Origin of the sequence: Massilia sp. 2TAF26 (assembly GCF_052115005.1) — a bacterium.
Classification (GTDB): Bacteria; Pseudomonadota; Gammaproteobacteria; order Burkholderiales; family Burkholderiaceae_D; genus Telluria.
In genome coordinates, this window is sequence record NZ_JBFRFV010000001.1 from 1 (window position 1) to 56,360 (window position 56,360).

Annotated in this window: 51 protein-coding genes, 1 tRNA gene and 1 pseudogene (1 of these 53 running past the window's edge); 18 read left to right on the top strand and 35 right to left on the bottom strand. The window is 66.4% G+C overall.

Features of this window, described 5'->3' with window-relative positions:
* Positions 1–146 (top strand): annotated as a pseudogene (locus AB4Z32_RS00005) (electron transfer flavoprotein subunit alpha/FixB family protein); the annotation flags it as partial.
* Positions 147–187: 41 nt separating this feature from the next.
* Here the strand turns inward: AB4Z32_RS00005 and AB4Z32_RS00010 are convergent.
* The 4 genes from AB4Z32_RS00010 to phaC all read right to left on the bottom strand — a co-directional run bounded on the left by AB4Z32_RS00010 (position 188) and on the right by phaC (position 5,653).
* Positions 188–1,351, bottom strand: coding sequence for a cystathionine beta-lyase (locus AB4Z32_RS00010; RefSeq protein WP_441933158.1), 1,164 nt, complete (start codon positions 1,349–1,351; stop codon positions 188–190).
* 165 nt (positions 1,352–1,516) lie between these two features.
* Positions 1,517–2,974, bottom strand: coding sequence for a 30S ribosomal protein S12 methylthiotransferase RimO (gene rimO, locus AB4Z32_RS00015; RefSeq protein WP_441933160.1), 1,458 nt, complete (start codon positions 2,972–2,974; stop codon positions 1,517–1,519).
* A gap of 179 nt (positions 2,975–3,153) precedes the next feature.
* The gene (gene phaR / locus AB4Z32_RS00020; protein ID WP_441933161.1) at positions 3,154–3,711 is read right to left on the bottom strand and encodes a polyhydroxyalkanoate synthesis repressor PhaR; all 558 of its coding nucleotides are present in this window, start codon (positions 3,709–3,711) and stop codon (positions 3,154–3,156) included.
* A gap of 184 nt (positions 3,712–3,895) precedes the next feature.
* Entirely contained in the window at positions 3,896–5,653 is a 1,758-nt protein-coding gene (gene phaC / locus AB4Z32_RS00025) for a class I poly(R)-hydroxyalkanoic acid synthase (RefSeq protein WP_441933162.1), read from the bottom strand.
* 55 nt (positions 5,654–5,708) lie between these two features.
* On the opposite strand from phaC, the gene AB4Z32_RS00030 reads away from it, so the two are divergent.
* On the top strand, positions 5,709–5,915 hold the full coding sequence (locus tag AB4Z32_RS00030) for a hypothetical protein (protein WP_441933163.1): 207 nt from the start codon (positions 5,709–5,711) through the stop codon (positions 5,913–5,915).
* On the opposite strand, the gene pgeF is transcribed toward AB4Z32_RS00030, so the two are convergent.
* Both pgeF and AB4Z32_RS00040 read right to left on the bottom strand, forming a co-directional pair.
* Positions 5,908–6,696, bottom strand: coding sequence for a peptidoglycan editing factor PgeF (pgeF, locus tag AB4Z32_RS00035; protein ID WP_441933165.1), 789 nt, complete (start codon positions 6,694–6,696; stop codon positions 5,908–5,910). The two genes, AB4Z32_RS00030 and pgeF, sit on opposite strands and share 8 nt — an antisense overlap.
* A complete protein-coding gene (locus AB4Z32_RS00040; RefSeq protein WP_441933166.1) occupies positions 6,696–7,712 on the bottom strand; it encodes an RluA family pseudouridine synthase in 1,017 nt (338 codons plus the stop codon). Before AB4Z32_RS00040 ends, pgeF begins: the two co-directional genes overlap by 1 nt.
* A gap of 98 nt (positions 7,713–7,810) precedes the next feature.
* On the opposite strand from AB4Z32_RS00040, the gene AB4Z32_RS00045 reads away from it, so the two are divergent.
* Entirely contained in the window at positions 7,811–8,650 is an 840-nt protein-coding gene (locus AB4Z32_RS00045; RefSeq protein WP_441933168.1) for an outer membrane protein assembly factor BamD, read from the top strand.
* Positions 8,651–8,831: 181 nt separating this feature from the next.
* Here the strand turns inward: AB4Z32_RS00045 and yaaA are convergent, their stop codons facing one another.
* Positions 8,832–9,599 (bottom strand): peroxide stress protein YaaA, encoded by a 768-nt coding sequence (gene yaaA / locus AB4Z32_RS00050; RefSeq protein ID WP_441933169.1) that lies wholly within the window; start codon positions 9,597–9,599, stop codon positions 8,832–8,834.
* A 36-nt stretch (positions 9,600–9,635) separates the two neighbouring features.
* On the opposite strand from yaaA, the gene AB4Z32_RS00055 reads away from it, so the two are divergent.
* Both AB4Z32_RS00055 and AB4Z32_RS00060 read left to right on the top strand, forming a co-directional pair.
* Positions 9,636–10,082 carry a putative toxin-antitoxin system toxin component, PIN family gene (locus AB4Z32_RS00055; protein ID WP_441933171.1) on the top strand — a complete coding sequence of 149 codons (447 nt, stop codon included), beginning with the start codon at positions 9,636–9,638 and terminating at the stop codon, positions 10,080–10,082.
* A gap of 8 nt (positions 10,083–10,090) precedes the next feature.
* On the top strand, positions 10,091–11,248 hold the full coding sequence (locus AB4Z32_RS00060) for a pyridoxal phosphate-dependent aminotransferase (RefSeq protein ID WP_441933173.1): 1,158 nt from the start codon (positions 10,091–10,093) through the stop codon (positions 11,246–11,248).
* 163 nt (positions 11,249–11,411) lie between these two features.
* Here the strand turns inward: AB4Z32_RS00060 and AB4Z32_RS00065 are convergent, their stop codons facing one another.
* The 7 genes from AB4Z32_RS00065 to pilM are packed head-to-tail and all read right to left on the bottom strand — an operon-like array spanning position 11,412 to position 18,037.
* Positions 11,412–12,650 carry a tetratricopeptide repeat protein gene (locus tag AB4Z32_RS00065; protein WP_441933175.1) on the bottom strand — a complete coding sequence of 413 codons (1,239 nt, stop codon included), beginning with the start codon at positions 12,648–12,650 and terminating at the stop codon, positions 11,412–11,414.
* 10 nt (positions 12,651–12,660) lie between these two features.
* On the bottom strand, positions 12,661–13,569 hold the full coding sequence (locus AB4Z32_RS00070; protein WP_441933177.1) for an ExeA family protein: 909 nt from the start codon (positions 13,567–13,569) through the stop codon (positions 12,661–12,663).
* Positions 13,569–15,356 carry a pilus (MSHA type) biogenesis protein MshL gene (gene mshL, locus AB4Z32_RS00075; RefSeq protein ID WP_441933179.1) on the bottom strand — a complete coding sequence of 596 codons (1,788 nt, stop codon included), beginning with the start codon at positions 15,354–15,356 and terminating at the stop codon, positions 13,569–13,571. The genes AB4Z32_RS00070 and mshL overlap by 1 nt, the downstream gene beginning before the upstream one ends.
* On the bottom strand, positions 15,353–15,796 hold the full coding sequence (locus AB4Z32_RS00080; RefSeq protein ID WP_441933180.1) for a hypothetical protein: 444 nt from the start codon (positions 15,794–15,796) through the stop codon (positions 15,353–15,355). The genes mshL and AB4Z32_RS00080 overlap by 4 nt, the downstream gene beginning before the upstream one ends.
* Before the next feature lie 8 nt (positions 15,797–15,804).
* Positions 15,805–16,494: a hypothetical protein gene (locus tag AB4Z32_RS00085; protein ID WP_441933182.1), complete on the bottom strand. Its 690-nt coding sequence runs from the start codon at positions 16,492–16,494 to the stop codon at positions 15,805–15,807.
* Positions 16,491–17,147, bottom strand: a complete 657-nt coding sequence (locus AB4Z32_RS00090; RefSeq protein WP_441933184.1) for a PilN domain-containing protein — start codon at positions 17,145–17,147, stop codon at positions 16,491–16,493. The genes AB4Z32_RS00085 and AB4Z32_RS00090 overlap by 4 nt, the downstream gene beginning before the upstream one ends.
* Positions 17,144–18,037 (bottom strand): type IV pilus biogenesis protein PilM, encoded by an 894-nt coding sequence (gene pilM / locus AB4Z32_RS00095; RefSeq protein ID WP_441933186.1) that lies wholly within the window; start codon positions 18,035–18,037, stop codon positions 17,144–17,146. Before pilM ends, AB4Z32_RS00090 begins: the two co-directional genes overlap by 4 nt.
* A 307-nt stretch (positions 18,038–18,344) precedes the next feature.
* Between pilM and AB4Z32_RS00100 the strand changes: the two genes are divergently transcribed.
* From AB4Z32_RS00100 to AB4Z32_RS00120, 5 genes are read left to right on the top strand one after another with little or no spacing between them, the layout of a single operon-like run.
* Positions 18,345–21,407 (top strand): DUF6701 domain-containing protein, encoded by a 3,063-nt coding sequence (locus AB4Z32_RS00100; protein ID WP_441933187.1) that lies wholly within the window; start codon positions 18,345–18,347, stop codon positions 21,405–21,407.
* A complete protein-coding gene (locus tag AB4Z32_RS00105) occupies positions 21,404–21,886 on the top strand; it encodes a pilus assembly FimT family protein (protein ID WP_441933189.1) in 483 nt (160 codons plus the stop codon). Before AB4Z32_RS00100 ends, AB4Z32_RS00105 begins: the two co-directional genes overlap by 4 nt.
* Positions 21,876–22,376, top strand: a complete 501-nt coding sequence (locus AB4Z32_RS00110; RefSeq protein ID WP_441933190.1) for a prepilin-type N-terminal cleavage/methylation domain-containing protein — start codon at positions 21,876–21,878, stop codon at positions 22,374–22,376. The genes AB4Z32_RS00105 and AB4Z32_RS00110 overlap by 11 nt, the downstream gene beginning before the upstream one ends.
* The gene (locus AB4Z32_RS00115; RefSeq protein WP_441933192.1) at positions 22,373–23,263 is read left to right on the top strand and encodes a type II secretion system protein; all 891 of its coding nucleotides are present in this window, start codon (positions 22,373–22,375) and stop codon (positions 23,261–23,263) included. Before AB4Z32_RS00110 ends, AB4Z32_RS00115 begins: the two co-directional genes overlap by 4 nt.
* Complete coding sequence (locus AB4Z32_RS00120; protein ID WP_441933194.1) at positions 23,260–23,748, top strand: MSHA biogenesis protein MshP; 489 nt, start codon at positions 23,260–23,262, stop codon at positions 23,746–23,748. The genes AB4Z32_RS00115 and AB4Z32_RS00120 overlap by 4 nt, the downstream gene beginning before the upstream one ends.
* A 51-nt stretch (positions 23,749–23,799) precedes the next feature.
* Here the strand turns inward: AB4Z32_RS00120 and AB4Z32_RS00125 are convergent, their stop codons facing one another.
* From AB4Z32_RS00125 to AB4Z32_RS00140, 4 genes are all read right to left on the bottom strand, one after another.
* A complete protein-coding gene (locus tag AB4Z32_RS00125) occupies positions 23,800–24,339 on the bottom strand; it encodes a type II secretion system protein (RefSeq protein WP_441933196.1) in 540 nt (179 codons plus the stop codon).
* Positions 24,340–24,402: 63 nt separating this feature from the next.
* Positions 24,403–24,876, bottom strand: coding sequence for a type II secretion system protein (locus tag AB4Z32_RS00130; protein ID WP_441933198.1), 474 nt, complete (start codon positions 24,874–24,876; stop codon positions 24,403–24,405).
* Positions 24,877–24,878: 2 nt separating this feature from the next.
* Positions 24,879–26,123 carry a type II secretion system F family protein gene (locus AB4Z32_RS00135; RefSeq protein WP_441933200.1) on the bottom strand — a complete coding sequence of 415 codons (1,245 nt, stop codon included), beginning with the start codon at positions 26,121–26,123 and terminating at the stop codon, positions 24,879–24,881.
* Between the two features lie 3 nt (positions 26,124–26,126).
* Entirely contained in the window at positions 26,127–27,833 is a 1,707-nt protein-coding gene (locus AB4Z32_RS00140; RefSeq protein ID WP_441933202.1) for a GspE/PulE family protein, read from the bottom strand.
* Positions 27,834–28,191: 358 nt separating this feature from the next.
* On the opposite strand from AB4Z32_RS00140, the gene AB4Z32_RS00145 reads away from it, so the two are divergent.
* The 5 genes from AB4Z32_RS00145 (at position 28,192) to AB4Z32_RS00165 (ending at position 36,812) form a co-directional block, all read left to right on the top strand.
* Complete coding sequence (locus tag AB4Z32_RS00145) at positions 28,192–28,890, top strand: histidine phosphatase family protein (protein ID WP_441933204.1); 699 nt, start codon at positions 28,192–28,194, stop codon at positions 28,888–28,890.
* Between the two features lie 92 nt (positions 28,891–28,982).
* Positions 28,983–30,047: a phosphotransferase gene (locus tag AB4Z32_RS00150; RefSeq protein ID WP_441933205.1), complete on the top strand. Its 1,065-nt coding sequence runs from the start codon at positions 28,983–28,985 to the stop codon at positions 30,045–30,047.
* Positions 30,048–30,125: 78 nt separating this feature from the next.
* Positions 30,126–31,346, top strand: coding sequence for an acyl-CoA dehydrogenase family protein (locus tag AB4Z32_RS00155; protein WP_441933207.1), 1,221 nt, complete (start codon positions 30,126–30,128; stop codon positions 31,344–31,346).
* Between the two features lie 52 nt (positions 31,347–31,398).
* On the top strand, positions 31,399–35,895 hold the full coding sequence (locus AB4Z32_RS00160; protein WP_441933209.1) for a PAS domain-containing protein: 4,497 nt from the start codon (positions 31,399–31,401) through the stop codon (positions 35,893–35,895).
* On the top strand, positions 35,892–36,812 hold the full coding sequence (locus AB4Z32_RS00165; protein ID WP_441933211.1) for a diguanylate cyclase: 921 nt from the start codon (positions 35,892–35,894) through the stop codon (positions 36,810–36,812). Before AB4Z32_RS00160 ends, AB4Z32_RS00165 begins: the two co-directional genes overlap by 4 nt.
* 7 nt (positions 36,813–36,819) lie before the next feature.
* Here AB4Z32_RS00165 and AB4Z32_RS00170 read toward each other — a convergent pair whose 3' ends face one another.
* The 10 genes from AB4Z32_RS00170 to AB4Z32_RS00215 form a co-directional block, all read right to left on the bottom strand.
* Complete coding sequence (locus AB4Z32_RS00170; protein WP_441933213.1) at positions 36,820–37,287, bottom strand: MaoC family dehydratase; 468 nt, start codon at positions 37,285–37,287, stop codon at positions 36,820–36,822.
* Positions 37,284–38,441, bottom strand: coding sequence for an acyl-CoA dehydrogenase family protein (locus AB4Z32_RS00175; protein WP_441933215.1), 1,158 nt, complete (start codon positions 38,439–38,441; stop codon positions 37,284–37,286). Before AB4Z32_RS00175 ends, AB4Z32_RS00170 begins: the two co-directional genes overlap by 4 nt.
* A gap of 24 nt (positions 38,442–38,465) precedes the next feature.
* On the bottom strand, positions 38,466–39,656 hold the full coding sequence (locus AB4Z32_RS00180) for an acyl-CoA dehydrogenase family protein (RefSeq protein ID WP_441933217.1): 1,191 nt from the start codon (positions 39,654–39,656) through the stop codon (positions 38,466–38,468).
* Between the two features lie 137 nt (positions 39,657–39,793).
* Positions 39,794–40,513 (bottom strand): PEP-CTERM sorting domain-containing protein, encoded by a 720-nt coding sequence (locus AB4Z32_RS00185; protein WP_441933219.1) that lies wholly within the window; start codon positions 40,511–40,513, stop codon positions 39,794–39,796.
* Positions 40,514–40,702: 189 nt separating this feature from the next.
* Positions 40,703–42,991: a carboxy terminal-processing peptidase gene (locus AB4Z32_RS00190; RefSeq protein ID WP_441933221.1), complete on the bottom strand. Its 2,289-nt coding sequence runs from the start codon at positions 42,989–42,991 to the stop codon at positions 40,703–40,705.
* A gap of 117 nt (positions 42,992–43,108) precedes the next feature.
* On the bottom strand, positions 43,109–43,618 hold the full coding sequence (locus AB4Z32_RS00195; RefSeq protein ID WP_441933223.1) for a hypothetical protein: 510 nt from the start codon (positions 43,616–43,618) through the stop codon (positions 43,109–43,111).
* A gap of 13 nt (positions 43,619–43,631) precedes the next feature.
* Entirely contained in the window at positions 43,632–44,183 is a 552-nt protein-coding gene (locus tag AB4Z32_RS00200; RefSeq protein WP_441933225.1) for a thymidine kinase, read from the bottom strand.
* 120 nt (positions 44,184–44,303) lie between these two features.
* Complete coding sequence (locus AB4Z32_RS00205) at positions 44,304–44,927, bottom strand: PEP-CTERM sorting domain-containing protein (RefSeq protein ID WP_441933227.1); 624 nt, start codon at positions 44,925–44,927, stop codon at positions 44,304–44,306.
* 154 nt (positions 44,928–45,081) lie between these two features.
* A complete protein-coding gene (locus tag AB4Z32_RS00210; protein ID WP_441933229.1) occupies positions 45,082–47,358 on the bottom strand; it encodes a penicillin acylase family protein in 2,277 nt (758 codons plus the stop codon).
* 53 nt (positions 47,359–47,411) lie between these two features.
* Positions 47,412–48,197, bottom strand: a complete 786-nt coding sequence (locus AB4Z32_RS00215; protein WP_441933231.1) for a hypothetical protein — start codon at positions 48,195–48,197, stop codon at positions 47,412–47,414.
* A 124-nt stretch (positions 48,198–48,321) separates the two neighbouring features.
* Between AB4Z32_RS00215 and AB4Z32_RS00220 the strand changes: the two genes are divergently transcribed.
* Together AB4Z32_RS00220 and AB4Z32_RS00225 are read left to right on the top strand one after the other, a co-directional pair.
* Positions 48,322–49,125, top strand: coding sequence for a CPBP family intramembrane glutamic endopeptidase (locus AB4Z32_RS00220; RefSeq protein WP_441933233.1), 804 nt, complete (start codon positions 48,322–48,324; stop codon positions 49,123–49,125).
* 73 nt (positions 49,126–49,198) lie between these two features.
* Positions 49,199–49,283, top strand: a tRNA-Leu gene (locus AB4Z32_RS00225).
* A 7-nt stretch (positions 49,284–49,290) separates the two neighbouring features.
* On the opposite strand, the gene AB4Z32_RS00230 is transcribed toward AB4Z32_RS00225, so the two are convergent.
* The 6 genes from AB4Z32_RS00230 to AB4Z32_RS00255 all read right to left on the bottom strand — a co-directional run bounded on the left by AB4Z32_RS00230 (position 49,291) and on the right by AB4Z32_RS00255 (position 55,300).
* Positions 49,291–49,977 carry an alpha/beta hydrolase gene (locus tag AB4Z32_RS00230; RefSeq protein ID WP_441933235.1) on the bottom strand — a complete coding sequence of 229 codons (687 nt, stop codon included), beginning with the start codon at positions 49,975–49,977 and terminating at the stop codon, positions 49,291–49,293.
* Positions 49,978–49,997: 20 nt separating this feature from the next.
* The gene (locus tag AB4Z32_RS00235) at positions 49,998–50,783 is read right to left on the bottom strand and encodes a dioxygenase family protein (RefSeq protein ID WP_441933237.1); all 786 of its coding nucleotides are present in this window, start codon (positions 50,781–50,783) and stop codon (positions 49,998–50,000) included.
* 105 nt (positions 50,784–50,888) lie between these two features.
* Positions 50,889–51,788 (bottom strand): LysR family transcriptional regulator, encoded by a 900-nt coding sequence (locus AB4Z32_RS00240; RefSeq protein ID WP_441933883.1) that lies wholly within the window; start codon positions 51,786–51,788, stop codon positions 50,889–50,891.
* 55 nt (positions 51,789–51,843) lie between these two features.
* Positions 51,844–52,824, bottom strand: a complete 981-nt coding sequence (locus AB4Z32_RS00245) for a sensor domain-containing diguanylate cyclase (RefSeq protein ID WP_441933239.1) — start codon at positions 52,822–52,824, stop codon at positions 51,844–51,846.
* Positions 52,825–52,945: 121 nt separating this feature from the next.
* Positions 52,946–54,652 carry a peptidoglycan D,D-transpeptidase FtsI family protein gene (locus AB4Z32_RS00250; RefSeq protein WP_441933241.1) on the bottom strand — a complete coding sequence of 569 codons (1,707 nt, stop codon included), beginning with the start codon at positions 54,650–54,652 and terminating at the stop codon, positions 52,946–52,948.
* A gap of 3 nt (positions 54,653–54,655) precedes the next feature.
* The gene (locus AB4Z32_RS00255; protein ID WP_441933243.1) at positions 54,656–55,300 is read right to left on the bottom strand and encodes a trimeric intracellular cation channel family protein; all 645 of its coding nucleotides are present in this window, start codon (positions 55,298–55,300) and stop codon (positions 54,656–54,658) included.
* Between the two features lie 106 nt (positions 55,301–55,406).
* On the opposite strand from AB4Z32_RS00255, the gene AB4Z32_RS00260 reads away from it, so the two are divergent.
* Positions 55,407–56,306, top strand: coding sequence for a LysR family transcriptional regulator (locus AB4Z32_RS00260; protein WP_441933245.1), 900 nt, complete (start codon positions 55,407–55,409; stop codon positions 56,304–56,306).
* Between the two features lie 2 nt (positions 56,307–56,308).
* On the opposite strand, the gene AB4Z32_RS00265 is transcribed toward AB4Z32_RS00260, so the two are convergent.
* Positions 56,309–56,360, bottom strand: partial view of an amidohydrolase gene (locus tag AB4Z32_RS00265; RefSeq protein WP_441933247.1) — the end only. 1,238 nt of this gene lie beyond the right edge of the window; the window shows 52 of its 1,290 coding nt (coding positions 1,239–1,290); the start codon falls outside the window, past its right edge — the gene reads right to left on this strand; it ends in the stop codon at positions 56,309–56,311.

A 56,360-nucleotide genomic window follows, 5' to 3' on the forward strand; every position in this document is an offset into this window, starting at 1 on the left:
TCCAGCACCTGGCCGGCATGAAGGACTCGAAGACCATCGTCGCCATCAACAAGGATCCGGAAGCGCCGATCTTCTCGGTGGCCGATTACGGCATCGTCGGCGACCTGTTCGAGGTCGTGCCGGCGCTGGTCAAGGAACTGGGCTAAGCTTTAAAACCGTCAGGTCGGGCAATGCCCGGCATGACGGCTTAGAGCTTCGCGAACGCCCGCTCGATATCGGCAATCAGGTCGTCAGTATCTTCCAACCCGATATTGAAGCGAACCAGAATTCCCGCATCCGCCCAATTCCGGCGCATACCCTGGATCCGGTAAGGCATCACCAGGCTGTTCGCCCCACCCCAGCTGTAGCCGATGCCGAACAATTCCAGCGCATCGACGAAGCGGTCGGTCTGCTCTTCCGTATAGCGTGCATCGAACAGTACCGAGAACAGGCCGCCGGCGCCGGTGAAGTCGCGCTGGAAGAATTCGTGGCCGGGGCAATCCTCGAAAGCCGGGTGCAACACCTTCGCGATTTCCGGCCGGGCCTTGAGCCAGGCCGCCACTTTGCGCGCGGCCGCGTCGTGGGCTTCGAAGCGCAGCTTCATGGTCGGCAGGCCGCGCATCACCAGGTAGGCATCGTCGGCGCTGACACCCATCCCCAGGCGCATGTGGGCCAGGGCGATGCGGTCGATCAGCGCCTTCTCGCGGGTGATCACGGCGCCCATCAACACGTCCGAGCCGCCCGACTGGTACTTGGTCAGCGCCTGCATGACGATGTCGACGCCGAGGTCGAATGCGCGCAGGCCCAGGCCGGCCGACCAGGTGTTGTCGAGCGCGACCAGCACGCCCTTCTCTTTCGCGACTGCGCAAATCGCGCGCAGGTCCGGTACTTCCATCGACACCGAACCCGGCGCCTCGGTCCAGATCAGCTTCGTGTTCGGCTGGATCAGATCCGCGATGCCGGTGCCGACCAGCGGATCGTAGTAGCGCGCCGTGATGCCGAAGTCGGCGCTCAGCCAGCGTCCCAGTTCGCGGTTCGGGTTGTAGACGTTTTCGGGCAGCAGGACGTCGTCACCGGACTTCAGCAGGGCCAGGTCGACCATCGAGATCGCGGCCAGGCCGGACGGCGCCAGCAGGCAGTGCGAGCCGCCTTCGATCTCGGCCAGGCGGGCTTCGAGCCTGAAGGTGGTCGGGGTGCCGTGCAGGCCGTAGGTGTAGGCGTTCTTGTTCTTCCAGTCGCCGCTGCGCATGCTGGCGACGTCCTTGAACAGGACCGTCGAAGCGTGGTGGATGGCGCTGGGGAAGGCGTCGAAGCCTTCGGGAGCGCGATAATCGCTGTGGACCAGGGTGGTTTGGAGGGATTTTTTGCTCATCTTCTACACCATATCGTCATCCCCGCGCAGGCGGGGATCCATGCTGAAGCACCAACGTCGAACCGGTTACCCTACCGCGAGCAATTCGAATCCTGCGGCTCAGTATGGGTTCCCGCCTGCGCGGGAACGACGTTCAACTGTTGCGGGTACTAGTGACACGAACAATCAGGCGACGGTCGCCCAAAGATCATGCGCATCCGCCTTGGTCACCACAACCTCGATGAACTCGCCGACGGCCGGCTTGGCCTTGCCCGGCTGGAGCGCACGCTTGATGTGGACCACGCCGTCGATTTCCGGCGCGTCGGCAGCCGAGCGCCCCAAAGCTTCGCGCGGTCCGACTTCGTCGACCAGCACGCGGATCTTCTTGCCGACCTTGGCCTGCATGCGCTTCAGCGAGATCTCTTCCTGCAGCAGCATCACGCGCGCACGGCGTTCTTCGCGCACGGCTTCCGGCACCGGATTCGCCAGTTCGTTGGCGGTCGCGCCTTCGACCGGCGAGTAGGCGAAACAGCCCAGGCGGTCGATCTGCGCCTCGCGCAGGAAGTCCAGCAGGTATTCGAATTCCTCTTCCGTCTCGCCCGGGAAGCCGGCAATGAAGGTCGAGCGGATCACCAGGTCCGGATTCATCTTGCGCCAGGCCAGGATGCGGTCCAGGTTCTTTTCGCCGCTGGCCGGACGCTTCATGCGCTTCAGGACGTCCGGATGCGCGTGCTGCAGCGGAATGTCCAGATAAGGCACGAGGTTCTCGCCCATCAGCGGGATCACCTGGTCGACGTGCGGGTAGGGGTAGACGTAATGCATGCGCACCCACGCGCCGTACTGTTGCGCCATCTCGCCCAGGGCCTCGGCCAGCTGGGTCATGTGGGTCTTGATCGGGCGGCCGTTCCAGAAGCCGGTGCGGAATTTCACGTCGACGCCGTAGGCGCTGGTGTCCTGCGAGATGACCAGCAGTTCCTTCACGCCGGCCTTGAACAGGTTTTCGGCTTCCTGCAGCACGTCGTGGATCGGACGCGAGACCAGGTCGCCGCGCATCGACGGGATGATGCAGAAGCTGCAGCGGTGGTTGCAGCCTTCCGAGATCTTGAGGTAGGCGTAGTGCTTCGGGGTCAGCTTGACGCCGTGGTCCGGCACCAGGTCGATGAAGGGATCGTGCGGCTTCGGCAGGTGCCGGTGGACCGATTCCATCACTTCGGTGACGGCGTGCGGACCGGTCACGGCCAGCACCTTCGGGTGCACCTTGGTGATGATGTCGTCGCCCGCCGCATCCTTCTTGGCGCCGAGGCAGCCGGTGACGATCACTTTACCGTTCTCGGCCAGCGCTTCGCCGATGGCGTCCAGCGACTCCTGCACGGCGGCGTCGATGAAGCCGCAGGTGTTGACGATCACCAGGTCGGCGCCGGCATAGGACTTGGCGGTCTCGTAGCCTTCAGCGCGCAACTGGGTCAGGATCTGCTCGGAGTCGACCAGGGCCTTCGGGCAGCCGAGCGAGACGAAGCCGACCTTGGGCGCGGCAACGCCGGGCGCGGCCGGAGGAATCACGACCGGGTTCGAAGCCGGGGCCTCGGCGGCGGCGGCTGCGGAATCTTGGGTGGCGGAAAGCGGATTGCGGCGGAGTTCAGGCATGTGGATTGCGACGGAAAATTCTGGGCAATCCGCGATTGTACAGGAAGCGGGGGATCAGGAAAACCGAAGGGTCATTTCAAGGCCTGCTGAGTGGCGGCATGGGATCGCTACGCCACACCGTCGTCCCCGCGAAGGCGGGGACGACGGATTTGAGGGCGCGGGCTCTTCGCGCTGTGATGTTACTTCTTGGTATCCGTCGGCACCCCAAACGGGAAAGTCCCGAACATCGCCTTGCTCTGGCTCTGCATCTGCTCCTGCATCTGCAGGAACAGGTTCTTGCTCTGGTCGATGTAGTTGTTCATCATGCCCTGCATCATCGGGCCCTGGATGTTCATGAACTGGGTCCACATCTCGGTCGAGAAGGGTTTGCCCTCAAGGGCGCCGGCGGCCGAGCCGACGAACTTGTTCTGGATGTCGGTGAAGGCCTGGACATTCTTTTCCAGGTAGGAGCCCATCATGCCCTGCATCGCATGGCCGTAGTAACGGATGATCTGCGACAGCACGGCGCTCGAAAACATCGGCGCGCCGTGTGCTTCTTCTTCCAGGATGATCTGCAGGAGGATGCTGCGGGTCAGGTCTTCGCTGGTCTTGGCGTCGACCACCGTGAATTCGTCGGCGTCCAGCACGAGCTGCTTGACGTCGGACAGGGTGATGTAGGAGCTGGTCTGGGTGTCGTACAGACGGCGGTTCGGGTACTTCTTGATCAGGCGTTCGCTACTCTTTTTTCCACTGCTCATCTCAGGTTCCAAATATTGCGCCGCGGCGCTCTGTTATGCGGTCCGCGGACCGGCTAGCCGAGCCGCGGGCGTCTCCGATTCCAAGAGGATATTCTCTAAAATACCACGTTGCGATCGCAGGCGCAGCAATTATTCAACAGGCAACTCACGTATTTTTAAAGCAAGTTGCCCGTCTATCAAGAACTCAGTCGGCACGTGCCTTCACGTAGCGGCCGGGCGCCGGCTCGATCGGCTGGTGGCGTTCATTGCCCGGCTTGGCCGGCGGCGGGACGTCCTTGCCGCCGTTCTCGGCCAGGAATTTCGCCCATTCCGCCCACCAGCTGCCCTTCACTTCCGTCGCGCCGGCGAACCAGTCGGCAGCGCTCCTGGGGCGGTTGCGACCATTGGACTGGTTCACCCAGTGACTGCGTTTGCCTTTCGAGGCCGGGTTGATCACGCCGGCGATGTGCCCGGACGCGCCCAGCACGAAGCGGTTGGCCTTCGGCTTTTTCGGGTTCAGCAGGTTCATCGAGGCGAACGCCGCTTCCCAGGGCACGATGTGGTCTTCCTTCGAGCCGTAGACGAAGACCGGGCAATCGATCTTGCCGAGGTCGACCTGGACGCCGGCCACCGTCAGCGCGCCCGGCACCTTTAGCTTGTTCTCCAGATAGGTATTCCGCAGGTACCAGCAGAACATCGGGCCCGGCAGGTTGGTGCTGTCGGCGTTCCAGTACAGCAGGTCGAAGGCCGGCGGGGTCTTGCCTTTCAGGTAGTTCTGCTGCACATAGTTCCACACCAGGTCGTTCGGACGCAGCGAGGAGAAGGTCGTCGCCAGGTCGCGTCCCGGCATCAGCCCCCCCTTCGCCAGCTGCTGTTCGCGCAGCGCGACCTGGGTCTCATCGACGAAGACGTCCAGCACGCCGTTGTCGGCAAAGTCGAGCAGGGTCGTGAACAGAGACAGGCTGGCCGCCGGCTGGCGTCCGCGCGCCGCCTCGACTGCCAGCGCGCTGGCGGCGATGGTGCCGCCGACGCAGAAGCCGAACACGTTCACTTTCTCCTTGCCGGAGATCTCGCAGCCGACCTCGATGGCCTTGACCGCGCCCTGGTCGACGAAGTCGTCCCAGGTCTTGCTGCCCATAGCCTGGTCCGGATTACGCCAGGACATCATGAATACGGTATTGCCCTGCTCCACCAGATAGCGCACCAGCGAATTTTCCGGCTGCAGGTCGAGGATGTAGAACTTGTTGATGCAGGGCGGCACCATCAGCAGCGGCACCTCGTGCACGGTCGGGGTTGCCGGGGTGTACTGGATCAGCTGGAACAGATCGTTCTCGAATACGACGGTGCCGGGCGTGACGCCGACGTTGCGGCCGACCTCGAACGCCGACTCGTCGGATTGCGAGATCCGGCCCTTCTGCATATCGGCCAGCATGTTCTGCAGACCCTTGGTCAGGCTCTCGCCCTTGGTCTCGATCAGTTTCTGCTGGGCTTCCGGATTCGTTGCCAGGAAATTGGCTGGCGACAGTGCGTCGACAATCTGCTGCACGGCGAAACGGATCTTGTGCTTGTCGCGCGGCGGGGCTTCGACCGCCTCGGCCATCGCCAGCAGGAATTCGGCATTCAGGAGGTAGGACGCGGCGCTGAAGGACGACACCGGGTTCGCCGTCCATTCGGGCGCCGAAAAGCGCTTGTCCTTGAACTCGGGCGTCTTGCCGCTCATGACATCCTGCCACAGGCGGATCGCCTTCTGCAGGTAGTCGTTGCGCAGGGCTTCGAGTTTGGCCTGCGGCAAGCCGGCGCCGAAATCGCCCAGCATGCGCATCACCGGCGCCGCCTGCTGGGCCATGCCGCCGCCAAACGCCGAGGGGTCGGCGAACTTCATCCAGGATTGCCAAACGGAGGGATCGGAAAACTGCGACATCCATGCAGCGCCAGGCTGCGCGGTAGCTACGGGCGTATTCATATCGGCGTCCATTGTTTAGAATCGGGTATTCGAGCGTGCAACAAAGGAAAGTCTTATGTGGATCGTCGCCATCGGATGGATGTATGTCGTGACCCTGATGGCGGCCACCGAGCCTTCCGTGGTTGCCGGCATCATGACCTTCCTGTTTTACGGCGTGTTGCCATTATCTCTCGTTTTCTACCTGACGGGAGCATGGCGGCGCGGCCGGGCGCGCAAGCGGGAAGCTCAACACTCTAAGCGTCCCGATACGCCCGTTACTTAATGTAGATCAAACTCGCTTGACGCCCGCTGCCCGCACCGTCACGCCGGTAGGAATAGAAACGATCGCGTTCCGTGAAGGTACAGCGGTCGCCGCCGTGCACGCGGGTCACGCCGCCGCGCGCCAGCAGCCGGCGCGCCAGCAGCGGCATGTTCGCCAGATGCTTGCCTTCGCGTCCGGGATAAGGCCGGAACCCCTCCTCTGCTCCACCGTCCGGCAGCGCGGCGCGGAAGGCATCCAGCACGTCTGGGCCGACTTCGAAAGCTTCCGGTCCGATGGCCGGACCAAGCCAGGCCGTGATCTCGCCCGCGCCTTGCGCGCGCATCGCGGCTACGGTGGCGCCGAGCACGCCGCCGGCCAGCCCGCGCCAGCCGGCATGGGCCGCGCCCACCACCTTGCCTTCGAGGTCGGCGAACAGCACCGGCAGGCAATCGGCAGTCAGGATCGCGCACACCACGCCCGCTTGCGTCGCGATGCTGGCGTCCCCGGTGCGCACCGGTCCGCCGGGCTGGACCGTGGCGGCATCTACCACCTCGGCGCCGTGGACCTGCGCGATCCAGGCCGGGCGTCCCGGCAGCAGGGCCTGCAGGCGCGCACGGTTTTCGGCGACGGCGTCGGGGTCGTCCTTCACGTGTAGGCCGATGTTGAGGCCGCCGCCGCCATTGCCGTCATCGAAAGGCGCAGCGCTGACGCCGCCCAGGCGGGTGGTCGCCAGCGCATCGATGTTGGCAGGCAGGTCCGGCCAGTCCGGCCGGACCAGGTGCCCGGGATGCAGCCCCGGCATCAGGCCGCTTCCGGCTCTTCGATGCCGGCGCGTTCCAGCAATTCCGCGAAATCGGCGGCGAGCGGCACCACCCACTCCATGTGTTCGCCGGTGGCCGGATGGGTCAGGCCCAGGCGGCGCGCCTGCAGCGCCTGGCGGTGGAAGAAGGACAGCAGGTGGGATTTGCCGTACACGGTGTCGCCGACGAGGCTGTAGCCCAGCGACTGCATGTGCACGCGGATCTGGTGGGTGCGGCCGGTTTCGAGGCGGCACTGCACCAGGCTCACCGGACGGCGGTCCAGTTCGCCCTTCGCCAGCAGCTCGTAGTGCGTGATGGCCGGCTTGGCCATCGGCGCATTCGACACCGCCATCTTGGTGCGCTCGGTCGGGTGGCGGCTGATCGGCGAATCGATGGTGCCGGACAGGCGCGGCGTGCCCCACACGAGGGCGAAGTATTCGCGCTTGACGGTGCGGGCCGCCAGCTGGCGCACCAGGTCGGTCTGGGCTTCGAGGGTCTTGCCGACCACCATCAGGCCGCTGGTATCCTTGTCGAGGCGGTGCACGATGCCGGCGCGCGGCACCGAGACCAGTTGCGGGCAATAATGCAGCAGGCCGTTGAGGAGCGTGCCCGACCAGTTGCCCGAACCCGGGTGCACGACCAGGCCGGCCGGCTTGTTGATCACGAGGATGGACTCGTCTTCATAGACGATGTTCAGTTCCATCGCTTCCGGCGTATAGGCCGTGTCTTCCGGCGCCGGCTGGGGTACGACCAGCACGGTTTCGTCGCCGTAGGCGGTGCCCTTGCCCTTGGCCGGCTTGCCGTCGACCGTGACGTGGCCTTCGTCGAACCATTGCTGCAGGCGGCTGCGCGAGAACTGCGGCACCAGCCCGGCCACGACTTTGTCGAGGCGCTGGCCGCAGTGCGACGGGTCCAGGGTCAGGGTAATCGGCGAGAAGTCGACACCACTCGGCGCCAGGCCGGGTTGTGGTGCGAACTCGGCGTCCAGGTCGTCGTCCAAATCGGGGGCGAGAGGCATTTCCGCCGAATTCGGCGCAGCATTTAATATCACGTTGTTCCCATCGGCTATAATCAGCCGTTCGTTGTATCTCGGTAAAAACTTTCTTGCAAAAAGCTATGCAAAAAAAATTGTCTGTATTGGTTGTGACGGGTGCTCTGCTCAGTTTGTCAGCTTGCGGCTTGTTGCCGGGAAAGTCCGACGAAAGCAAGAACGTGTCAGCATCGAAATTATACGCTGACGCGCGTGAAGAAATGGATGGCGCCCACTACGAAGCCGCCATCAAGCTCTTCGAAAAGCTGGAAACCAACTATCCGTTCGGTACCTATGCGACCCAGGCGCAGATGGAAATCGCCTACGCGCACTATAAAGCCCAGGACCAGGCCGAGGCCCTGGCCGCGGTGGAACGCTTCATCAAGCTGCACCCGAATCATCCGCAGGTCGACTATATGTATTACTTGCGCGGTCTGATCAACTTCAACGACCAGATCGGCTTCATGAGCTTCATCTATTCTCAGGATCCGACCGAACGCGACCCGAAAGCGACCCGCGAAGCCTTCGCCGCCTTCAAGGAACTGGTCGACAAGTTCCCGAACAGCAAATACGCGCCGGACTCGATCCAGCGCATGAACTACCTGATCAACGCGATGGCTTCCTACGAAGTCCACGTGGCGAACTACTACTACCGCCGCGGCGCCTACCTGGCCTCGCTGAACCGCGCCCAGGAAGCCGTCACCAACTTCCCGACCTCGCCGGCGCGCGAGGAAGCGCTGTTCATCATGATCCGCAGCTACGACAAGCTGGGCATGTTCGACCTGCGCGACGACACCCAGCGCGTGTTCCAGACCAACTACCCGAACAGCCACTTCCTGGGCGGCAAGGGCAGCGGCGATGCGCCGTGGTGGAAGTTCTGGGCCAAGTCCGGGCCGCAACCGGCGCCGAAGGATGCTGTGCAGTAAATTGAAACGCCTGCTGATCGCAGGCGTTTTTCTTTTGGCGGCTCCAAAACGTCGTTCCCGCGAAGGCGGGAACCCATACTGAAGCACAGAAATCGGTCGACCTGAACTCTCGCGATCATTCGTCAGATCGCAGCTTCGATCGCTCGGCATGGGTCCCCGCTTTCGCGGGAAAAACAGGGGTTTATTCGACCCGCCGCCTGAACACCCACGCCTTCTCCGTCGACACACTCTCGTCGAACGCATAACCATCGACATCGAAGGCCTTCAATGCCTGCGGGTCGGTAATCCCACGCTCAGCCGCATAACGCGCCATCATCCCGCGCGCCCGCTTGGCGAAGAAGGAGATGATCTTGTACTTGCCGTTCTTCCAGTCCTCGAACACGGGAACGACCAGCGGCACGTTCAAGAGCTTGGGCTTGACCGACTTGAAGTACTCTTCCGACGCCAGGTTCACCAGCGCGGTGGCGCCGTTCGCCGCCAGCGCCTCGTTCAGCGCGCCCGTCACCGTCTCGCCCCAGAAAGCGTACAGGTCCTTCCCGCGCGGGTTGGCCAGCCTGGTGCCCATCTCCAGGCGGTAGGGATGCATCTGGTCGAGCGGACGCAGCACGCCGTACAGGCCGGACAGGATGCGCACGTGGTCCTGCACGTAGTCCAGCGCCCTGGCGTCGAGGCTGCGCGCGTCCAGGCCGGTGTAGACGTCGCCGTCGAAGGACATCACGGCCTGGCGCGCATCAACGTGGTCGGGGTGCCAGCTGGCGTAACGGGTCACGTTCAGCACGGCCAGCGGGTCGGAGATGCTCATCAGGGCGCCGACCTGGGCCGGCGAATACGCCTTCAGCACGCGGATCAGCTCCGCGGCGCGGTCGATGAATTGCGGGGTGGTCCTGCGGTCGGTGGTGGGCGGCGTGTCGAGGTCGAGCGATTTGGCGGGCGAAAGAACGATCAGCATGGGTGAGAAATGCGTACAACAAGTAAAATTGCCGACATGATACCCGCTTCAGCCAAACCCATCGTCATCGATACCAATGTCTGCCTCGACCTCTTCGTCTTCCGCGACCCGCGCTGGGCCGGCCTGCTGGCCGCGCTCGAGAGCGGCGCGGTCCAGGCAGTGACCCGCGCCGATTGCCGCGAAGAATACCTGTACGTCCTGCACTACCCTCACCTGCCGCTCGACGACAGCACGCGCCCGGACGCGGCCGCCCGTTTCGACGCCCTGATCCGTGTGGTGGCGCCGGACAGCCGCGCGATCCGCCTGCCCGTCTGCACCGACCGCGACGACCAGAAATTCCTCGAGATCGCCCGCGACGCCGACGCCGCCATCCTGATCACCAAGGACAAGGCCTTGCTCAAGCTGGCCAAGAAGACCGCGCGCGAAGGCCTGTACCGGATCATGACCCCGGACGCCTGGGTCAAACTCGCCCCTGATATGTGAGAAACGCCATGTCTACACCCATACTTCGATCGCGCCTGCCGGCCGTCGGCACCACCGTCTTCACCCTGATGTCCGCGCTCGCCAACGAGCATGGCGCGGTCAACCTCGGCCAGGGCTTCCCCGACTTCGGCTGCGACCCGCGCCTGCTCGGCCTGGTCGACGAGGCCATGCGCGCCGGCCTGAACCAGTATCCGATGATGTCCGGCGTGCCGCTGCTGCGCGAAACCATCGCCGCAAAAATACAGGCCTTGTACGGCCACGCCTATGATGCCGTGACCGAGATCACCGTCACTGCCGGCGCCACCCAGGCGCTGACCACCGCCATCCTGTGCGCCGTGCATCCGGGCGAGGAAGTCATCATCATCGAACCGGCCTACGACAGCTACCTGCCGGCCGTGCAGCTGGCCGGCGGCGTGCCGGTGACGGTGTCGATGCGGCTAGGCCACAGCGGCTACAGTGTGCCCTGGGACGAGATCGCCGCTGCGGTGACGCCGCGTACCCGGATGATCGTCATCAACAGCCCGCACAACCCGACCGGCTCCATCCTGCGCAAGAGCGACCTGGACGCCCTCGCCGATATCGTCGACGGCACCGACATCCTGATCCTGTCGGACGAAGTCTATGAACACATGGTCTTCGACGGCCAGCAGCACGAGTCGGTCAGCCGCGATCCGAGGCTGGCGGAGCGCGCCTTGGTCGTCTCGAGCTTCGGCAAGACCTATCACGTGACCGGGTGGAAGGTCGGCTACGTGGCGGCACCGGCCAGCCTCATGGCCGAGTTCCGCAAGGTCCACCAGTACAACGTCTTCACCGTGAATACGCCGATGCAGCACGGCCTGGCCGCCTATATGCGCGACCCCAGCCCCTACCTGGAGCTGCCTGCCTTCTACCAGAAGAAGCGCGACCTGTTCCGGGCAGGCCTGGCGAATACCCGCTTCACCCTGCTGCCGGCGGACGGCACCTATTTCCAGTGCGTGAAATACGACGGCATTTCCGACCTGAGCGAATCGGAATTCGCGCAGTGGCTGACGCGCGAGATCAAGGTGGCGGCGATTCCGGTGTCGGCGTTCTACAGCCAGGGCAAGGGGTCGGGGATCGTGCGGTTCTGCTTTGCGAAGCAGGATGAGACTTTGGAGGTGGCGTTGGAGCGCTTGGCGAAGGTGTAAGAAGCATCGTCATTCGCGCGACATGAGCACGTCGTTCCCGCGAAAGCGGGAACCCAAGTTTGCATGCGTTTCGACAACTCGAGCAGAACTTGGATCCCCGCCTTCGCGGGGACGACGTTTCAAGGCAGCGGGCACCGTTACCAGTATGTTGCAGGTAAGCCGCTTAACGTCCCAACTGCTGCAGCCGCCGCTCCACAAACGCCTGCAATTCCGCCGACAAAGTGCCGCTCGCACGCGCCCGCTGGAAGGCTTCCAGCGCCTCCGCATTGCGCTTGTCGGCCTGCAGCGACATCCCCAGTCCCATCCACCACACGCCATTGGCAGGCGCGGTGCGCAGCGCGGCCTGGTACTGCTCGGCCGCCTCGCGGTAGCGCTGTTCGCGCTGCAGGGCGCCGGCCAGGAAGGCGTGATAGTCGGCGTTATTGCCCGCATAGGGCAAGGTACGCGTGAGGGTGTCGATGCCGGAAGCCCCACGTTCGATCTGCAGGCGCGCTAGCAGCATGGCCAGTGCCGGCTGGCGCGGGTCGAGGATCAGGCCGGCCTGCAGATGGCGGATCGCCTCGTCGGTGCGCCTGGCTTCGATCAGCAGGCCGACCAGGGTCTGGCGCGCCGCATCGTGGTTCGGATCCAGCTTCAGCGCCTGCTCCAGCGCGGCGAAGGCTTCCGTCATCCGTCCATCCTGCAGCGCGTTGAGCGCGTGACGGTATTCGCCCTCGGCGCGCTGGACGCCCGATTCCTGGCGGCCCTGGCCGGCGCTGCGCTTGTCCCTGGCGGTGTCGGCAGCGCTTTCGGCGGCGCGCGACGGCGCCGGGGACTTGTCCTCCCGGCGGGCTTCCGTCCTGGCCCTGGCTTTGTCCTTCGGCTTCGCCTCGTGGGTGGCCGCGCGGGCACGGGCCAGCGGGCTGGGCGTGCCTGCCGTCATGCGTGCCTGCAGCTCCGCCATGATGGCCTGGCGTGCGGCGCGGGCTTCGTCGCTGTCCGGCGCATAGCCGTCCACGCTCTTCGGATGCACGCCGGCGGCCGGCGCTGCGTCGAACCTGTCGTCGTGGCGCACGGCCACGGCGGGCGCCGGCGCTGCTGACACGGCCGCAGGCACGCCGGCGACCGGCGCCACGACCGGGACCGAAGTCACACGCGTTTCCGGCGCCGGCACCGCAGCCACGACAGTCGGCTTCACGCCGCTGCGATTCGCCTGGACCTGCGTCCATCCATACCACGAAGCCAGGGCGATGAGCACGGTCGCGCCGGTACCAAGGGCGGCCAGCCTGAGGGTCCGGCCATCGACGCGCTCGCCCAGCCGCTGACGCTCGCGCGCCACCGGCCGGATCTGGAATGGCAAGGACTCGGCGCCCGGCGTGCCGCGCGAGTCGAGGTCCTGGAGCATCTTGTTAATCAGGCTCATCGCAGGCTCGTCATCGTGTGATTGCCCAGCCGACGGTGGCGGCGGCACCGGCCAGCACGGCGCCGATGGCGGCCCAGGGCAGGAAGCGGCGTCCGCCCTTTCCCTTGGTGCTGGTCGCCAGCGTATCCTTCGCGGCTGCGTTTACGTGGGCGCGCGAGATGCTGTGGCCGCCCTCGCCGTAGCACAGCATCAGCGATTTATGTGCCAGCACGTTGACCAGGCGCGGCACGCCGCCGCTGGCCTTGTACAGGCTGGCGATGGCGCCGCTGGAAAACAGGCGGGCGCCAGCAAAGCCGGCCACGCGCAGGCGGTGGGCGACGTAGAAGTCGAGGTCGTCGCGGCTCAGCGGCCCGAGGTGGTAGTGGAAGGTGATGCGCTGGGCCAGCTGGCGGATCGATTCCAGCTCCAGCTTGCGGTTCAGCTCCGGCTGGCCGAACAGCACGATCTGCAGCAGCTTGCGTTTTTCCGTTTCGAGGTTGGTCAGCAGGCGCAGCGCTTCCAGGCTCTCGACCGGGATCGCCTGGGCCTCGTCGAGGCAGAGCAGCACGCGCTTGCCCTGCCCGGCCAGCGCCAGCAGGCGGTCCATGATGGACTTCAGCAGACGGTGCTGGTCGACGTCCTTGTCGAGGGCGATCTCGAGCTCGTCGGCCAGGGCCAGCATCAGGGTGCGCGGCTCCAGGTAGGGGTTCGGAATGTAGGCGGTGACGAAGCTGTCGCCCAGGGTCGCCATGAACTTGCGGCACAGGAGGGTCTTGCCGGTGCCGACTTCACCGGTGATCTTGATGAAGCCTTCGCCGTTGCGCGCCGCCACCAGCAAGGTGTTCAGCGCTTCCTGCGAGCCCGGGCTGCCGAAGAAGAAGCTGGTGTCGGGCGTGATCCCGAAGGGCGGCTCGCGCAGGCCGAAATGGGCCGTGTACATTACCGCATTCCTCGGGTGCGCGGGTCGAGCTGCTCGATGCGGCGGCCGGTGTCGAGCAGGTCGTCGTTCCAGTTGTTGATGCCTTCGACGATGGTCGGCTTGATCAGCACCACCAGTTCGCGCTTCTGGTTGACGCGCTTCTTGGCGCCAAACAGGTTGCCCAGCACCGGCACGTTGCCGGCCACCGGCACCTGCGAATTGTCGACGGTCGAGGACTGGCGCATCAGGCCGCCGATCGCCACCACCTGGCCGTTCGAGCCGCGCACGATGCTGTCCAGCTCCGAGGTCGCCGACGCCGCCAGCGGCAGGTTCAGGTTGCCGGCCGTGCCCAGGCTCACCGACTTGTTCACGGTCGAGACCTGGCTCACCGACGGGTGCACGTGCAGCAGGATGTTGCCGCGGTCGTCGATCTGCGGGGTCACGTCCAGCACCACACCCGAGAAGAAGGCCTGCAGGGTCACGTTCGGCGAGGTGGTGGTATTGCCGGACGCGTTCGCGTTGGTGGTGGTGCTCACGCCGGTCACGTAGAACTCGTCGGTACCGATCTTCAGCACCGCCTTCTGGTTGTTGACCGCTGCCACACGAGGGCTCGACAGCACGTGCACCGTGCCCTGGGTCTCGAGGAAGGAGATCAGGGCCGCGAAATTGCTGGTCTGGACAGCCAGGCCGAACATCGAGCCGGCGGCGCCGGCCGCATTCGACAGCGAGAAGCCGGTGCTGGCCGACAGGCCGGTGCTCGGATCGCTGATGACGCCCGGCTGGCCGCCATTGAAGGGCAGCGGCGTCAGGGTTGAACCCGGCGCCACCAGGCCGCCCGAGACGCGGTTGTCATGACCGCTCCTGATCGAAGCGAAGGACGCCCAGTTCACCCCGCTCTGGAAGCTGTCGTTCAGCTCGACCTCAAGGATCTTCGCCTCCAGGATCACCTGGCGGTCGACCGCCAGCTGGGTCGCCTTCAGGTAGGCGTCGACGTTGCGCAACTCGTCCGGCATGGCGCGGATCACCACCACGCCCGACTGCGGACTGACGACGATGCTGCGCCCGCCCTCCTTCGAGCCGACGATGGCTTCGATGGCCGCCTTCAGGTCGGTCCAGAAGTCGTTGTTCGAGGTGGTACTGACGTCGGTGCTCTCGACCTGGTTCTGGTTCTGGCCGTTGGGGTTGTTCGGGTTGTTCTGGTTCTGGTTGTTGTTCTGGTTGCTGCCGTTGTTCTGGTTGCCGTTGCCGTTCTGGTTGTTGACGGCATTCGCCACCGAGGTCGAGGACACGCGCAGGTTCGACACCCCGCGGCGGCTGCCGACCAGGTAGTTCACGCGGAACATCTTGGTCTGCATGGTCAGCGGCTTGACCGAGATGCGGGTGCCCTCGATCTTGTAGTCGTAGCCGTAGACTTCGCGCACCGCGTCCAGGGTCTCCTCCAGGGTCACGTCCTTCAGGTTGACGGAGATGGCGCCGCTGACGTCCGGATGCACCAGGATGTTGTAGCGGGTGCCGGCGACGATCGAGCGGAAGAACTGCTGGGCGGGAACGTTGTTGAAAGAGACATTGAAGCGCTCTTCCAGCGCAGGGCGCGCCTTCGGCAGCTGGGTCGCGAGGCTGGCTGCAGGCGGCAGCAGGGCATTGGCGACCGCATCGTCGACGGCCGGCGCCGCCGGGCGTCTGGCGGCATCGCGCGCCACTTCATTCTTGATGGCGTCGAAGGTCGTGTTGGCGGGCGGGGTCTGGCAACCGGCCAGCGCCAGCATTGCCGCCAGCAAGGCTGCGAACGGTTTGTTCAGCTGCTTCATTGTCGTCCTCCGCTGCGGTGCGCGGCGCCGGCCGACACGCGGGTCATGCCGCCCGCGCTGTCCTGCACGTACAGGCGCAGCACCTGGCGTTCGCGGCCGCGCTGCAGCTCGACCTCGCTGTCGGCGATGCGGACCACGCGCGCGCCGCGGACGCTGTCGCCCACGCGCACGCCCTGGCCGTCGATCACGGCGATGCGATGACCGCCGGCGGCGCCGAGCATCACCGACTGCAGCTGCGGCGGGACGTCGGCCGCCGCTGCGCCGGGACCGGAACCGGGAGGCGCCTGCAGCGCCGCGGCCGGCGGACGGGTCGGGTCAGGCAGACGCTGGGCCGCTTCCGGAATCGCGGCGGCGGCAGCATTGGCGGCGCCGGCAGCGCCGGCCAGCGCCAACAGCGCCGCCAGGGCCGCGGTCGTGGACAGGGGGGTGGCTCGCTTCATGCTCTTCCTCACAGCTTCATCCATTTCGGGTCCAGGCTCAGGGTGTACAGGGTCAGGGTCAGGCGTACGGTCGGATACTGCTCGACCTGGAGCTGGGCCTTGCCCCAGAACAGCTGGGTGGGCAGCGCTTCGAGCGCCGTCATGTAATCGACCATGTCGAGATAGCTGCCGCGTACCGTCAGTTCGACGCCATGACGGAACAGCAGGTCCGGCTGCTTCGCCGCGATGGGTGCGCCGGCAGCGGCCTTGTCGGCCGGGTCCGCGCCCAGTTCGTTCAGCGAGCCGACCGGCAGGGTCTGCATCGACACCAGCTTCAGGCGGCCGTTGGCGCGCAAAATCGATTCCAGCAGCGGCGCGATGCGCTCGGGCGGCACCAGACCGTTCTGCATGGCGCGCATCTGCTCGCTCATGCGCGCGGTGTCGGCGCGTGTCGCCGCCAGGCGGGTGCGCAGCGCCTGGTCCGGATCGGCCTCGGCTTCCGCGACCTTGCGCCCGATCGCGCTCTCGGTCTCGGCCAGGCTGGCGCGCTGCAGTGAAATCTGGTTCTTCAACAGGTCCTGCTTGCGCTGCAGGGGAGCGAGCAGCGCCGCCTGGCCGAGGAAGGCCAGCACCGCCATCACGGCGGCGAACACCAGCAGGCGTTCACGCTGGCTGAGCGCGTCGATGCGCGCGGCAAGCCGGGACCAGCGCTGCTTCATGGCCGGTCTCCCTTGTCGCCCGCCGCCGCCGACTGCAGGCTGAATTCGACATAGGGGGCGGGGACGCTGCTTTCCTTGCCGTCCGCGCCGGCCTGCTTGAGCGGCGGCGCTTCGCCGATCTGCATGCTGCCGACGGCCTTGCCCTGCAGGACAGGCTCGTTGCGCAGGCGGCCCAGGAAGCCCGGCACCATGGCCGGATCGAGCGCCCTGCCCTGCACGCCGATCTCGCGACCGGCGCCGCCGACGCTGACGGCGGTCAGCCACAGGCCCTCGCGGCTCTGGCGCGCCATCGCGCGGAAGTATTCGGCGTAGCCCTGGGTATTCCCCAGTTCGCCGCGTTCGATCACCTGGGCCACATGCTGCAGCGCCGCGCGCTGCTGCTCGGCCTCGACCATCTGGGCTGCCAGCGCCGGATCGCTGTGGCGCGGCGTGAATTCCGCCGACACGCTTGCCAGCCGCTTCTGCGCGACTTCCAGGCGGCGCGCGACGGTGTTCGCTTCGCCCTGCAGCTGAGCCAGGCACAGCTCGGACCAGGCCCCCATCGCGGCCAGGCCGAGCACCAGCGCACCGGCGGCGATACCCATCGCGCGCGCCGAGAACAGCGTGGTCTGTCTCTGGAAGGCCGGATTGAACAGGTTGATCTGCTGGCTCATCCCGCCGCCCCTTCCTCGCGCAGCGCGGCGCCGATCGCAACAAAGAAGCGCTGCTGGGCCGCCGCACCGAGCAGCTCGGGAACGTACGCGAGGTCGAGCAGCATGCCCAGGTCGAGGGTTTCGACGCGGGTGTAGAGATTACTCGACAGGTATTCTTCCAGGCCCTGGGCGCCGCTCGGCGCCAGCACGAGCCTGGCCACGCCGATGAAGGAGAATTGGCGTTCGAAGTGGTCGAGCGAACGCTGCAGCTCGAGCGTGATCTTGTCGAAGGCCTGGTGCTTGCGTTCGTGGTCGGTATCGAGCAGCTGGGCCAGGGTGGCGTCGATGCGGCGCGACAGATACAGCTCGCCGCGGCAAGACACGGTCAGCAGGCCGCCATCCTCGCCGAAGGACAACATGGCGATGCCACGGCCGTCGGTCTCGAGCATGGTCGACAGGTTACGCTGGGCCATTTCGGGAATGTCGATGGTGCCGAGTTCGACCTTGGCCTGCTGGAACAGGTCCTGGCGCGCCTTGATCGTGCCGTTGCGCGACGCCACCGCGAATACGCTTTGCTGGGGACGCACGGCGGCATTCGGATCGAGCGGGATCTCGACCAGGTCGAAGGTCGCTTCGGCGACCGGGAAATCGAGGATGTCCTTCAGGCGGAAGCGCATCGCGGCCTTGCGCTCGTCGGGCGGCACATTCGGCGCCTCGACCGCCATGATCTGGTAGTCGCCGCCGCCCAGCACCGTGGTGCAGCGGTAATCCTGCGCATGCAAATCCTTGCCGGCCTTTTCGAGGACGTCGGCATTCGCCTGGCCCGGATAGTGACTGGCCACGGTCACCGCCGGTTTGCCGTCGCCGCGGCGCACGCTGGCCGCCACGATGCCGTCGCGTTGCAACACCATTGCCAGCCAGGCGCCTTGTTTCTTTTTTTTCCTAAAAAAACGCATGCGGAGCAATGGTATGGTGACTTTTGAGTGGTTTCGCTAGTCCTTGATTATATTCAACTGTGGTTAAAAGCCGATACCATTTTTTCACTAAGGAAAAATATTCCGAACATTCTTCACAGAACTGACGATTTCCTGTTGTAAGTACACCTCATGGTGGACGGACACTTTCTCCACGTGCGGCGGCAGCAAAAATGATTTTGCGATTAGCGGCCAACTCATGCACACTCGCGGGTGTATTGTTTCTGGCCATTAATTAAATAGTTTGAAGAGATTCGCGGACAGCTTTTTCTCGATGTTCAGGCGCGGGCGCACGGGCGGACCCGCGGCACTGGCGCATCTGTGCGCCTGGTGCGTCCTGGTAAGCGGCTGCCTTGCGGGCACGGCTGCTGCCGCAGCCGATCTCGTCTTCAACGGTGGCGCTGCGGGAAATTGCTCTCTCTCCAGCAAAACCTATACCTGCAATGGCTTCCCGCTGACCACCAACACCGATACGATGACGATCGCCGATGGCTACACGGTCGTCGTCAACAGCAGCGGCGTCAACTTCGACTACAACCAGAGCCTGGCGATGAGCGGCTCGGCAACCCTGAACGTGACCGGCAACCTGAATATCGGCAATATCAAGCCGAGCAATCTGGCGATCAGCAGCGGCAACCTCATCAGTGGCGGAACCTTCACGATCGGCAACCAGGCGCAGTCGATAACCGCCAACATCAGCGCCGTCACCATGAACCTCGGTTCCGGCTCGACGACCAGCATTACCGGCAGCGTCAGCGCGAGCGGCAACGTCTCGATCGGCTCCCACTGCACGATCAACGGCGCGGTGAACGGCAACGTCATCGACACCGACTCGCCGGTGGTCATCAAGGGCAACGTCACGGCCAGGACCAGCTTTACCCTCGCATCCGGCAGCTCGGTTGCCGGCGACATCGTCGCCCCGACGGTCTCCTTGCTGGCTTCGCAAAGCGCGGTCAACGGCAAGATCACCGCCAAGACCTCGCTCCGGCTAGGCGACAAGGTCAACGTGACCGGCGACGTCAGCGCCGGCAACCTCACACTCGACAGTTCCAACGCGATCATCAACGGCAACGCCACGGTCGACCGTGCAACCCTGAACTGGGCCGGCCGCGTCACCAAGATGATCTATTGCACGGGTGGCACGACCAACGGCCAATGCGACTGCGTCACCAACAACAGCGGCTTCCCGGTCAACACGGACCAGGGGCCGCATTGCGCGGTTGCGCCATCCGCCACGCCCATCGACCACTTCCTGATCGTGCACGACGGCAGCGCCAGCGCCTGCACGCCGGAGCCGGTGACGGTCAAGGCCTGCGCCGATTCGGCATGTACGAGCCTCTATACCGGTGGCGTCAGCGTCACCTTGCAGCCGGGGGGCAAGAGCTTCGCCATCGGCTCGAGCGGGGTCAGCATCAACGCGACCGTCAGTCAGTCCGTTCCGGGTACGGCGACGCTGGCGCTCGGTGGGGCCAGCGTAGCGGCCGCCAATGCCCTCCAGTGCAGCAGCACGTCGAACGGCAGCGCGTCCTGCAGCATGAATTTCGATGGCACCATCGGGCTCGGCCTGACCTTGCAGGACCAGTATTCGGCAACCGTCACGCCGTTCACCCTGACAGCCACCGTCTCCGACCCGAAGACGAAATCCTGCGTGCCTGCCTTGGTCGGCCAGCAGAAAACAATACAGCTGAGCTGCGCCTACGGCAATCCGGGTAAGGGCAGCCTGCCGGTCAAGGTGAGCAGCCTCGCCAACGTGGCAAGCAACGACCCGTCGTTCCAGACCCTGAGCGCCGCCGGCGCAAGTACCAGTACCTGCACCGGCAGCGCCCGCGGTTTCCCGATCACCTTCGATAACAACGGCAGCGCGACCTTCTGGATGTACTATGCCGACGTCGGCAAGCTCGGCATCGCCGCCTCGACCTCGGACAATAGCGCGAAGGACGCCAGCGGCAATGTCATCGTCGCGCCATATTCGTTCAGCCTGAAAACCACGTCGCCGACGATCGCGGGCAAGGCCTTCGATGTTACCGTTACTCCTCTCAACGCGGAAGGCGTCACAACCCCCAATTTTGGTCTGGAAGCCACCCCCGAGACCGTAAACTTCAGCATGGGCGCACTCGACACGGTCGGCTGCAAGCTGAATGCGACGGATCTGGGCCAGCTGAGCCTCGTGGACAGCAAAATGACCGGAACCGGCTTCTGGGGTCAGTTCACCTATACGGAAGCCGGCGCCTTCAACATCAAGGCCGAGCAAACCAGCGCCAAGTACCTCGGCGGCGCCAAGCCCCGTCCGGCCGCGGTCCAGACCAGCCTCGGCGCCGCCAGCGGCTGCGGCGCGATCCTCTCGATGCCGGCCTATTTCAAGGTCAAGGAAAGCCGGGTCGCCACTGGCAGGAATTTCTACTATTCCGGCGAGCCGGTCGACGTCACCGTCACTGCCATGAGCGCGCTGGGCAATGTCACGACGCTTTACGACAGCGGCTTCGGCTACAGCAAACCGCTGCTCTTGACCGCCTACGATGCCACCGGCAGCACGCCCATTCCCGCCAGCTCCAACACCACGCCGCCTTTCCCCAATCCCGGCACGCTGTCCGGGCTCGGCAGCTCAAGCGCAGCGCCGCTGCCGGCCAGCGCCTTCGTCAGCGGAGTCGCCACCCTGCCCGCGACGTCGTCCACGCCGCTGGTGTTCACCTTCGCGAACTCGCCGAGCCTGCCATTGAAGATCCGCCTGCGCGCGACGGAAACGGCAGCCGGCGGCGTCAGCTCGAAAGATGCCCCCGCCGGCGGCGAAGACGTCTATGAAGCCCGCAGCGGCCGCGTCACCATCGCCAGCCGCTTCGGCAACGCCAAGGGCGACCTGGCCCTGCCGGTCACCCTGCAGTACTGGACCGGCGGCAGCTGGATCCAGAACACCAGCGATGGGGACGACCTCCATCCGATTCCCACCTCGGCCATCGCGATCCAGCCCGCCTCGCCGCTTCTGCCGCCCGCCTTGACCCCGGCCGGCATCGACCAGAACCGCCAGGTCATCAGCATGACAAAGGGTTTGGGCAGCTTGAGCCTGCACCCCACCGGCGGCACCGGCACCGCGACCGTCGCCATCAACCTCGGCACCGCCACCACGGACACATCCTGCCTGCCCGCCCCGCGTCCCGCCAGCACCGGCGCGAAGATGCCCTGGCTGCGCGGCCCGAACGGCATCTGCGCACCTTCGGCGGCACCGGCCGCAGACCCGGCCGCGCGCGCCACCTTCGGCATCTACACGCCCGAGGCCAAGCGCCTGATCCACACGCGCGAGGTGTTCAATTGAGGGAGCGCGGCTTCACGATGGTCGAGCTGATCGTCATCATGGTCCTGCTGGGCATCATGGCGGCGGTCGCCGTGCCGCGCTTGATCAACAGCGGCGAGCGCGGCGCCCAGGTGTTCGGCGACCAGCTCGTCAGCGGCCTGCGGCTGGCGGCGACCTCGGCGCGCGCGCATCGCCGCCTTGTCTGCGCCAGCCTGGGCCCCAAGGCGCTGACCCTGCGCATCGCCGTGGAGAACCCGGCGAAATCGGCGCCGGCCTGCGCGAACCTGCTGGCGAATGCGCCGGACAGCGATTTCTCGACCTCGGATCCGGACGTGCTGGCCAGCGGTTTGAGCGGCAATCTGTACTTCCAGCCGAACGGCGACATCAGCTCTGACGTCGACGGCAAGACCCTGATCGACACCGCGCAGATCACGATTTCCGCGCAAGGCTCGCCCCAGCGCGTCATCACGCTCGCGGGAGGCACCGGCTATGTCGAATAACCGCGCTCGGGTGCGGATGCGCCGGCGCAGCGCCGGGGTCACCCTGGTCGAGCTGATCATCGCCATGGTCATCATCGCCGCCGCTCTGGGCGGGCTGGTGGCGGCCTTCAGCACCGGCAACCGCGCCAGCGCCGACCCGCTGATCCTGCAGCAGAAGGTGGCGATCGCGGAGAGCCTGATGGGCGAAATCCTGCTCAGGCCTTACGCATTGAACACCACTTTTCCTACTCCCAACGTGCGCGACACGTTCGTCGATGTACGGGATTTCAACGACTATGGAAAAGGCCTGTCCGGCATCCGCGACGCCAAGAACAATCCGATCGCCGGCCTGGAGTCGTACAACGTGCTCGTCAGCGTACCCATGGCCGACGACATCCAGAAACTGCGCGCGGACACACCGAATCTGAAGATCACGATCACTGTCACCTACAAGATGGACGCCAAGCCCGAGGACGCCTTCGTCCTCACCGGATGGCGCACACCCCCATGAACAAGGAACGCGGCTTCACCCTCGTCGAGCTGGTCATCGTGATCATGGTGACCGGCATCATCGCAGGCATCTTCGCGATGCAGTTCGGCCCCGCCCTGCAGAACTACCTGGCGGTAGGCCGGCGCGCCAACCTGACCCACATGGCCGACACCGCCCTGCGGCGCATGGTCGCCGAGATCCACACCGCGGTGCCGAACTCGCTGCGCCTGTTGCCCGCACAAAGCGCGAACGGCGCATCCTGCCTGGAGATGGTGCCGAGCAGCGACGGCGGCCGCTTCCGCACGGCCGCCGATACGCAGTGGGACCAGGACAATCCGGGGAACCCGTCGAAGTGGCTCGACCTGACCCAGCCATCCGTGGCCTTCGACGTGCTCACGCTCTTTACCACCACGCCGGTGCAAGGCGATTGGGTCGTGATCGGCAACCAGAACACTGCCGACGTCTATACGGGCGTCAGCCGAGGCCAGGTCGAATCCGTCACCACCCCGCCCGCCAAGCTCGGGACGTCCCGCATCACACTGCAGGCAGCGAAGCAGTTCCCTTATGGGTATGAGGGCGGCCGCTTCTACATCGTGCCGAATACCCTGCAGGCAGTCACCTATATGTGCAGCGCACCGGCACAGGATGGCAGCCGCACCCTGACCCGCATCGTCGGCTATGGCTTCAGCGGCACCCAGAGCTGCCCGGTCACCACCGGCAGCGACGCGATCTACCCTGGCGGCAAAAGCTCAATCGTCAGCACCAAGGTCGGCAACTGCAACTTCGCCTACGACCCCAGCCAGGGCGCGACCGCGCAGAGCGGCTTCGCGCAGCTGCAACTGACACTCACCGACAACGGCGAAACCGTCACGCTCACGGTCGGCTCGCAAGTGGAGAACATGCCGTGAAACGTCCGCCGATGTTGCGAACACAGGGCGGTTTCGCCTACATCGCCGCCGTCATCCTGCTGGTGCTGATGGCCGGTATGGCGACCGCCATCGTGCGCCTGAACACGAGCCAGGCGAATGCCGCCACCGGCGCGGCGCTCGGTGCGCGCGCCAGCCAGGCGGCGCGGGCCGGTCTCGAATGGGCGTTCTACCAGCTGAAAATGAATAACGCGCAGGGCTGCGCGGCAAAGGAGGACTTGAACGACTTCCAGAAGGACAGCGGCTTTTTGGTCACCGTGCGCTGCAAGCCTACGAGCTACAATGAGGGGCAGGATCCGGTCAGCGGCGACGTGGTAGTCAAGAACCTGTACCAGGTCGAGGCGGTGGCCTGCAACGGCAGCTCGGGGTCGTGCCCTGACAATGGCAGTAGTGCGCAGGTGGACTATACCGAGCGGCGGCGGGTGGCGACGGTGTGCATGACGCCGACTGGCGGGGATTGTTACTAGGGGATCGGGCCAGGAGGACGGGATCGGCAAGCGCCGATCCCGGAACGAAGATTATTCGCAGTCGCTTGCGATGGTCGTGCCCACGGTGACGGTCGGCGCGGCTGTCGCGGTGGCCGGAGGGGTGTACAGCACGTAGCATTTGGTCGCGTTGGCGTTGCCGGCCAGGCTCTTCGGCACCAGGGCGATCTGGCTGCCGGTGGTGGCCGGCTTCACCGTGACGCTGGCGTTTTCGGTAGCGCTGTACGCAGTGTAATCGTTGGTCGAGATGCCGGCTGCGGCGAGGATGCCGCCAGTCGTTCCCATCGGGTAGCCATTCGCCACTTCGATATTCACGCCCTCGACCGGCACCGTGTTTGGTGTCGCAGCGGTCGACACCACGCCAGGGTTGACCAGGATCTTGCCATGGACGATGGCGGCCGCGGAAGATATCGCACCCTTGGCCGCGTTAACGCTGGCCAGGCGAGCATCGCCGCTAAGGTTGGCAAACTTCGGCAGCGCAGTCGCCGCCAGAATGCCCAGGATAACGATCACGACGATCAGTTCGATCAGAGTGAAACCGCCCTGCGCCTGGACCTTGATATTCTTGTTCATCAAACTCTCCGAATGAAGTGAGGTTTTGCGGTTTCGACGCCGCTTGTGGTGGTTTAAGACCGCCTATCCGCTGACTTGATTCAGGGCCAGGCTTTTCTTGCTTGTGCGCAGAAATTCTACCTTGAATCTGAGCAATTTCGATGTGCTGAAGGAAAAACTTTCAGTGTTTTTGGGTAAATACACAAGGGTTCTGTCGCGCGGGTCAAACACCCAGCCCGCAGCGCCGATCTCCTTGGGGTCGGGCGCATAGTATTCGCCCAGGTAATTAGCAGGTTTCCAGGCCAGCAGCTTGATCGGATTGTCGGCTGCCAGGCGCTGCAGGTCCAGGTCGCGGCCGCTGGACATCAGCTGGCTGCTGCGCACCTGCAGCGAGGTGCGCAGCGCGGCCACGACCTGGCGCGCCGCCGTGATCTCGGCCTGCTCGCGGTAGAACTCGAAGCGGTCCAGCGCGACGGCGCTGACGATGCTCGATACCACCAGCACGGCGGCGAATTCCAGCAGCGTGAAACCGCGCTGGGCTTTATGTCGGAATCCCATCTTCATTTGTTGTGCAGGGCAGCTTTGCCCAGGTCCCAGATCGGCAGGAAGATACCCAGCGCCAGCACCAGCACCATCACGCCGAGGAAGGTGATCAGGATCGGCTCGATCTGGCTCGACAGGGTCTTCAGTTCGTAATCGACTTCGCGTTCGTACATCATCGCGATTTCGTCCATCAGGTCGTCGAGCGAGCCGGATTCCTCGCCGACGGCGATCATCTGCAGCACGATCGGCGTGAACACCTGCGCATTGGTGGCGGTGCGCAGGATGCTCTCGCCGCGTTCGACGCCGTCGCGCATCTGCTCGATGCGCATCGCCAGGTAGGCGTTGTCGGCGGTCTGCGACACCACCGTCAGCGCCTGCACGATCGGCACGCCGCTGCGGATCGACAGCGCGAAGCTGCGGGCGAAGCGCGCCATGGTCGCCTTGTGGACGATCTTGCCGGCGATCGGCAGGCGGAGTTTGTAGCGGTCCCAGGCCAGCCTGCCGGCGCCGCTGCGGGTCCAGGCGCGAAAGCCGAAGAACATGCCTGCGGCGGCGACGCCAAATGCCGGCCACCACGCCACCGTGAAACGCGAAAAGCCGATCAGGATCCGCGTCATCAGCGGCAGCTCGGCGTGGAAGCTGTTGAAGACCTTCTCGAACTGCGGAATCACGAACAGGTTCACGACAATCATCGCTACCGCCATCGCAATGATCACGAAGCTCGGATAGCGCAGCGCCGTCTTCACGCGCTCGCGCATGTCGCGGTCGAACTCCAGGTGATCGAACAGGCGCAGGAAGACTTCCTCCAGTCGCCCTGTCATCTCGCCGACGCGCACCATCGCCAGGTAGAAGGGCGAGAAGCACTCGGGGTGGCGACGCATCGCGGTCGACAGTTCGCGGCCGGCGTCGAGCGATTCGCGCAGGTCGCGGATCACGACCGCAAAGCTCTTGTTGACGGCCGACTCCTGCAGTCCGCCCAGCCCGCGCATGATCGGCACGCCCGACTTCAGCAGCGTATAGATCTGGCGGCTGAACAGCTGGACGTCGAGCGAGGTCACCTTCTTGCGCGTCAGGCGCGCCCACAGGCCGTCCTCTTCGCCGCCGGACACGGAGGCCGACTTGCGCGTGGTCGGGCTGATCTCGATCGGGGTCACGCCGCCGCCGAACAACTGGTCGGCGACCGCGCCGGCGTCCAGGCCCTCGAGCACGCCAGCCACCAGTTCGCCGCTTCCGTTGCGGCCTTTGTAGGCAAAGAACGGCACGCTTTAGTCCTCGAGCTGGTTACTGACGCGCATGGCTTCTCCCACCGTGGTCTTGCCCTGCACCGCCAGGCGCACCGCGCTGCGGCGCAGGGTCTCGCCGCGCATCTCCGCATGGGCCGCCTTCAGGAAATGGCCGGGGTCCGGATGGTTGATCGCTTCGTGCACGGCGCGCGTCATCTCGAGCAACTCGTAGACGCCGGTGCGGCCGCGGTAGCCGGTACCGTTGCAGTGCGAGCATCCGCGCCCGTGGAACAGCGGCACGCTCTCGGCGCGGTCGCCCAGTTCCGCACGCAGCCAGGCGCGCTCCGGCGCCGGCGCCGCATACGGCTGGGCGCAGCTCTCGCAGATCACGCGCACCAGGCGCTGCGCCAGCACGGCCTGCAGCGAGCCGCCCACCATGTAGCGCGGCACGCCCATGTCCATCAGGCGCAGCGGCGTGCTGGCGGCATCGTTGGTGTGCAGGGTCGACAGCACCAGGTGACCGGTCATGGCGGCGCGCAGGCCGATCTGAGCGGTCTCCTGGTCGCGCATCTCGCCGACCAGCACGATGTCCGGGTCCTGGCGCAGCGCGCTGCGCAGCACGCGGGCGAAATTCAGTTCGATCTTGTCGTTCACCTGCACCTGGTTGATGCCCGGGAGGCGGTATTCGACCGGGTCCTCGACCGTGATCAGCTTCTTCTCGACCGAGTTGAGTTCCGCCAGCGCGCTGTACAGCGTGGTCGTCTTGCCGGAACCCGTGGGGCCGGTCACCAGCACCAAGCCGTTGGGGCGCTGGACGATGGCGCGGAAGCGCTCGACCAGGCGCGGATGCATGCCGATCGCGTCCAGGCGCAGGTTCATGCCGACCTGGTTCAGCAGACGCATGACGACCGATTCGCCGTACTGGGTCGGCATGGTCGAGATACGCACGTCGATGCGCTGGTTGCGGACCTTGACCGCGAAGCGGCCGTCCTGCGGCAGGCGCTTCTCGGAGATGTCGAGGTCGGCCATCAATTTGAGGCGCAGCGCCAGCGGGGTCGCGATCTTGATGTCGGCCTCGGTCTGCAGGTGCAGCACGCCGTCGATGCGGAAGCGGATCTGCAGGCGGCCGTCCTGCGGCTCGATGTGGATGTCGGAGGCACGCACCTGGGCGGCATCGTCGAACACCGACTGCAGCAGCTTGACCACCGGCGCTTCTTCGAGCCCGGAGTTGGATGCCAGGGCGCCGAAGTCGACCGAGGTGGTGTCGCCCAGGTCCTGCTCCAGCTCGCGCGCCAGACCGGTGATCTCGCCGGTGCGGCGGTAGATGCGGTCGATCGCCTGCAGCACCTCGGTCTCGTTGACCACCGCCAGCTCGATGGTCTTCTTGAGCAGGCGCGCGATCTCGTCGTAGGCGAACAGGTCGGTCGGATCGGAGACACCGACCAGCACGGTCTCGCTGCGGTCTTCCAGCACCAGCGCACGGAAGCGCCGCGCCTGGGTCTCGGGCATCAGCCGGACCACGTCCTGGTTGATGTTGTAGAACTTGAGATTGATGTAAGGGATGCCGAGCTGGCGCGCCAGTGCGCCGGAGATCTGCTCTTCGGTGACGAAGCCGCTCTCGACGAACACCCGGCCCAGCTTGCGCCCGGTGCGCTTCTGGTCACCCAGCGCCGCATTCAGCTGCTCTTCCGACAGGAGCTTCTGTTGCACCAGGATTTCCCCAAGCCGGACTTTTTCTGGCCTCGCCATGACACCCTTTAACGTTTTGTAGGACTAGTCCTTCAATTGTAAAACAGAAAGTCCAAACATTGACTCATGGAATTAAGTTCTGTCGTCCATACGTAACGTCAAGCGTATTCGCCATGTAATATGACCAACACCAAACCGGGGTCAGAGCACTTTTCTCACCAAATTCGGGGTCAGAGCACTTTTTGAGGAAATTGCCCCAAAGACACAATTACTTCTCCGCCCCCTGTATAGCCGGCGCCGCCATCGTGGAAGCGACTGGCTGAGAAGTGAGTAAAGGACATTGCCCGAAAATGTGCTCTGACCCCGAACTTAGCGAATAAAGTGCTCTGACCCCGAATTTTTGATAGATGGAGGACGCATGCGTCGTGCCGTACGCCGGCGGATTTTTTTGATGCGCCATGGCAGCGTTACTTATTTCGATACCGCTGGTAAGCCCTACCTTCCGGAGACTGTGCCGCTGAACGAGGATGGCCGGGCGCAGGCTGATGCGGCCGGTCTTGCTTTTGCTGCTGCCTGTGTGCGCTTCGACCGCGTGATCGTTTCCGGGCTGCTGCGTACCGTCGAGACCGCGGCGCGGGTGCTGGCGGTGACCGGGCAGGCGATCGCACCCGAGACCTGGCCGGAACTGGAGGAGATTCGCGCTGGCCGGCTGTCCACGATTCCGACCGCCGAGCTGAAACGCGCCTTCACCGGGGCTTTCGAGGGCCTGGTGCCGGCCGGACAGCGCTTCCTGGGCGGCGAGTCGGTGGGCGAGCTGATGGACCGCGTCCACCCGGCCATCGAGCGGCTGCGTGCCGATGCGGACTGGGACACGGTGCTGCTCGTGCTGCACGGCGGCGTCAATTGCGCGATCCTGTCGCTGGCGCTCACCGGCCAGCGGCTCTTCCTGGGCGGCCTTGCGCAGGCGCCGGGATGCATCAATGCGCTCGATGTCGGCGATGATGAGCGCGACTGGGTGGTGCGCTGCGTGAACCACAGCCCGCCGGAGCCGCTGCAGCCGCAGGCGCGGGCGACCACCATGGAGTTGTTGTTCGAGCAGTACCGCAAGTCGCGTTAAAAAAGCACGTTCGTTCGGGCTTGCGCTATTATTTAGCGAAAAAAGCAGCTTGCCCCCGCCTGCGCGGGAACGACGGCACTAAGGGAGACACGATGTTCGAAGAGATGATAGGCACCAAGCCAGTATCCGAACGCCAGCGCTTCGACGGCGCAGCCCTCGGCGCCTGGCTTCAGCAGCATGTGGAAGACTACCCCGGCGGCACGCCGGCGGTGGAGCAGTTCAAGGGCGGCCAGTCGAATCCGACCTTCAAGCTGTCCGCCGGCGGGCGTCATTATGTCTTGCGCGCCAAGCCCGGCCCCGCGGCCAAGCTGCTCCCTTCGGCGCATGCCATCGACCGCGAATTCCGCGTGATGGACGCGCTGCACAAGGCCGGCTTCCCGGTCGCGCGCCAGTACGCCCTGTGCCTGGACGAATCGATCATCGGCCGCGCCTTCTTCGTGATGGAATTCGTCGAAGGCCGCGTGCTGTGGGACCAGTCGCTGCCCGGCATGCGCCGCGAAGAGCGCGCCGCCATCTACGACGAACTGAATCGCGTGATCGCCCAGCTGCACACGATCGACTACGCCGCCATCGGCCTGGGCGACTACGGCAAGCCCGGCAACTACTTCGCGCGCCAGATCGAGCGCTGGACGAAACAGTACCAGGCATCCCAGCTTGATCCGATCGAGGCGATGGACAAGCTGATCGCCTGGCTGCCGCAGCACATCCCGCCCGGCGACGATACGTCCATCGTGCACGGCGACTACCGTCTCGATAATATGATCTTCCACCCGACCGAGCCGCGCATCCTGGCGGTGCTGGACTGGGAGCTGTCAACCTTGGGCCATCCGGCTGCCGATTTTTCCTACCACTGCCTCAGCTGGCATATCCCGCCCGGCAAGTTCCGCGGGATCGCCGGCCTCGACCTACCCGCCCTGGGCATTCCAAGCCAGGACGAGTACATCGCCGCCTACAGCCGGCGCACCGGCCGCACGATCCGCCGCGAGGATTTCGACTTTTATCTCGCCTACAACCTGTTCCGCCTGGCCGGCATCATGCAGGGCATCATGAAGCGCTATGTCGACGGCACCGCTTCCAGCGCCCAGGCGCTCGAGAACGGCAAGGCTGCGCGGCCGATGGCGGAGATGGCCTGGCAGTTTGCGATGCGCAGCCGCTAAAAGCGCTGAGAGCCTGCTTGCTGAGCTTGCTGAACCTGGGTTCCCGCCTGCGCGGGAAACAACATACTGGGAACACTTATGGACTTCGACTACTCCACCCGCTGCAAGGACCTGCAATCCAGGCTGCTCGCCTTCATGGATGTTCACATCTACCCCAACGAGAAAGCCTTCAAGGAAGAAGTCGACCGCAACGGCCAGCAGCAGGGGAACCGCTGGATCCCGACCGCCCTGGTCGAGAGCCTGAAGCCGATCGCCCGCCAACAGGGCCTGTGGAACCTCTTCCTGCCGCGCTCCGAACGTGCGCCCGAGGGCCTGGCCAACCTCGACTATGCGCCGCTGTGCGAGATCATGGGCCGGGTCGCGTGGGCGCCCGAAGTCTTCAACTGTTCCGCGCCCGACACCGGCAATATGGAGACGCTCGAACGCTACGGCACCGAGGAACACAAACGCCAGTGGCTCGAACCGCTCCTGAACGGCGAGATCCGCTCCGCCTTCGCGATGACGGAACCCGACGTCGCCTCCTCCGACGCCACCAATGTCGAAACCCGCATCGAAAGAGACGGCGACGACTACCTCATCAACGGCCACAAATGGTGGATCTCGGGCGCCGGCGACCCGCGCTGCAAACTCTTCATCGTGATGGGCAAGACCGATCCGGCGGCGGCCCGCCACCAGCAGCAGTCGATGATCCTGGTCCCGAGCGATACGCCCGGCATCACGATCAAGCGCCCGCTGCCCGTGTTCGGTTACGACGACGCTCCCCACGGCCACTGCGAGATCCTGTTCGAGAACGTCCGCGTGCCGGCGTCGAACATCCTGCTGGGCGAAGGGCGCGGTTTCGAGATCGCCCAGGGCCGCCTGGGACCGGGCCGCATCCACCACTGCATGCGCGCGATCGGCGTCGCGGAGCGTGCGCTGGAACTGATGTGCAGGCGCCTCGACAGCCGGGTCGCCTTCGGCCGCAAGATCTCGGAACAGGGCGTCTGGCGCGAACGCATCGCCGAAAGCCGGATCCGCATCGATACCGCGCGCCTCCTGACCCTGAAGACGGCATGGCTGATGGACACCGTCGGCAACAAGCAGGCCCAGTCCGAGATCGCCATGATCAAGGTGCTGGCCCCCACCGTGGCCCAGCAAGTGCTGGACTGGGCGATCCAGGCGCATGGCGCGGCCGGGGTCTCGGACGACTTCCCGCTGGCCTACCAGTGGGCCGGCAACCGCACGCTGCGCCTGGCCGACGGTCCGGACGAAGTCCACCGCAACGCGATCGCCAAACTGGAGCTGGCAAAATATAGCTGATAACATCGCTTCATGGCGGCGCATGGGCTCCGCGTAGCAGGCGGGGTTTGCGGTGCAGCTGTTTCAACGACGTTTTCTTCCTTCGATCCGCTCACGGCTGATCACGCTGGTATTCGCCTGCGCGCTGCCGATCCTGCTCGGCTACTTCACCTTCGCGCGCGATGCCGACCGCCGCGAGGCCCAGCACGTGGTCCAGGATGCGCAGATGATCGCGCGCGCCCTGGCGGCGGCCGTCGACCGCGACCTCGACAGCGGCGAGACCGCCGCGCGCGCCCTCGCCAACCAGCCCAGCCTGGCGGCCGGCGACCTCGCCACCTTCCATGCCGTCGCGCGCCGCCTGCTGCGGCCGGAATTCCCCGTCTACGCCTTCGTGCTGAGCGGCGCCGACGGCCGTGACCTGCTCGACACCCGCCATCCCTGGGGCACGCCGCTGACCACCAGCGGCAACGAAGCCGACGTCCGGCGCGTGTTCGAGACCGGCGATGCGGTCACATCCGGCCTGCACCGCGGTAACGCCACCCAGCCCTGGGTGATCTCGATCGCGGTGCCGGTCTGGCGCGACGGCAAGGTGGCGTATGCGCTATCGGTCGAGCAGCGCCCGCGCCGCATCGTCGGACTGCTGGCCGGCCAGCAGCTGCCCGTGGGCTGGGATGCCTACGTCTACGACAACCACGGCCGGATGGTGGCGCGCAGCGGCGAGGCGGTGCGCGGGATCGGTTCGCCGATTCCACCCGAGCTGCGCGATGCCCTGCTGCGCAGCCCGAGCGGCAACGTGACCCTGTCGCGCCCGGGACAGGGAATCTTCAACGCCGCCTATGCCGGCACGCCCCTGCACGGCTGGACCGTCACCATCGGTTTTCCGCGCGACGCCGCGCGTGACCTGCTGGGCCGTTCGCCCGGCGCGACCCTGGCCGGCATCGGCTTCCTGATGGCGATCAGCCTGCTGCTGGCCTGGGGCATCGGCGGCTCGATCGCGCGCGACGTCCGCGCCCTGACGGAACCGGCGGCCGATCTCGGACGTGGCCGCGCGCTTCACATTCCTGTGCTGCGAACCCAGGAAGCCGCCACGGTGGCGCGCGCGCTGCGCAAGGTCGAGGGCGACCTGCTGCAATACCGCCAGGGCCTGGAAGCCCTGGTGGCGGCCCGGACCAGCGAGCTGCAGCGCTCCAGCGCCCTGCTGGCCAATGTCTACGCCAGCGCGCCGGTGGGCCTGACCTTCCTCGACCGCGGCCTGCGCATCATCATGATCAACGACTACCTGGCGGCGGTGAACGGGATCCCGATCGCGTCCCATATCGGCCGCACCCTGCCGGAACTGTTCGGCGAGCGCGGGGTGGCGATCGAGGCGCATTACCGCCAGGTCCTGGCCAGCAAGCGTCCGCTGATCGACGTCGAGGACAGCGGCGAGCCGCCGGCCGAACCGGGCGTGATGCGGCACTGGATCTCCAGCTACTATCCGGTCTACGATGCCGACGGCGAGATGGTCGGCATCAATGCGGTGGTGCTCGACATCACCGAGCGCAAACGCCAGGAAGAACGCAACCGCGACAACGAGGCCCTGTTCCGCGCCCTGTTCGAAGGCGCCGCCGACGCCCACGTGCTGGTGGCCCTCGGCGCCGGCTACCTGAGCGCCAACCGGGCCGCGGTGGAGCTGTACGGCTGTGCCGATCTGGCCGAGCTGCTGCAGCTGTCGCCGGCCAGCGTCTCGCCCGAATTCCAGCCGGACGGCCGCCGCTCCGAGCAGCTCGCCCACGAATACATGCGGCGCGCGATCGACACCGGCTTTTGCCAGTTCGAGTGGATCCACATGCGCCGCGACGGCACCCTGTTCCATGCCGACGTACTGCTCAACAGCGTCGAGATCGGCGGCAAGGGCATCGTGCACGGTACCGTGCGCGACATCACGGCGCGCGTCCAGACCGACGCCGCCCTGCGCGCCGCCAGCCAGCGTATCGAGCAGAACGAACGCATGATCCGCACCGTGACCGACCACCTGCCGGCCCTGGTCGGCTACTGGGACGCCCAGCTGCGCTGCCAGTTCGCCAACCGCCCCTATCTCGAATGGCTGGGCCGCCCGGCCGCCGAGGTGATCGGCCATACGGCCCAGGAGCTGCTGGACGATGCCCAGATGGCCCAGGTCCGGCCCTACCTGGACCGGGTGCTGGCCGGCGAGCCGCAGTTCTTCGAGCGCCAGCTGCAGCGCCGGGATGGCGCCGAGCCGATCCAGGCCTGGGGCAGCTATATCCCGGACTTCGACGATGCCGGCCAGGTGCGCGGCTTCTACATGCTGCACTCGGACGTGACCGAGCTGAAACGCACCCAGTCGCGCCTCGAGGACGCCCTGCACGCCGCCGAAGCGGCCAGCAGCGCCAAGGGCCAGTTCCTGGCGAATATGAGCCACGAGATCCGCACGCCGATGAACGCCATCATCGGCCTGGCACGCCTGCTCGAAGAGGCGAAGCTGGAACGGCGCGAACGCGCCTACGTGACGCGGATGCAGATGGCGGCGAGGTCGCTGCTGTCGATGCTGAACGACGTGCTCGATTACTCGAAGGTCGAAGCCGGCCAGCTGGTGCTGGAACGCACCGGCTTCCGCCTCGACGAGGTGCTGGCCAGCGTCGCCGTGCTGGGCACCGCCGCCGCCTGGCACAAGGGCATCGAGCCGGTGTTCGCGGTGGCGCCGGACGTACCGCCGCGCCTGGTGGGCGATCCGATGCGCCTGCAGCAGGTGCTGCTGAACCTGGTCGGCAATGCGATCAAGTTCACCGAACGCGGCGAGGTCGTGCTGTCGATCGGGCTGGCCGACAGCAGCGACGGCCGGGCCGAACTGGCCTTCGAGGTGCGCGACACCGGCATCGGCATCGCGCCGGAGCAGCAGCAGCGCATGTTCGAAGCCTTCTCGCAGGCCGACAGCTCGACCAGCCGCAAGTACGGCGGCACCGGCCTGGGACTGGCGATCAGCCGCCGCCTGGTGGAGCTGATGGGCGGCGACCTGCGCGTGGACAGCGTGCCCGGCAAGGGAGCCCGGTTCCGCTTCTCCGCCTGGTTCGGGCTGGACGGCGGCGCGGCGCCAGCGCTGGCGGCGCCCGGCGATGCCAGGAGCGTGCTGGTGGCCGACGACAACGCCAGCAGCCGCGAAGCGCTAGCGCAAGCCCTCGAAGGCCGCGGCTGGGACGTCGAACGCGCGGCCACCGGCGCCGAGGCCCTGGCCCTGCTGCGCGGTACGCGCCGCTTCGACCTGGCCTTCATCGACAGCGCGATGTCCGACCTCGACGGCGCCTCGGTGCTGGCTTTCGCGCGCAGCGACGGCGCGCTCGCGATGCCGCGCTGCGCCCTGCTGGCGGCCGATCCCGAGCGCGAGCGCCTGGATGCGCTGACGGCCGACCTGAAAGTCGACGCCGTGCTCGGCAAGCCCTTCACCCCGGCCACGCTGGAGGACGCGCTGGCCGAGCTGCGTGACGGCCGGGCGGCGGGCGAGAGGGGGCCGGCGGCGCCATCGCTGGTCGGCCGCCTGAGCGGACTGCGCGTGCTGGTGGCCGAGGACAACCTGCTGAACCAGGAAGTGGCCAGTTTCGTGCTCCAGCACGCCGGCGCCGAGGCCGACTTCGCCGGCAACGGCCAGCAGGCGATCAGCATGCTGGCCGACGGCAGCCGCCACTACGACGCCGTGTTGATGGACCTGCAGATGCCGGTGATGGACGGTTTCGAGGCCGCGCGCGCGATCCGCGCCATGGGTTATGGAACGCTGCCGGTCCTGGCGATGACGGCCAACGCCATGGAGGAAGACCGGCGCCGCGCCCTGGAGGCCGGCATGGACGGCTACCTGGCCAAGCCGATCGACGTCGACGAACTGGTGCAGGTCTTGCGGCGCCGCACCGGCCGCGGCGAGGACGGCCAGGCGGACCCGGTCGGCGCGGCGCCGGTGATGTTGCCGGGCCTGCTGGCCGGCATCGACCTGAAGGCCGCCCTGCCGCGCTTCGGCGGCAGCTTTGCGAGCTTTGCCGCCGTGTTCAGGCGCTTCGAAAGCTCGCAGGGCCCAGTGATCGGCGAGGTGCGCGCCCTGCTGGCCGCCGGAGACCGGGTCCGCGCCGGCCAGCTGATCCACCGCCTGCGCGGGGTCGCGGCCAACCTCGGCGCCACCGAACTGGCCAGCCGCGCGCTCGACCTCGAACAGGCGCTTCGCTTCGAGGACGAGGCTGCGCTGGCACTGCGCCTGGCGCGGCTGGAAGGCGCGATGACGACCGTGCTGGAAGCCGCGCGCGAGCTGCCGGCCGAGGCGTCCTCCGCGCCGCCGCAGGCCGGCATTGCCGACGCCGGCCTGGAACGGCCGACCGTCCAGGACGAGTTGGCGCATTTACGCGATTTGCTACAAAATAACAACATGAAGGCGATGGCGCAGTTCGAGTCGCTGCGCCCGGCCCTCGCACGGCTGGCGCCGCAGGCCCTGCCGGCGCTGTCGGAGGCGGTGGCCACACTGCGCTTCGAAACCGCGGCCGCGCTGGTGGAGCAACTGGCAGGGACACTGAGGATCAAGGAGGAGGATGCATGAGCTGGACCGACATGGCCATCAACGGTCGCATCCTGGTGGTCGACGACGCGATGGAAAACATCCAGATCCTGCACGCCGCCCTGCAGGACGAGCACGAGGTGCTGTTCGCGATGGACGGTCCGCGCGCGCTCGAGATCGCCCGCACCCAGCATCCCGACCTGATCCTGCTGGACGCCGTCATGCCCGGCATGGACGGCTATGCCCTGTGCCGCGAACTGTTCGCCGCGCCCGAGACCAGCGACATCCCGGTGATCTTCGTCACCGCCCTCAAGTCGCCGGAGGACGAGACCCGCGCCCTGGGCGCCGGCGCCGCCGATTTCATCAGCAAGCCGGTCAACGCCGCCGTGGTGCGCGCGCGGGTACGCACCCAGCTTACCGTCAAGCGCCAGCGCGATGCCCTGCGCGAACTGATCCTGACCGACGCCCTGACCGGGGTCGCGAACCGCCGCGCCTTCGACGAGCGCCTGGAGACGGAATGGCGGCGCTGCGGCCGCGCGCAGCTAGCGGTGTCGCTGCTGCTGGTCGACATCGACCACTTCAAGCTCTACAACGACCATTACGGCCATCCGGCCGGCGACGCCACCCTGGTGCAGGTGGCCGGCGCGATGCGGCGCGCCGCCGGCCGCACCCAGGACCTGGTGGCGCGCTACGGCGGCGAGGAATTCGCGATCCTGCTGCCCCAGCTCGACGAAGTGGGCGCCACCGGCGTCGCGCGGCGCCTGATGCACGAGCTGGAGGTGCTGGACCTGCCGCACGCGGCCTCGCCCACCAGCGCGCGCCTGACGGTCAGCATCGGCATCTCGTCGATGGTTCCGGGCGAGCACAGCAGGCCCGCCGACCTGGTCCAGGTGGCGGACGCCCTGCTCTACCAGGCCAAGGCCGGCGGCCGCAACCAGTACCGGACCAGCGCCGGCTGACGGGGCCTCAGGCGGCCGGACGCCGTTTGAACATGCCCATGCCCTCGACCGTGCAGACGGTCTCGCCGTGCTGGTTGATCGCGACCCACTTCGACCACACCACGCCGCGGTCCGGCTTCGTGTTCGAGGCCTTGACCCGGGTGGTCTGGTAGTGCACGTTCAGCGTGTCGCCGGCGCGTACCGGCGCCAGCCAGCGCACGCTGTCGAGGCCCGGCGAACCCATGCTGGTGGACTTCGCCAGCAGGCCGTCGACCACCATCCGCATCATCATGCCGCAGGTATGCCAGCCGCTGGCGATCACGCCGCCGTAGATGGAGTGCGAGGCCGCTTCCCTGTCGACGTGGAAGGGCTGCGGATCGTAGGCCGAGGCGAAGGCGATGATCTCCTCTTCGGTCACGGCACGGGTGCCGAGGTCGATGTCCTGGCCCGGGAAGAAGTCTTCGAAATACCAGTCGATGCTGTTTTCGGCACTCATGGCGCCTCCGCTGCCGCCGCCTGGCCGGTGAAATCCGGCTGCGCCATGAAGCGCGCCAGGTGGTGGTCCGAATCGCCCAGCGTCAGTTCGATCGTGCTCAGGCGCTTGAAGTAATGGGCCGCCGCCAGTTCGTCGGTGACGCCCATGCCGCCGTGCAGCTGGACCGCCTGCTGGCCGACGAAGCGCGCCGCCTGGCCGACCCGGTACTTGGCTGCCGACACCGCCTGCCGGCGCGCGGCCACTTCGCCGCCGCGCAGGCGCACGGCCGCCAGCAACGCCATCGAACGGGCCTGCTCGAGGTGGATGTACATGTCGGCCATGCGGTGCTGCAGGGCCTGGAACTTGCCGATCGGGACCCCGAACTGCTGGCGCGTCTTCAGGTACTCGAGGGTGGCGGCGAACAGCGCGTCCATCGCGCCCACGGCTTCCGCGCACAGCAGGCCGGCGCCGTAGTCGAGGGCCGCTTCGAGCAGCGGCCAGCCGGCGCCGGGCTGGCCGATCGCGGCCGCGGCGTCGACCCGCACGCCGTCCAGGCGGACGTCGGCGGCGCGCTGCCCGTCCAGCATGCGGTATTCGGTGACGTGCACGCCTTCGGCATCGGCCGGTACCGCGAACAGGGCGATGCCGTCCTCGCCGCGCTGCCCGCCGCCGCTGCGTGCGGACACGACCAGCATCCCGGCCTGGGCGCCGTGCAGCACCACTTTCTTCTCGCCGCTGAGGCGCCAGCCCCCGCCGTCGCGTTCGGCGCGGGTCGCAATGTCGCGCATGTCGTGGCGCGACTGGCGTTCGCCCAGCGCGCAGGCCAGCTTCAGTTCGCCCGCCGCGATCCGTTCCAGCAGGGCCCCGTGGCCGCCGCCCAGGCGCAGGAATTCGGCGCCCAGCACGGTGGCGAAATAGGGTTCGACCACCAGCCCGCGGCCCAGCTCCTGCATCACGACGAACATGTCGACGGCGTCGCCTGAAAAACCGCCCTGCTCTTCCGGCACCGGCAGCGCGGTCAGGCCCAGCTCGGCCATCGTGGCCCATGCCTGTTCCGAGGTGCCGGCGGACGAGCGCACGATCTCGCGGCGCGCCTCGACGCCGTAATCGCGCGCGATCCAGCGCTTGAGGGCGTCGGCCAGTTGCAGCTGCTCTTCCTTGAATGCGAAGTCCATGCTCATTTTCCTTACAAGCGTTCCTTACAGGCCCAGGATCATCTGGGAGATGATGTTGCGTTGGATCTCGTTCGACCCGCCGTAGATCGAGGTCTTGCGATAGTTGAAGTAGTGGGACAGCAGCGGCGCGGCGAAATCGTCGTCGAAGACGCTGTGTTCGCGCTCGCCCTCCAGGTAGGCTTCGTCGAAGGGCAAGGCCATCGGGCCGGCGGCTTCGACCATCAGTTCCGTGAGGCGCTGCTGGATCTCGGTGCCGCGCACCTTCAGCACCGAGGCTTCCGGTCCCGGCGCCTTGTCCGCTTGCGCCAGCACGCGCAGCACGGTGGTTTCGAGCGCCATCAGTTCGATTTCGAGCTCGGCCACCCTGGCGCCGAACAGCGGATCCTCGATCAGCGGACGGCCGTTCTTCTGCTCGCGGCCGGCCAGGCGCTTCAGGCGCGCCAGCTCGCGCTTGGAGCGGCCGACGGCGGCGATGCCGGTGCGCTCGTGGCCCAGCAGGTATTTGGCGTAGGTCCAGCCACGGTTCTCCTGGCCGACCAGGTTGGCCGCCGGCACCCGCACGTTGTCGAAGAAGACCTCATTCACCTCGTGGTCCTCGTCCAGCATGATGATGGGCCGCACGGTGATGCCGGGGCTGTGCATGTCGATCAGGAGGAAGGAGATGCCCTCCTGCTTGCGCACACCCGGATCGGTGCGCACCAGACAGAAGATCATGTCGGCGTGCTGGGCCAGCGTGGTCCAGGTCTTCTGGCCGTTGACGATGTATTCGTCGCCCTCGCGCACGGCGGTGGTCTTCAGCGACGCCAGGTCGGAGCCGGCGCCCGGTTCGGAATAGCCCTGGCACCACCAGTCCTCGCAGGACAGGATGCGCGGGAGGTAGGTGTCCTTCTGCGCCTGGCTGCCGAAAGCCATGATCACCGGCGCCACCATGTTCACGCCGAAGGGCATGATTTGCGGCGTGCCGGCGCGCGCGCATTCTTCCTCGAAGATGTGGCGCTGCGCCGGCGTCCAGCCGGGACCGCCGTATTCCTTCGGCCAGCCCGGCGCCACCCAACCCTGGCGCGCCAGGATCTTGTGCCAGCGGACGTAGTCGTCCTTGCCGAGCCGCAGGTGGTTGAGCACCTTGTGCTGCAGGTCGGACGGCAGCTCCGCCTCCAGGAAGGCGCGTACCTGGTCGCGGAAGGCCAGGTCTTCGCTCGTGTAATTCAGGTCCATGGGGTCTCCTCGTTGTTCTTTGCGGCGCGCCAAAAAAGCACGATCGTTCCAAAGATTGTACCCGAATTTGCTCAGCCGTTTGGACGAAAAAAAAGCGGGCCGCAGCCCGCTGGAGAGGTGTTGCCTGCGCTCCTGGATCAGCGCGCGCGACGACGGCCGAGACCGGCGACGCCCAGCAGGCCGGCGAGCATCAGCGCCACGGTCGACGGTTCCGGCAGGTCGGTGGCGTCGGCCAGGTTGCCGCTGCCATTACCGTTACCGTTACCGATGCCGATGCTGATGTCGGTGTTACCGCCGATGCCACCGTTGCCGCCGGAGCCACCGATACCGCCCTCGGTCGAGGTATTACCGTTGCCGGTCAGCTTGTCGGTGCCGGTGTTGGCGCCGGTTTCGGTGGGCGCACCGGTGTTCGGGGTGGTGATGCCACTGTTGGCACCGCCATTGTTACCGGCCTGGGCGCCGCCGCCGGCGGTGGAGTTGCCGGCGCCGGAATTGCCGCCCGAGTTGTCGACGATCTTGTAGCCGTCCGGGGTGGCCACCACCGACATGCCGTCGCCCGCCAGGGCGGCCGCCTTGGCGGTGCTCAGGCCGGTCACATAGACACCGTCGATGCCTTGGCGCAGGGATACCTTCATGTCGCTGCCGACGCTGGCGCTGACTTTCTGGTACAGGGCCTGGACCAGGGCGTCGCTGCCAGCGCCGCGGTTGACCCCGGCGATCACGCTCGAGTCACCCACTGCGCCGGCAACATTGCTGCCGTTGACGATGCCGGCGCCGCCCGCTGCCGGGATGACGTCTGCATGCGCCACGCATGCACCGGCCATCAAGGCTGCCCCGATGAGATAACGTATTGTCATTTCGCGCTCCTTACTGAATGTTAAAATTATGATTACTACAATTGCTGARTAACCATAACACGAATGCAAGAAGGGCAAATTTCAATTGAAACGCATAAAAAAAGGCTGCTCCCTAGGGAACAGCCTGTTTTTTGGGCCTTGTCGGAGTAGTCCGACAGCAAAATCAGATATTACCTTATCAATAACGACTCAGTTGCCGCTTTGTTTCAATCCTGACATGTATGGCATGGTGCGCGATGCCATACGCGTATCGGCCTTCAGCATGCCGGCCTCGTCGGCCAGGATATGGGCGGCTTCCTGCAGGTAGACGTCCTTGGCATTCTTGGCGGCCTTCTCGGCGGCGATTTCCGCCGCCAGGCTGCGCTCGTCACCCTGCAGGCCGTCGTCGGCACGCGGCGCGCCCTTCAGCACCACATTGCTCTTCTTCGGCGCGGTCGGGTTCGGCGCCTTGGCGCGCTGCTCCTTGCTGCCCGGACCGGCCACCGGCTCGTCGGCCTTGCCCGGGTCCTGGGCGTCCGCCAGGCGCGATTCGCGCAGGCGGGCCTTGGCTTCCTGGTTCTCGCGTTCCTTGCGGCGCACCGCTTCGTTCAGCGAGATGATGTTATCCTTGCGCAGCTTCAGGGCTTCGGCGATGTCCTGCTCGATATCGCGGAATTCCTTGTCCTTGGCGACCCGGGCATCGTGGCGCTTCTGCAGCGGCGTGATCAGTTCCTTCAGGTCGCCGGCAGGCAGGTAGGTTGCCGGCTTGATCTGCACCCAGGGCAGCGCATTGTCGTAGGACGACTCGCCGAAGTTCTCGGCATCGGAGGTCACCGGCAGCTTGATGTCCGGCGTCACACCGCGCAGCTGGGTGGTGCCGCCGTTGATACGGAAGAACTGGGCGATGGTCATCTTCAGCTCGCCGTACTTCATCTTGTCGTTCTGCGAGAAGCGGTCGAGGTTGATCAGGGTCTGGACCGTGCCCTTGCCGAAGCTGGGCTCGCCGATCACGATGCCGCGGCCGTAATCCTGGATCGCGGCGGCGAAAATCTCGGACGCCGAGGCCGAACCGCGGTTGATCAGCACGCCCATCGGACCGTCCCAGGCCAGGCCGGCATTCGTGTCGCTCTCGACGTCGATGCGACCCTCGGCGGTGCGCTGCTGCACCACCGGACCCTTGTCGATGAACAGGCCGGTCAGTTCGACCGCCTCGATCAGCGAGCCGCCGCCGTTGTTGCGCAGGTCGATCAGGACGTTGTCGACCTTCTCTTTCTTGAGTTCGCCCAGGATGCGCTGGACGTCGCGGGTTGCGCTCTTGAAGTCCTTGTCGCCCTTGCGGCGGGCCTCGAAGTCCTGGTAGAAGGTCGGCAGCGAGACGATGCCGATGCGGCGCTTGACGCCGTTTTCTTTCACTTCGATGATCTGCTTCTTGGCCGACTGTTCTTCCATGCTGATCTTCTGGCGCACCAGCGGGATCGTGACGTGCTTGCCGTCCTGGCCGGCGTCGGCCGGCAGCACGTCAAGGCGCACGGTGGAGTTGCGTTCGCCGCGCACCAGCTGCACCACGTCGTCGATGCGCCAGCCCATCACGTCGGTGAACGGGCCATTGCCCTGGGCGACGCCGACGATGCGGTCGCCGACCTTCAGCTTGCCGGACTTGTCGGCCGGGCCGCCGGGGACGACCTCGCGGATCACCGTGTAATCGTCGCGCGACTGCAGCACGGCGCCGATGCCGTCCAGCGACAGGCGCATCATGATGTCGAAGTTCTCGGCCGAGCGTGGGCCCAGGTAGTTGGTGTGCGGCTCGATCGCGGTGGCGTAGGCGTTCATGAACATCTGGAACACGTCCTCGTTGTTCAGCTTCTTGAGGCGGTTCTGGTAGCCCTCATAGCGCTTGTCGAGGGTCTCGCGGATGCCCTTGTCGTCCTTGCCGGCCAGCTTCAGGCGCAGCCAGTCGTTCTTCACACGCTTGCGCCACAGGTCGCGGGCTTCGTCCTCGTTCTTCGCCCACGGGGCTTTCTCGCGGTCGATCTGCAGGGTTTCGTTGGTGGTGAAATCGAAATTGCCCTTCTGGACCAGTTCGCGCGCATAGGCCATGCGGTCGCTGAAGCGCTGCTGGTAGACGTTGAAGATCTGGAACGGCAGGGTCAGGTCTTCGTTGTTGATGGCGTCGTCGAACTTGGTGCGGGCCGGCGCGAACTGGTCGAGGTCGGCCTGGGTGAAATACAGCTTCTCGCTGTCGAGGGTCTTGAAGTAGTTGTCGTAAATCTTGGCCGACATCACGTCGTCCAGCGGCATCGCCTTGTAGTGGTAGCGCGCCAGCACGCGCGATGCCCACAGCGCCGCCTGGGTCTGGGCAGCGGTCGGCTTCAGCGGGCCCGCGTTGGTCTGGGCCGCATTGGTCTGGGCCGCGTTGGCCTGCACTTTTTCCGGCTGCGCCGTGACGACGTGGGCGGAAAAGGCCAACGCCAGCGCAACCATCAACATCTGCTTCTTCATTGTTCGTTTCTCCGGGCGGATTCTCTCGTGCGACCAATTCTACAGGATACCAGGGCGACGTAGAGTCGGCCTGCACGCATATTCAGCCGAGCTTAAGTCTGCGCCACCCAGCGAAGCTCAGGCTTTTACAAATTGAAACAGACTCGGTCGGAACCAGAACATGGCGATCGCTGTCACCATGATAATCACCAGCCAGGGCCAGCTGCGCGCGGCCAGCCGCCAGTCCACCGGGGACGGCCAGAAGGACAGGAATTGCGGCGCCAGCAGAAGGGTCAGGGCCAGGTCGGCCGGACCGAAGCTCCAGGCGCCGCGGGTGCGCCACCAGGCCACCGCAAGCGGCACCAGCAGCACCAGCAGCGGCGCCAGCGCGGCCGGGGCCGCGTTATACCAGCGCAGGTTGGCGAAGGTGACCGAGCCCAGCTCCCAGGTGCGTCCCTGGCGGCGCGGGATGATCGAGAAGCCGGTCGGGTCGGCGCCCAGCAGCAGGCCGACCGCAAAATGCGCCAGCTCGTGGCACAGGGTGCCGACCGCGCTGAACACGAAGAACAGCGGATGCAGCGAGGTCACCATCCAGATCAGGAAGGCCAGCGCCAGCGAGGGCACCAGGTAGAGCAGGATGTCGGCCATCCCGGCGCTTCCCTCAGCCCTTGTAGAAGCAGCGCCCGCAGGCCTGGCGGTAGCTTTCGTTGCCACCGATGCTGACCTGCTCGCCTTCGCGGATGCGGTGGCCTTCGGCGTCGACGCGGATATTCATGGTCGCCTTCTTGCCGCAGGTGCAGATGTTCTTGATTTCCTCGATGTCGTCGGCCAGCGCCAGCAGGTAGGCCGAGCCGGGGAAGGGATCGCCGCGGAAATCGCTGCGCAGGCCGTAGCAGATCACCGGCACGCCGCGTACCTGTGCCAGGCGGTGCAGCTGCACCACCTGCTCCTTGGTCAGGAACTGCGCTTCGTCGACCAGCACGCAGGCGACGTCCGGGGCGCTGGCAAGGAAATCGGTGTCCTGGTCGAACAGGCCGACTTCGCGCTGCGGCCCCAGGCGCGAGGTGATCAAGCCGACGCCGTAGCGGTTGTCGATGGCGGCCGTGTACAGCTGGACTCCCTGGCCCTGCTCTTCGTAGTTGTGGGCCACCTGCAGCAGCGAGGTGGATTTGCCGGCGTTCATCGCCGAATACCTGAAATAGAGTTTTGCCACTGCGCGTTCCGCCTGTGTCCCACTGGACTTGTTAACTTGCAAAATTATAGCAAGCGGACCGCCAATGGAAAACCGCCCGGCACCAGAATCGGCCTCCGGGCGGCGCCCAAGGCGCAGCGCTCAGCGACTGCGGCGGCGCATCAGGCCGACCAGGCCCAGCCCCGCCAGCAGCATGCCGTAGGTGGCCGGCTCCGGCACCGCCAGCACGACGTTGTTGGCGGTCGGCCAGACGCCGACGCCGCCGTCGGTGGCGATCGTGACCGCCGCCAGCGGCACGGTCGATACGAAACCGAGGAAGTCGGTGGTCGCGGCGCCGGCCACTCCATAGCTGAGCGCGCTGCCGTCGATGGCCGTGAGGATCAGGTTGCCCGTGGTGTACTGGCCGAGGACGTCGGAGCCGAAGAAGTTGCCGCCGAAGGCGCTCACCCCGCCGCTGAAGTTGGAGAACACGATCGGGGCAATCGGCGTGTTATTCGACAGCCAGAAATCGCCGCCGTCGCCGCCCGCGCCGTACAGGCCGGTGGCCGAGTAGGCGTTATACGTATAGGCGCCCGCGCTGCGGGTCAGGGTTTCGCCGTACAGCGTGACCGTCAGGTCGTCGTAGGTGTCGACGCCGGGCGCCTGCACCGCGGCCAGGAACTCGGCCTGGCTGGTGTAGACGGTGATGTCGGCCTGGGCGGCCGCGGCCGCGCACAGCAAGGCCGCGGCGCAGAAGGGTTTCAGCAGAGACATTTTGGTAGGCACGATTGCACTCCTGTTGTCGAGACATCGATCGGACAGCCTTTGGGCTGGCATCAGTAGATATCAGGAATACAAGCCATGTTGCAATCGTGCCAACAGCCGTTTTACGCCCACCTTGCGGTGCATAAAAGTGCGCGCAGGGGCGGCTCAGAACGTCTTACTGCCCCGGGTGATACTTGCGCTCGAGTTGTTTCTCGATGTCCTCTTTATAGAAGAGGACGTCCTTGAACTGGCCGCGGCTGTACATCTCGGCCTGGTCGTTGAAGTGCGGTGACTTCGGATCGCCGCTTTCCCCGCCCGCCAGGATGCTCTTGGCGCGCAGGCGCGGACCGAACTCCACGGCGGCGACGAAGCTGTTGCCGCGGTCGCCGTAGATGCGCCTGGTGGTCTGCTTGGCCGTCATGCCGAAGGAGGCCAGCGAACCCCAGTTGGCCGAGCTGAAGCCGACCGGGATGCTGGGCTTGCTGTCGTCGTAGTGCTGGTCGACCTCGCCGCTGATGCGCTGGAAGCGGTTGATCTCGCCCCAGGGCGTCTTCCAGCTGCCGAAATCGGCCTGCAGCTTGTCGGAGGCACGCGCCAGCGACGCCAGGCGTTCCTGGGCGCTCAGGCGGGTCTGGATGAAGTCGACCACCGGGGTTTCCTGGGCGCGGGCGCGCTGGGCCGCCTGCTTGACCATGTCCTGGCCCCAGTAGACCGCCAGCGAGGTCGGGACCGAGTCCACAGCCCAGCGCAGGTCCCAGGCGCGGAGCAGCGCCACCTGCTCGGCCAGGCGCGCCTTGAGGGCGTCGCCCTGCGGCAGCGCGTCCCAGTCCCTGACCAGGGCCGGCACCAGCGGCTCGAAGGCGGTCAGGTAAGGATCGTAGGCCTTGCCGATCAGGCTGTCGAGGGTCAGGTCCTTCGCGTCGTGCAGCACGCGTTCGGCGTGCACGCCGCGGGCGTTCTGCGGCAGCGACCACATATATTTCGGGTAGGCCTTGCAGTCCGGGCTGCTGGCGCCGAAGCCGGTGCAGGGCCAGTTGTTGGTGTTCGAGATATAGCCGCTCTTCGGATTGAAGACGGTGATGGTTTCCTTCACCTCGTGCAGGCCCTTCCACTCGGTGGCCGGATCGCTGCCGTCGACCGGATGGGTCCAGTCGAAGCGCGGATCGCGGCGCGGGATGAAGTTGCCGTGGAAGTAGGCGATATTGCCGTCGGCATCCGCGTACACGGTGTTGTTCGAGGAGTTGGTGCGCAGGTCCATCACCTTCAGGAAGGCGGCGTAGTCGCGCGCCTTGGTGCGGCCATAGGACTGCTCGAGGGCGTGCACCGGATTGTCCATCATCCTGACGGCCACCCACTTGCCGCCCTCTTCCCGGATCACCGGGCCGTGGTGGGTGAAGTAGGCGGTGACGCTGCGGCTGGCCATGCCGTCCGCGGTCCTGTACGGCAGCACGATGGTCCTGCTGCGCACTGGGCGTTCTTCGTTGCCGTACTTGTAGTAGAACTTGCCGTCGCGCTCGGCCACGGTTTCCAGGTATTCGTCGATGACGTCGCCGCCGCCCGAAGTATGCATCCAGCCGAGACGCTCGTTGAAGCCCTGGTAGATGAAGAACTGGCCCCAGGTCACGGCGCCGTAGGCGTTCAGGCCTTCCTCGCTGACCATGTGGACTTCGGGACGGAAGTAGAACGAGGTGTGCGGGTTAATCATCAGCAGCGCGTGCTTGCCGGCGCTGAGCCGGGGCGCGATCGCGAAGCCGTTCGACCCCTGCGGCTCCTTGTCGAAACCCTTGCCCAGGTCGGCCATGGCGAATGACATGGCAAGCGCGGGCGCCGGCCGCTTTTCATAGAAGGCTTCGAGCTGTTTCAGGTTGATCGACTCGATGTCGCCGCCGATGCTGCCCTCGCTGAAGCTGAGCGCCATCCAGGGCTCGAAGCGGGTCAGCAGCTTCGGCTTCACCTGGGGATGGCTGGCCAGGTACCAGTTCAGGCCATCGGCCCAGCCGTTCATCAGCTTCTTCAGCCAGGCCGGGCTGGCCGCATACTTGGCCTTCAGGTCGGCCGGGTCGATGTAGAGCTTCATGCGCAGGTCGCGCCAGAGCGCCGATTCTCCCTCGACCTCGGCCAGGCGTCCCATCGCATTGATGTAATTGAGTTCGACCCGGTTGAAGTCGTCCTCGGCCTGGGCGAACACCATGCCGAACACCGCGTCCGCGTCACGCTTGCCGAACACGTGGGGGATGCCCCACTTGTCGCGCAGGATGGTCACGCGCCGGGCGGCCTTCTTCAGGCGCGCCAGTTCGGCGGGCGAGAATTGGGCGACAGACTGCGCGGCGGACTGCACCGCGGCTTTCGGCGCGGCCGCAGTGGCAGCGGTGGCAGCAACCGCGGCCGGCGGCAAGGCAGCCAGCACGGCCAGGCTCAGGGCGGTCGAGGCGAACAGGCGGGAAGTCTGCATCAATGGTCTCCTGGGGATGTCGTTATCGTTATCGTTATGCTTGCCGCCCGCGCTCAGGCCGCGCCGAGGTGCACCAGCTTCTGCTTCAGCACATCGTTCTCGCCGATCAGGGTGGCGACGCGGTCCTTCAGCTCGGCCACCTGGGCCTTGAGGGCCTTGATCTGGTCTTCGGGCGTCTCGAACTCGGCCTCTTTCTTCGGCTTGGCGGCGCTCTTCTGCTCGCGCACCTGGCGCGCGGCCTGCTGCAGCTCCTTCTTGCCGCCGGCGACCGCCGCCACCTGGGCTTCCTTCGGCAGCGAGGCGACGTTGGCGGCGGAGCTGATCGAGATGGCGCCGCTGCGCACCGCGTCCACCAGTTCCGGCGCCGCGGTCTTCTGGATGCGCTCGATCTGGCTGATGGTGTTGGCCGACACGCGCGCGGCGCGGGCCACCTCCTGGCGCGTGTTCCACGGCGGCGCGAACGGGACGGCCTGGTCGGCTTCGGTCTGCAGGTCGTCGTCGGTCTTTTGCACCACGCGCGCGGCCAGGATCTCCTTCTTGCGCAGGGCCATCAGGCCGCGCTGGAAATCGGTGACGCTGCGGCGCGCCAGCTGGTTGTCGATCATCCACAGCTTGACGTCTTCGATCGAGTCGAAATTGTCGTTCTGGACAGTCCGGAACGGGATCTCGTGCTGGGTGCAGATGGCGTAGCGGTTATGGCCGTCGATCAGCACGTCGCGCCACAGGATCAGCGCCTCGCGGCATCCTTCGGTAAGCAGGCTGCGTTCCAGGGCTTCGTGTTCGGCGGGAGTGAGGGGGTCGACGTAGCTACGGAGTTCGTCGTTAATCGTGATATTCAATTCTGGTCCTTGCAGCAACAACTGGACCCGCATGCTACCACCTTGCATGCTTCTTCAAAAGCAAGGACTGCGTTGACGACGAGGCATCATTAACATAAGCTTAATGATTTTCAGCGTAAATACCATGACGACCCGGCCCGACCACCGCATGCATACGGCGCCCGCCTCGAAGGGGCGGCTGGCGCTCGCCTTCCTGCTGCTGTTCACCGCCTACCAGTTGCCCGAGGGCCTGGGCGGCCACATCCTGCACAGCTTCCCGGTCCAGGCCGCGCTGATGATCGCCTTCCTGCCGGTCGCCTGGCTGGTGGGCCGCTGGCTCGGCCACCCCGGGCTGGGCGCCTGGTACCTGGGCTTGCGGCCGGGTTGGGGCCTGCTGCTGGTGGTGGCCTTCGCGCTGGCGCTGCTGGCCAAGATCACGGCGCTGGCCGTCGGCAGTGGCGCCGGCATCTACAGCATCGCCTTCCCGCCGGGGCTGACGGCCGGCGCGATATTGCTGTCCGTGCTGACCCTGCTGCCCGAAACCTTCATCCCCTCGATTGCCGAGGACATCGTCACCCGCGGCTTCCTGATGCGCGCCCTGCCCGCGCTGTCGCGGCGGCGCCTGTTCATCGTCTGCTCGGCCCTGCTGTTCACCCTGAATCATATTTACCGCTTCCAGGAAGGCGCGCTCGAACTGGGCCGGATCTTCTGCTTCGGCCTCGCCTATGCGGCCGCCTTGTACTACAGCCGCTCGCTGTGGGCCGCGGTCGGGCTGCACTGGGGCTGGAATTTCGCCGGCCAGCTGGGCGACCGGGTCGCGAACATCGAGCTGCTGGATCCGCTGCTCGGGCCGGCCCTGTCCTCGCTGACGCATCTGGCGATGCTGGGCGTGGTCATGCTGGCCGCCGGCCGCCGCCCGCGCCCGGGTTCGACGATCTTGCCTGTTTGACTTCGAATCGCCCCCGCGGCGGGAGCGGCTGTGCTAGAATTCGGCGCCCGCCTGCAAGGGCTATTCACACTACGCCGGTGTGACGAAATTGGTAGACGTAGCGGACTTAAAATCCGCCGGGGCAACCCGTACCGGTTCGATTCCGGTCACCGGCACCATCAGGATCTAGCCGATCCGCTCTCCCAACCATCGCTGGAAGTCGCCAACCATGTCGCCGTCGAGCACGTGGCCGGCCGCATACTCGCGGTATTCCAGCGGCACCCCCAACTCCTCCAGCAGCGCACGCGCCTTGTGGGCGAAATGGATGCCGAGGGTCTGGTCGCCCACGCCGTGGCTGACGAAAGCCTGCAGCCTGCCCAGCCGCGGATCGCTGCGGTCCACCAGCGGCAGGATCTCGGGCAGGATGCGGCCGCTGAGCAGGCCGAAACCGGCCACGCTGCGCGGCGCCGTCAGCCCGACACTGGCGCTCATGATGCCGCCCTGGCTGAAGCCGGCGATCCAGGTCTTTTGCGGGTCGACGCCATGCGCCACCGGCAGCTCGCCGATGAACCGCAGCAGCTTGAGCCTCGACTCCTCGGCCTGGTCGGGGTCGATGGCCGGTCCGGTGGGCGTGAACTTCACCTGGAACCAGCCGAAGCGGCCGGGCGCGAACACCAGCGGGCCGCGCAGCAGGATCACGGCCAGGCGCGGATCAATCCGGCGCGCCATCTCGACGAATCCCGACTCGTTGGCGCCGACGCCGTGCAGGAGCAGCAGGCAGGGCGCCTTGTCCTGGCCCGCTTGCGGCGGGCGGATGCGGTAGGCGAGCCCGGACGCCGGGTCCGTGTGGAGTTCAGCGAGCGTGTCTAACATATCGTTCCTTTTCATACTCATTATTCGAAAGCGTAGGCGTCCATGGCGAGGATCCCATGCTCGTAACTGGCGTGGATCTGCCTGGCCCTGGCACCGGGCCCCGCCGCGCCCATCGCCACGAACAGCGGCAGCAGGTGCTCGTCGGTCGGATGGTTTTCGGCGGCGAAGGGCGCGGCGCGGCGGTAGTCCAGCAGCGCGGCCTGGTCGTCGTTCTCCAGGCGCGCCTTCATCCAGACTTCGAACTCCGCCACCCAGTGCGGCACCGGGGCATCCAGGTGCTGGCCGCGGAACTCGTACAGATTGTGCGTCAGCGAGCCGGATGCCAGCACCAGCACGCCTTCCTCGCGCAGCGCCGCCAGCGCGCGCCCGATTTGTTCGTGCACCGCCGGGCTGGCGCCGCGCACCACCGACAGCTGGGCGACGGGGATGTCGGCGTCCGGATACATCAGGCGCAGCGGCACCCAGGCCCCGTGGTCCAGGCCGCGCTGCGCGCTGCGGCCGACCGCAATGCCGGCCGCCTCGAGCAGCGTGGCGGCGCGCTCGGCGGCTTCCGGCGCGCCCGGGGCCGGATAACGCATCTCGAACAGGGCACGCGGAAAGCCGCCGAAGTCGTGGATGGTCTCGGGCTGCGGCGCCAGGCTCACCGCCGGGCTGTTGGCGGTCTCCCAGTGCGCGGAGACGACCACGATGGCCCGCGGCCGCGGCAGGGACTTGCCGAGCTCCTGCAGGAAGCGGCGCGCGGGACTGTCCTGCAGCGCCAGCATGGGCGAGCCATGGGAAACGAATAGTGTGGGAAGCCTGTTCATGTCTTACCTCGTTCGATCAACAGCCTCCAGTGTAATCTTCCCGATCGCTGGAATAAACGGGTCCAAGCTCACAATACTGTTCCTGAAAGTGGAACAATTGCCAGTTTAATCGCCCCAGACCGGCGCGGCAAACACCTCGGAGAGGAAATCGATCGCCACTCTCACCTTCGGCGCCAGGAATTTCCTGGACGGGTAGACCGCGTAGATGCCGAGCGTGTCCGCGCGGTAGTCCGGCATGATCTCCTTCAGCCGGCCCTCCGCCAGGTCGGCCCCGACCAGGAAGCTGGGCTGGAGGATGATGCCCTGGGCCTGCAGCGCGGCGGCGCGGCAGGTGTCGCCGCTATTGGTCCGCATGCGCGGCGACACCTTCACCGTCACCTCGCCGGCGGGTCCGGCAAAGCGCCAGTGCTCGCCCGCCGAGAACAGGCTGTACGAGATCACGTCGTGCGCCGGCAGCTGGTCCGGGCGCGTGGGTTCGCCGCGCGCCTGCAGATAGGCGGGCGAGGCGCACAGGACCAGCCGCGTCGACGCCAGCTTGCGGCCGACCAGCGAGGATGCCGGCAACTGCCCGATGCGCACCGCGAGGTCGATACCTTCGTCGACCAGGTCGGCCACCCGGTCCGACAGCGTGACGTCGAGCGCCAGGCCCGGGTGGCGCGCCATCAGCGCCGGCCACAGGGGCGCCAGGTGCATGAGGCCGAAGCTGACCGGAACGTTTGCCTTGAGCAGCCCGCTCGCCTCGCCGCTGCGCGAAGTGATCTCGGCCTCGGCTTCGTCGAGGTTTTCCAGCAGCTCGCGGCAGCGGGCGTGGAAGACCTCGCCTTCCGCCGTCGGCGACAGCCTGCGCGTGGTCCGGTGCAGCAGGCGCACGCCCAGCCTTTGCTCGAGCTCGGCCACGTAACGCGACACCGCCGCCTTCGACATCGCCAGCGCGTGCGCCGCACCCGTGAAGCTCCCGGCCTCGACCACGGCCGAGAACACCTTCATTTCCTGGAATTTGTCCATCATCTCGGCAAGTGAAACAATTTGGCCGATTCTACGACGATTATCCCGACATGCCTCAAGAACCGTGGAGCACGACGCGATTACGGCCTTCGCGCTTGGCCCGGTAGAGGGCGGCATCGACCTGGGCCAGCAGTGCCTCCGGCGAAGACGGCTCGTTGCCGGCGAAGGTGGCCGCACCGATACTGACGGTGGCCTTGCCGCCGGCCTGCGCCGGGTCGGGTGGCGCGCTCTGCTCGACGGCGGCGCGGATCCGCTCGGCGACGGCAGCGGCGCCGGCCAGGGATTGCTGCGGCAGGATCACCGCGAACTCTTCGCCGCCGTAGCGGGCCGCCAGATCGTAGACCCGGACCTGTTTCGCCACGATCGCGGCCACCCGCTGCAGGCATTCGTCGCCCGCCGGATGACCGTAGCTGTCGTTGTAATGCTTGAAGTGATCGACGTCGAGCAGCAGCAGGGACAGGGGATGGCCGTTCCGGCGCGCCTGCTCCCATTCCCTGTGCAGGGTCTCGTCGAAGCAGCGGCGGTTCGCGATGCCCGTCAGTCCGTCGCGCATCACCAAGCGTTCCAGCGCCAGCTGCGCTTCCTTCTGCACCGTCATGTCGCGCCAGGTCTCGAGCACCCCGAACAGCTGTCCTGAACTGCTGTAGACCGGGCCGGCATCCATCACCAGGAAGCGCCGCTCGCCGGTGCGCGGCATGTCGCACCACCCCGCTCCGCTCACGGTGCCCCGCTGCTGGCCGTCGTCATAGACCCGGTACAGGGTCTTTGCGTCCTCGATGCGGCCGTTCAGGATCAGGTCCGCCAGCGTCGGCCGCGCCGCATGGTAGAAGCCCAGCGAGTGATTGGCCGTCCCCACCATCTCGGCCGCCGGAATGCCGGTCAGGCGCTCGCAGGCATGGTTCCAGATCGCCACCCGCCCCTGCGCGTCGAGCACGAACGCCGGAACGACCAGCTGCACCAGCAAGGCGGCGGCGAAGTCATGGATGCCGTCTTCCGGCGAAGGCGGCACCTGCCGGTTCGGTACTTCCTTGCTCATATTGCTTTCCATGCGGCAATTGCGGGAGGGAAGGCAATGTAGTATGAACGGAGGCGTCCCGTCAACAAAAGACCGCCGATCGGCGGGATCTGTTGTCCGGCGTCCGCGGCGGGCGCCGCGCTCAGGACTCTTCGTCGCCCGCCTCGAGGGGAGCGAGAATGTCGTTGACCGGCGCATCGGGGGCCACGTTGAGCGCCCGCAGCGTGTCCTGCGCGACCGCCGCGAATACCGGCGCCGCCACCGTGCCGCCATAGTGGCCGCCGGCCGAGGGCTCGTCGATCATGACCGCAACGATCACGCGCGGCGCCGACGCCGGCGCGAAGCCGACGAAGGCGGCGACATAGGTATTCGTATAACGGCCGCCGACCGCCTTGTGGGCGGTGCTGGTCTTGCCGGCCACGCGATAGCCCGGAATCCGGGCGCGCGGCGCGGTGCCCCCGGGTCCGGCGGCGCGCTCCATCATGCCGCGCACGGCGTTCGCGGTCGCGCCCGAGATCACCGGCTGGGCGGGCGGCGCGGCGTCCGCCTTCAGCAGCGTCACCGGGACCACGTCGCCGTCGCGCGCGAACATCAGGTAGGACTGCGCCATCTGCATCAGCGAAGTCGAGACCCCGTGGCCGTAGCTGATCGTGGCCTGCTCGATCGGCTTCCAGGCGGCGTAAGGCCGCAGCCTTCCCGCCGCGCTGCCGGGGAAGCCGAGCGCCGGCGCCTGGCCGAAGCCGGCCCTGGTGAGCAGCGCCCACATCTCGCGCGGCGCCATCCGCAGCGCCAGCTTGGCGGTGCCCACGTTGGAGGATTTCTGCAGCACTTCCGCCACTGTCAGGGCGCCGTGGCGGCTGGCGTCGTGGATCGTCGCCCGGCCGATCGACAGGCTGCCCGGCGCGGTCTCGACGATGGTGTCCGGCGTCGCCAGGCCGCTCTCGAGGGCCTGGGCGATGGTGAAGGGCTTCATCACCGATCCCGGCTCGAAGGTGTCGGTCAGCACCCGGTTGCGTAGCTGGGCGCCGGTCAGGCGGCCGCGGTCGTTGGGGTCGTAGTTCGGCAGGTTGGCCAGCGCCAGCACCTCGCCGGTGCGCACGTCGAGCACCACGATGCCGCCGGCCCGGGCCTGGTGCTTTTCCAGCGCCGCCTTCAGGTGCGACTGCGCGATGTGCTGGATGTTGCGGTCGATCGACAGCGTCAGGTCCTTGCCGTCGCGTGCCGGGCGCGTCGTGCCCATGTCCTCGAGCAGGTGGCCGAGGCGGTCCTTGAGCACCCGGCGGCTGCCGGCGGCGCCGGCCAGGCTGGCCTGGTGGGCCAGTTCCATGCCTTCCTGCCCGGCGTCCTCGATGCTGGTGAAGCCCACCACGTGGGCGGTCAGCTCGCCGTAGGGGTAGTAGCGCTTGTATTCCCCGCGCGTCTCGATGCCGCGGATGCCCAGTCGCAGGATGCGCTCGGCGCTATCCTGCTCCACCTGACGCTTCAGGTAGACCAGGCTGCGCGGCGAAGCGAGCTTCGCGTCCAGCTCCACCCGGCCCAGGCCGAGCAGCCGCGCCAACGCGTCCAATTGCTGCGGAGCGGCGCCGCGCACCTCGTCGGGCACCGCCCATACCGCCTTGACCGGCAGCGACATCGCCAGCACATGGCCATTGCGGTCGAGGATGCGTCCGCGACTGGCTGCCAGCTCCTGAGTGCGCACCTGCCGCGCCGCGCCCTGCTGGCGCAGGAACTCGTCGGAAACCAGCTGCAACCAGACCGCGCGCCCGGCCAGCACGGCGAATGCCGCGAACATCAGGAACAGCACCAGGCGCGAACGCCAGGCCTGCGGATCTTGGCAAACCGGGCGCATGGTTCAGTGGTGCTCGCCGAGCCCGTCGTCGAAGGAACTGAGATCCGCTTCCAGCACCGGCAACGCCAGCGCGAAGCGGATCGCCAGCAGGCGCAGGGCAAAGCCGGTCCCGATGGCGCTGAAGGTGGCGAGCCCGGCACCGACGCCGCCGTGCAGGAGACCGACGTACAGCATGCCGGTCACCAGCGAGACGGTGGCGTACAGGTCGCGCCGCAGCACCAGCGGCACCTGGTTGCACAGGACGTCGCGCAGCAGGCCGCCGAACACCCCGGTGGTCATCCCCATCAGGATCACGACGACCGGGTTGGCGCCGGTGGAGGCCGCGATATCGCAGCCGATCACGGTAAACGCCACCAGCCCGAGCGCATCCATCCACAGGAAGGCGGTCTTCAACCTGTGCATACGGCGCGCCAGCAGGGCGGCGACAATCGCCGCGCCGACCGTGAAGGCCAGGTATTCGGGATGCGCGACCCAGCCGAGCGGATAGTGGCCGAGGATGATGTCGCGGATGGTGCCGCCGCCGAGGGCGGTGACGGTGCCCACCACGCACAGGCCGAACAGGTCCATGCGCCGCCGCATGCCCATCAGGGCCCCGGACGCCGCTTCGGCGGCGATGGCGACCAGGTAAATCGTGTGAAGCAGGGTCATTCAGGGTCCGCTATGGGCGACTGCAGGAAACGCGGCCATGGTACGATCGGCACATCCATGTGTCCAATGCATTATTTTTCTGAATGTCATTCATTCTTTGCATAACGTGAACATCAAGCAGCTCGAGCACCTGTTGGCCCTGGCACGCACGCGCTCCTTCAGCCGGGCGGCGGAACAGCTGTTCATCACCCAATCGGCCCTGAGCCGCAGCATCCAGGCCCTCGAAGAAGAACTCGGCGCGCCCCTGCTGGACCGGATCGGCAAGCGCAACGAACTGACGCCGCTGGGCAAGGACGTGGTGGCGCGCGCCGAGCGGCTGGTGCGCGATGCCGGCGAGCTGCGCCGCAGTGCCGAGCTGTTCATGCAGGGCGAAGGCGGGTCGATGCGGATCGGCATGGGCGCCAACCCCGGCGCCATGCTGATGACACCCCTGCTCTGCCATATGGCGCAGGCGCATCCGAAAGTCCAGGTCGCCATCACGCGCGGCCCGACCGAACTGCAGCTCATGCAGTTGCGCGCCAACCGCCTCGACGCGCTGATCGTCGATGCCCGCAGCGTCGCGCCGTCCGCCGACCTGCGGGTCGACATCGTGGGGGAACTGCGCACCTGCTTCGTCTGCCGCGCCGATCATCCGCTGGCCCGGCTGGCCAGCGTGACGCTGGCGCAGGCGCTGGCCTACCCGATCGCGTCGGCGCCCTTGTCGGACGAAATTGCCCGCCTGCTGGCCGAACTCTACGGCCCGCAGGCCGACCCGGAACACATGACGACGCTGCAGTGCGAGGACGTGGGCAGCCTGATCGGCGCCGTCGAGCGCTCGCAGGCGGTGTTCCTGGGACTGGCGGCGGCGGCGCGCGAAGGCATCGAGTCGGGCCGCCTGGTCGAACTGCCGGTGCGGCCCCGGCTCGAGGCGAATGCGCGCTTCGCCTACGTCACCCTGGCCGGCCGCACCGAGGCCCCGGTGATGGCGGTATTGCGCGCCTTCGCCGCCGAGCGGCTGCGCGATTGAGCTCACGCCGGCGCGGCGGCAGTGCCTTTCCCCAGCCAGGCCAGCGCCGCCACC

Bases quoted from the DNA above. Each gene is read 5' to 3' on its own strand.
- rimO (WP_441933160.1), bottom strand. From the start codon at position 2,974: ATGCCTGAACTCCGCCGCAATCCGCTTTCCGCCACCCAAGATTCCGCA.
- AB4Z32_RS00070 (WP_441933177.1), bottom strand. From the start codon at position 13,569: ATGTACACGGCCCATTTCGGCCTGCGCGAGCCGCCCTTCGGGATCACG.
- AB4Z32_RS00250 (WP_441933241.1), bottom strand. From the start codon at position 54,652: ATGCGCCCGGTTTGCCAAGATCCGCAGGCCTGGCGTTCGCGCCTGGTG.
- AB4Z32_RS00080 (WP_441933180.1), bottom strand. From the start codon at position 15,796: ATGAAGCGAGCCACCCCCCTGTCCACGACCGCGGCCCTGGCGGCGCTG.
- AB4Z32_RS00055 (WP_441933171.1), top strand. From the start codon at position 9,636: ATGATACCCGCTTCAGCCAAACCCATCGTCATCGATACCAATGTCTGC.
- AB4Z32_RS00145 (WP_441933204.1), top strand. From the start codon at position 28,192: ATGCGTCGTGCCGTACGCCGGCGGATTTTTTTGATGCGCCATGGCAGC.
- AB4Z32_RS00190 (WP_441933221.1), bottom strand. From the start codon at position 42,991: ATGAAGAAGCAGATGTTGATGGTTGCGCTGGCGTTGGCCTTTTCCGCC.
- AB4Z32_RS00240 (WP_441933883.1), bottom strand. From the start codon at position 51,788: ATGGACAAATTCCAGGAAATGAAGGTGTTCTCGGCCGTGGTCGAGGCC.
- AB4Z32_RS00130 (WP_441933198.1), bottom strand. From the start codon at position 24,876: ATGGGATTCCGACATAAAGCCCAGCGCGGTTTCACGCTGCTGGAATTC.
- AB4Z32_RS00220 (WP_441933233.1), top strand. From the start codon at position 48,322: ATGACGACCCGGCCCGACCACCGCATGCATACGGCGCCCGCCTCGAAG.
- AB4Z32_RS00255 (WP_441933243.1), bottom strand. From the start codon at position 55,300: ATGACCCTGCTTCACACGATTTACCTGGTCGCCATCGCCGCCGAAGCG.
- AB4Z32_RS00040 (WP_441933166.1), bottom strand. From the start codon at position 7,712: ATGCCTCTCGCCCCCGATTTGGACGACGACCTGGACGCCGAGTTCGCA.
- AB4Z32_RS00045 (WP_441933168.1), top strand. From the start codon at position 7,811: ATGCAAAAAAAATTGTCTGTATTGGTTGTGACGGGTGCTCTGCTCAGT.
- AB4Z32_RS00165 (WP_441933211.1), top strand. From the start codon at position 35,892: ATGAGCTGGACCGACATGGCCATCAACGGTCGCATCCTGGTGGTCGAC.
- AB4Z32_RS00010 (WP_441933158.1), bottom strand. From the start codon at position 1,351: ATGAGCAAAAAATCCCTCCAAACCACCCTGGTCCACAGCGATTATCGC.
- mshL (WP_441933179.1), bottom strand. From the start codon at position 15,356: ATGAAGCAGCTGAACAAACCGTTCGCAGCCTTGCTGGCGGCAATGCTG.
- AB4Z32_RS00150 (WP_441933205.1), top strand. From the start codon at position 28,983: ATGTTCGAAGAGATGATAGGCACCAAGCCAGTATCCGAACGCCAGCGC.
- AB4Z32_RS00230 (WP_441933235.1), bottom strand. From the start codon at position 49,977: ATGTTAGACACGCTCGCTGAACTCCACACGGACCCGGCGTCCGGGCTC.
- AB4Z32_RS00170 (WP_441933213.1), bottom strand. From the start codon at position 37,287: ATGAGTGCCGAAAACAGCATCGACTGGTATTTCGAAGACTTCTTCCCG.
- pilM (WP_441933186.1), bottom strand. From the start codon at position 18,037: ATGGTGTTGCAACGCGACGGCATCGTGGCGGCCAGCGTGCGCCGCGGC.
- pgeF (WP_441933165.1), bottom strand. From the start codon at position 6,696: ATGCCGGGGCTGCATCCCGGGCACCTGGTCCGGCCGGACTGGCCGGAC.
- phaC (WP_441933162.1), bottom strand. From the start codon at position 5,653: ATGAATACGCCCGTAGCTACCGCGCAGCCTGGCGCTGCATGGATGTCG.
- AB4Z32_RS00155 (WP_441933207.1), top strand. From the start codon at position 30,126: ATGGACTTCGACTACTCCACCCGCTGCAAGGACCTGCAATCCAGGCTG.
- AB4Z32_RS00180 (WP_441933217.1), bottom strand. From the start codon at position 39,656: ATGGACCTGAATTACACGAGCGAAGACCTGGCCTTCCGCGACCAGGTA.
- AB4Z32_RS00085 (WP_441933182.1), bottom strand. From the start codon at position 16,494: ATGAAGCAGCGCTGGTCCCGGCTTGCCGCGCGCATCGACGCGCTCAGC.
- AB4Z32_RS00210 (WP_441933229.1), bottom strand. From the start codon at position 47,358: ATGCAGACTTCCCGCCTGTTCGCCTCGACCGCCCTGAGCCTGGCCGTG.
- AB4Z32_RS00125 (WP_441933196.1), bottom strand. From the start codon at position 24,339: ATGAACAAGAATATCAAGGTCCAGGCGCAGGGCGGTTTCACTCTGATC.
- AB4Z32_RS00245 (WP_441933239.1), bottom strand. From the start codon at position 52,824: ATGAGCAAGGAAGTACCGAACCGGCAGGTGCCGCCTTCGCCGGAAGAC.
- AB4Z32_RS00065 (WP_441933175.1), bottom strand. From the start codon at position 12,650: ATGAGCCTGATTAACAAGATGCTCCAGGACCTCGACTCGCGCGGCACG.
- AB4Z32_RS00175 (WP_441933215.1), bottom strand. From the start codon at position 38,441: ATGGACTTCGCATTCAAGGAAGAGCAGCTGCAACTGGCCGACGCCCTC.
- AB4Z32_RS00195 (WP_441933223.1), bottom strand. From the start codon at position 43,618: ATGGCCGACATCCTGCTCTACCTGGTGCCCTCGCTGGCGCTGGCCTTC.
- AB4Z32_RS00185 (WP_441933219.1), bottom strand. From the start codon at position 40,513: ATGACAATACGTTATCTCATCGGGGCAGCCTTGATGGCCGGTGCATGC.
- AB4Z32_RS00030 (WP_441933163.1), top strand. From the start codon at position 5,709: ATGTGGATCGTCGCCATCGGATGGATGTATGTCGTGACCCTGATGGCG.
- AB4Z32_RS00060 (WP_441933173.1), top strand. From the start codon at position 10,091: ATGTCTACACCCATACTTCGATCGCGCCTGCCGGCCGTCGGCACCACC.
- AB4Z32_RS00115 (WP_441933192.1), top strand. From the start codon at position 22,373: ATGAACAAGGAACGCGGCTTCACCCTCGTCGAGCTGGTCATCGTGATC.
- AB4Z32_RS00235 (WP_441933237.1), bottom strand. From the start codon at position 50,783: ATGAACAGGCTTCCCACACTATTCGTTTCCCATGGCTCGCCCATGCTG.
- AB4Z32_RS00110 (WP_441933190.1), top strand. From the start codon at position 21,876: ATGTCGAATAACCGCGCTCGGGTGCGGATGCGCCGGCGCAGCGCCGGG.
- phaR (WP_441933161.1), bottom strand. From the start codon at position 3,711: ATGAGCAGTGGAAAAAAGAGTAGCGAACGCCTGATCAAGAAGTACCCG.
- AB4Z32_RS00090 (WP_441933184.1), bottom strand. From the start codon at position 17,147: ATGAGCCAGCAGATCAACCTGTTCAATCCGGCCTTCCAGAGACAGACC.
- yaaA (WP_441933169.1), bottom strand. From the start codon at position 9,599: ATGCTGATCGTTCTTTCGCCCGCCAAATCGCTCGACCTCGACACGCCG.
- AB4Z32_RS00140 (WP_441933202.1), bottom strand. From the start codon at position 27,833: ATGGCGAGGCCAGAAAAAGTCCGGCTTGGGGAAATCCTGGTGCAACAG.